Here is a 57,671-nt window from a genome sequence, read left to right as displayed (position 1 = left end):
CGTCGTCGGCTTCACCAAAGCGCTCGGCCTGGAACTGGCCACAACGGGGATCACGGTCAACGCCGTCTGCCCCGGGTATGTGGAGACGCCGATGGCGCAGCGGATCCGGCAGGGTTACGCGGCCTTCTGGGAGACGAGCGAGGACGCCGTCCGCGAGAAGTTCGAGGCGAAGATCCCACTCGGCCGTTACAGCACCCCACAGGAGGTGGCCGGCCTGGTGGGCTACCTCGTGTCGGACACCGCAGCCTCGATCACGGCGCAGGCGATCAACGTCTGCGGCGGGCTCGGCAACTACTGAGGGAGGATCATGTCCCATCGAACAGAGCACGGGATCACCGTGGCGGCCCCGGCTCGGGTGGTCTACGACCTGATCGCTGACGTTGGACAGTGGCCGCGAATCTTTCCGCCGACCGTGCACGTCGACCACGTGCAACAGAACGGTACGGAGGAACGAATCCGCATCTGGGCCACGGCCAACGGCGCGCCGAAAGCCTGGACGTCGCGCCGGCAACTCGATCCGACAGGGCTGCGGGTGACCTTCCGCCAAGAGGTCTCCCAGGCACCGGTGGCGGCGATGGGCGGTGCGTGGATCCTCGATCCCGTGTCCGCCACGAGGACCGAGGTACGGCTACTGCATGACTTCGACGCGGTAGGCGACGATCCGGAGAGCGTCTCGTTGATTCTGCGGGCGATCGACCACAACAGCGCCGCGGAGCTGGCGGCGTTAAGATCGGCGGCCGAGCAACGCGAGGACGACCGGGACCTGCTGCTCACGTTCGATGACTCGGTGGTCGTCGACGGCGCGGCCAAGGACGTGTACGAGTTCCTGTACGCCGCGCAACACTGGCCGTCCCGGCTGCCGCACGTGGCCAAAGTCTCGCTTCAGGAGGACACCCCGAACCTCCAAGTGCTCGGCATGGACACCCGCAACCCGCAGGGTCAAGTGCATACCACATCCTCGGTGCGTGTGTGCTTTCCCTCTGATCGCATCGTCTACAAGCAACTCAGGATGCCGCCGTTGTTGGCTGTACACAACGGACAGTGGACGATCCGCGACGACGGCGGAAAGACCGTGGTCACGTCGACGCACACGGTCGTGATCGAGCCGAAGGCGATCCCGGCGGCCTTCGGCGGGCCGGCGACGGTCGCGCAGGCCCGGACGGCGATCCGGCAGGCGTTGGGCGGCAACAGCCTCGCGACCTTGCGGCACGCCAAGGCGTACGCAGAAAGCCGCTGAACGAACGGAGCCGCCCCGGCGAGGTGATCGCGGGGCGGCCCATCCGGGTTGCGTTCAGGTGATCGAGAGCGCTCCGTCGACCGCCAGGACCGTACCGTTGACATAGGCGGCCTCGGGCTGCGTGAGGCGGTGGATCCACCAGGCGATGTCGTCCGGCGTACCGACCCGTCCGGCTGGAATCCGCGTGCTCATGTGCTCCAGGAAGCCGTCGTATGCCTCCTGGGGCATGCCGGCCCGTACCCCGACGCCGGTGGCTATGACGCCGGGCGCGACGCCGACGACCCGGATTCCCTGCGGAGCCAGCTCCACCGCCCACGACCGCGTCAGGAAGTCGAGGGCGGCCTTGGTAGCACCGTATACAGAATTCTGCGGAAAGGACCGCAGCCCCAACGCCGCCGCCGTGCCGACGTTCACGACCGTGCCACCGGACTCTCCCAGTGCCTGCAGTGCGCATTGGGTGAGGAGGATCGGCGCCAACAGGTTGGTGTCCAACTGGGCCGTCACTGAGTCGGCATCGAGATCGGCGAGCGCGGCGAACGCACCCACCGCGGCGTTGTTGACGAGAACGTCAACCGCGCCGAACTCGAGCAGAGCCCGATCGACGATGATTCTCGGAGCATCCGGGGCCGTGACGTCAGCGGTCAGGGTCCTGATGTTGTGGTGGCCGCTGGCGGTCTCGGCAAGCGTGTCCGCGGAGCGGCCAACGATGAGAACGCCAGCGCCGCTGGCGGCGAACCTCCGCGCGGTCGCCCTGCCGATGCCGGTCCCGCCGCCGGTGATGATAACCGCTTGTGATGTGGTCATGCGTTCAAGCTAGGCGGGTCCGCTCAAGAAAACGTCTACCGACGGTCGTCGTGGGTGGCCCGGCGCTCCCGGACCGTCAGGTCACCGTCCCACGGCGGATCCACGAACGCCCGCAGCGGGGCTCCCGCTCTCGCGTGCCGGCTTCGACGCATCGTCCAGCCGTGCTCGAGGAACGGCGACGAACATCGAATCCCCAAGCAGTAGGAGGTCTCATGTACGGTGCGGAGCTCGCCGACGTCTACGAGGCGGTGTATCGCAGTCGTGGCAAGGACTGGCGTCAGGAGGCGGCGTATCTCACCGGGCTGATCCGCGACCGGCTCCCCGGGGCCGGCTCACTGCTGGACGTTGCCTGCGGTACGGGCGCACACCTGGCCGGTTTCGACGATTTGTTCGACCACACCGAGGGGCTTGAGCTCTCTGCCGCGATGCGCGCGGTCGCCGGCCGGCGGCTGCCCGGCGTGACCGTGCACGCCGGCGACATGCGCGAGTTCGACCTGGGTCGCACATTCGACGCGGTGACCTGCATGTTCACCGCCATCTCGTACGTCGGCGGCCTGGCCGACATGCGCGCGGCGGTCCGGTGTATGGCCAGTCACCTGGTGCCGGGCGGTGTTCTGGTGATCGAGCCGTGGTGGTTCCCAGAGAAGTTCATCGACGGCTACGTCTCCGGCGAGGTGATCCGTGACGGCGACCGCACGATCGCCCGAGTGTCCCGTTCCACCGCGGCGAACAACGTCACCCGGCTAGAGGTGCGGTACCTGATCGCCTCGCCAGCCGAGATCACCCAGTTCACCGAGGTCGATTACCTCTCGCTGTTCACCCTGCAGGAGTATCTCGGCGCCTTCACCGACGCGGGCTGCACTGCCGAGTTCCTGCCCCCCAACCCGGCCGGCCCGGAGCCAATCGTCCCGGCCGGCCGTGGCCTGTTCATCGGTACCCGTAGCGCCTGAGGCGTTCAGCGGCACCCCGCGCACCAGTGCCGTGGCCAGAGTGCCCGATCGACTGTGGCTGAGGAGCGCGGCGCAGGTTGGCAGCAGCGCGCTCACCAGCACCGGGACATCGTCCGGGACCGACGGCAGCGCCGACCACGGTCAGCCCGACCCAGCCGGAATCGCCGTACAACCTGGCGGCGGGGACCCGACTTAGCGGAATGCTCGGCACCCGATCAATACTGACGGGCGTTGCCCCAGGCGGAGGTGCCAACAATGTCGCCGAGCGACCGGCTGACGGACAGCTGGTCCTCGACGACGACTTCGGCATTCAGCACCGCACGATGCAGACGCTGCACTGACGGCCCAGGCTCGAGACCGAGTTCGTTGACCAGATCCCCGCGCAACCGGTGGAAGACCTGCAGCGCCTGAGCGCGCCGGCCGCTGTGGTAAAGCGCGAGCATGTACTGCGCGTGTATGCCCTCGTGGAGCGGATTTTCCACAGTGAGCGCGGCCAACTCAGTGAGCACTTCGCGGTACATCCCCAACCGCAGTTCGGCGTCGACCAGGTACTCCAGGACGACCAGCCGAGACTCCTCGAACTGTCGGCGCTTGGACTCGAGCACCGGTCCTATCGGCACGTCCACCAGCGCGGGGCCCCGCCAGAGCCGCAGGCCGTCGGTCATCTTCCGGACGCCGGTCTCGTCGTCCCCGGCGGAGAGTGCCTCTCGGGCCGCCGTCACGAGGGAGTGGTACTGATGCACGTCGAGGATTCCGGAGTCGACTTGCAGAACGTAACCACCGGCCTTGGTGACCAGCACGTTCTTCGATATCTCAGCGGCCGATATACCGGTTACCCTCGCCAACAGTTTCCGCAAGTTCAAGATATACGTCTGCAATGTCGTCAATCCACTTGCCGGCGGATCTTCGTCCCACAACTCGCGAATGAGTGATGACACCGGCACCGCCTGACCAGCATGAACCAGCAGCACTGCCAGAATGCTACGGAGCTTCGGCGCGCTCGGTGCATGGTTTATGCCATTCACCGTCAAGGACAACGGACCCAGGATGCCGAACTCGACAATATTCTTAAGCACGCGAACACCCCCGCAGTCAGACGAAACTCGCCCGGCACATCGACCCTACACGACCGTTCGACCCGAGAACAAGATTTACAATGACGTGTGTGAGTAGATAATAGGCACCTCCAACTCTGACCAACCATGGCTCACCGACGCCAGTCGGCCGCCATTACGCCCTGACCAGCTAAGTCGCGGTCAATGTGCACACTGCGGCGCAGCAGCCGCAGTGTCGAATTGGGAATCCCACATAGTCCGTCCGCATCGCCAGCAACGACGGCGACAATGGGCGCAGCCAGGCCGATCGTAGTGACCAGCGTGCATGTCGCCTCAATGTCGCGGTACGCAAGGCGTCGCATTTCGACCGCCGCAGCGATCGGATCCTCGCGCAGCTGATGTGGGCGCAGCTAGTGGTGGATAGACACCTCCGATGAGCGAACCTGCTCGGCCTGGATTCCGGCCTCCAGCAATGCCTTTGCACCGGCTTTGACCGCCATGTCCAACAGGGTCTCGTCCGCACCTGCGAACCGCCGGCTACGGATGCCCGACCGGTTCTCGATCCACTTCTCGATCGAGCCGATCTGGTGGAAGTTCTACGTTAGACACTATCGGCTCCGACCGGTGAGCGTCCACTGTCAGCATTCGGCATCGCCCGCGAGTGATCGTCCCGAGCGCCTTGGTCACCCGATCAGGTTCGTTTGATCGGCTCGAAGACTGGTCAAGAACTGCCCTAGAGCTACGCCACAGCACGCCTCGACCGCCGCTCTAGGGCGCGGTACCAGGATGCCGCCATGCGCCGATTCACCATCGCGGACCTACGGGAGATCATCGATGAGTGCCTCGGCTCGGACAACGCGACGGCGGTGAACGACATGAATCACGCACGAACAGTTCGGCGACCTGGGCTATGACTCGCTCGTGGCCTACGAGCTCGTCACCCGCCTACAGGACGGTCTGCGGATCAGCGTCCCGGACGAGGCAACCGACCGAAAGAAAACTCCACAGGCGGTTGTGAACTACATCAATGTGCAGCTGGCCGGCGTCTGACGCCGACGGCTTCGAAACGCGGGAGGCGCAGCGAAGTTATGACCACCTACGTCTGGGACTACCTCGAGGAATACGAGAAGGAACGCGACGACATCCTTGACGCGGTCGACTCGGTCTTTCGCTCCGGCCAGCTCGTCCTGGGCCGGAGCGTACGCGGCTTCGAAGAGGAGTTCGCCGCCTACCACGGCGTCGCACACTGCACCAGTGTGGACAACGGGACCAACGCCATCAAGCTCGGTCTGCAGGCCCTCGGTGTCGGGCGCGGAGACGAGGTGATAACGGTGTCCAACACTGCGGCACCCACGGTGGTGGCCATCGACGCCGTAGGCGCCAAGCCGGTGTTCGTGGACGTCGATCCTGAGACCTACCTGATGGACACCGACCAGGTGGCCGCCGCAGTCACCAAGTTCACCGCCTGCCTACTGCCGGTCCATCTCTACGGCCAGTGTGTGGACATGAATCCGCTCGCGCGACTCGCCGCCCGACACGGCCTGGCCATCCTCGAGGACTGCGCCCAGTCGCACGGCGCCCGCCGCGCCGGCCGGCTCGCCGGGACCATGGGTGACGCGGCCGCCTTCTCGTTCTACCCCACGAAGGTGCTGGGGGCGTACGGTGACGGCGGCGCCGTGATCACCTCCAGCGACGAGACCCAGCGCAGCCTGAAGCGCCTGCGCTATTACGGCATGGAGGAGCGCTACTACGTCGTGCAGACACCCGGTCACAATGCCCGGCTGGACGAGGTCCACGCGGAAATCCTGCGCCGCAAGCTACGCCGGCTGGACGCCTACATCGAGGGCCGGCGGGCGATCGCCGCACGGTATGTCGACGGGCTCGCCGGCACCGGGATCGTGCTGCCGAAGGTGGCACCCGGCAATGACCACGTCTACTACGTGTACGTGGTGCGGCATCCAAAACGCGATGCCATCCTCGACGCGCTACGCGCGTACGACATTCAGCTGAACATCAGCTATCCCTGGCCGGTGCACACCATGTCGGGCTTTGCGCATCTTGGTTACGCCACGGGTTCATTGCCTGTGACCGAGGCCGCGGCCAAGGAGATCTTCTCGCTGCCGATGTATCCGTCGATGTCCCTCGACACCCAGAACCGGGTGATCGAGGTTCTCCGCAAAGTCGTCGCGGAGGTCTGACCCGTCGGTCCACGTACCCGGCGCCGATGCGGCGCCGGGTATGTGACGTTGTCAGCCCACAGACAGGCTGTGCAGGCAGGCGACCAGGCTGCGAGCCTGGACGTTGAGGTAGTGGCTGTGCCGCAGCAGATCCACCAACTGGTGCAAGGTCAGCCAACGGAAGTCCGGCGCGTCCGCGTCGAGGTCCGTCTCGATGATGAGGTAGCGGTTACGGGCGTGGTAAAAACGCCCGCCCTCCTCCGACAACTCGGTGTCGAACCGGATCTGGCCGGGATCGGCCCGCAACACGTAGTCAAGGAACCGAGGACGCGCCACCTCGGGCAGCGGGTCGAAGTTGTCGGGAATGCACTGCACCGTGGGCGCTAGCTCGATGGCGTCTACGAAGCCGGGTTCGGCCCGGGCGTGCACGAGAACGTGCAACACTCCGCCGATCACCCGCACCAGGAAGGCGACCACACCCACCCCGTGCGGCACGATCGCCGGTTGCGTCCAGCGCGCCACCTCGCGGCCACTGGCGCGCACGTCGAGCCCGATGACGTCGAAGTACAGGCCGCGCTCGTGCGAGATCTTCTCCTTCGTGCGGTGCCAGGACTCTACGGCGTTCAGCGGTATTCGACGGGTGTAGACATCCCGGCGGGTCCGGCTGTCGGTGATCCAGCTCAGGATGTCGTTAGAGCTGTACATGCTGCCCTCGTCCTGGCTACACGAACGGATCAGCGCCGATCGGAACCCGTCGACGCCCGGCGGAAACAGCTCGATCAGGCTGGGAGCCGCGAACGGTAGGCAGGACAGGACCGTGCGAGCGTCCATGGTGACCACGTTGTCGATCCGGAACAGCCGGTGAATCTCGCCAAGCGTCATCCACCGGAAGCCGTCGAGCAGCTCGACGTCCCCGGTCACCTCCACCACCATGTTGCGGTTGCGTTTGTGTTGGAACCATGAGCCCTGCTCCGACTGCCGTACGTCGGCGAGGACGTGGTGGCCCGCCGCGCCCTGGAAGTACTCCAGGTACGGCACTGGCTTGCCGAGATGCACCCGGGTGTAGTTACTGCGGGTGGCCTGGACGGTCGGCGAAAGCTGCAGACCGTTGCAGTTTCCCGGTTCCGCCTTGGCCTGCATCAGGCAGTGCAGCACGCCGTCGATCTGCTTGACCAGGATGCCGAGGATACCGATCTCCGGCTGGTTGATGATCGGCTGACTCCAACGGGTGACCGGCCCTTCGGGCATGTGGATGTCGAGGCCCTCGACGGTGAAGAACTTCCCGCTGTCGTGCCGCAGGTCTCCGGTCGCGGGATCGGTGTGCCAGCCGGTCAACGCGTCCAGCGGGATGCGTTCGGCGCGGGTGAACGAGCGCTCCCCCAGCTCAGCCAGCCAGCGGTGGAAGTCGACCATCGCGCCCGGGCCGCCGGTCGGTGCCAGCACCGACTCGGCGATCCGCGCCGGCATGAGATCGTCGCGCTTCAGCAGCAAGCGGTGCTCCGTCACGTGCTCTCCGATTCCCACATGGCCCCCATAGACTCCGCCAGGCTGATCCGTGGACGCCAGCCCAGAACCTGCTGGGCGAGGCGAATGTCGGCCCGCGTCCAGTCGCCGCCCTTGCTGAGCACCTGCCGGTCCAGCACTCGCAGCCGGTCCTGCGGAAAGCCCGCCGCCGCGATGAAGAGCGCCACAAGCTCACGCAGGTCAACCGCCTCGTTGCGACCGATGTTGATCACCTGGCCGGTCACCGGCGCCGTCGCGGCCAGAACCACAGCCTCCGCCGCATCCCGGACGTCGAGGTAGTCGCGTCTGGCGTCCGCGATCGACAGCTCCAGCGTGGCTCCGTCGGTCGCTTCCCGCAGCCGCCGATGTAGATAGCCGAGGAAACTCGGCGGCGCCGGGTGCGGACCGCACAAATTCACCGCGCGCAGTACGACACCGTCGATCCGGCCATCCCGGGCCGCGTGCAGGACCGCCTCCGAGCCAGCCAGTTTCGTACGGGCGTACGGCGTCTGTGGAGCCGGCTCGATCTTCTCGTCGATCAGCGTCCCCTCGGGCACCGGGCCGTACTCGTGGATGGTCCCGACGTGCACGAGCCGTGGCCGCCGCGGCACGAGTGCCACGGCCTCGACCAGGCGGCCGGTCAAAACGACGTGCGCGTACTCCATTTCCTGCTCGGTGGTCCCCCAGCCGCCGGTGGCGTTGACCACCACGTCTGCCGACTCGGCAACGAGGATCTCGGCAATGTGCTCCGGCGCCTCGGCACCGAGATCCACCGATCGGAACCGGTACGCAGACAGGTGATCGGCCGGCCGCCGGGCTACCGCCAGGACGCTCTGGCCCGAGCGGGAGAAAGCGGCGCATACCTGCCGGCCGACGCTGCCGCTGGCTCCCATCACCGCGACACGGTTCACACCGGCCACAACGCCTTCTCGACCCGCAGGCAGGTTTCGTAGTCAGGCAGCAGGCCCTGCTGTCTGGCCTCGTCCAGCGTCATCGCGGCAGAGTCGCGGTCGGACTGCACCGGGACCAGTTCCGGCGGTAGGGGCAACCCCAGGGCCGGGTCGAGCGCCGAGACGGACAACTCGTACTCGGCGACGTATGGACTGGTCAGCAGGTACGACATGACGGTCTCGTCCTCGAGCGCGACGAACGCGTGCCCGACGCCGACCGGCAGGTACAGTGACCGGAAGTCGATCTGGTCAAGCACCACCGCGTCCCACTTGCCGTACGTGGGTGACCCGACCCGGATGTCGACCACGATGTCCAGCGAGCGGCCACGCGGACAGTACACGTACTTGGCGGTTCCCGGCGGCGTCACGGTGTAGTGGACGCCCCGGACCACGCCTCGGCGCGAGCGGCTGTGGTTGGACTGCGCCACCGGGATGCCGGCACGCCCGGTCGCTTCCCCGAAAGCCGCCTGCTGGAACGGTGACACGAACAAACCGCGATCATCGGGGAATATCTTCGGCGTGAATTCGAATGCCCCATGCACGGACAAGTGACGTGTCTGCATGCCGGTTTGTCTCCTTGTCAGTAGTCGAGCGCCTGAGAGCTCAGGAAGTCGACCGCGTCCGCGTAGGTGTACGGGTGCATGAACGAGCCCGCCCGGACGTCCCGGTAGAGCCGGGACATCGGATGCCCCGCGTCGTACGACGCCCCGCCGATCAACGTGAGACAGTCGCCCACGACCTCCGGGGCGACACGGTTCACGAACAGCTTTGCCCGCTGAAAGGACGTCATCAGTCGGCGGCCACGGTCACCCGCGTCCCCGGTCGCCGGTGCGTCGGCCACTGACAGGGCAACGCTGACGGTGGCCCGCATCGCCTGTAGCCGCGCATCCACCTCGGCCACGAGGGTGCGCGCGCCCGCCTGCCCGGCGCCGCGCCGGCGAACCGTCTCGACAGCGAGTTCGCGTGCCGCGCGGGCGATCCCGATGTAAATGCCGAGCATCGTGATCGAGCTGACCGTCTGGCCGGCGAGCGCCGCGTCGTCGTGCTGGCCTACGGGTCCACGAAAGAAGATGTCCTCCTCCTTGACCACGCATCCGTCCATCACCACGTCCACGCTGCCGGACGCCCGCATACCGAGGCCGTTCCAGCTGTCCAGCACGGTCAGGCCGGCGGCGTCGCGGGCGACGACCGCGGCGGCTTGCGCCGGCACGCCCCCGCCGACGGCCGCCTGCGCGGAGATGACGAACACCGTCGCGATGGGGGCCATGCTGGCCAGCATCTTGCGCCCCTGGAGCAACCACGTGCCGTCCGGCTGGGGAGTCAGCGTGCTGACGCTGCGATGCGCGACGGCGTCCTTCACCGTCGTGCATACGACGGCCTCGCCGGAACCCATCGGGCGCAGCAGCCGTTCGGCGAGCGATCGCGCCGCCGGCGAGCCGTGCCGCCACTCGTAGCTGAGGGTCAGGCCGCGGCTGAGCTGCATATGCAGCGCGAGGGCCGAGGAGGCGTCGGCCTCCGCCACCTCGCGCAACGCGAGCGCGACGTCGTGCAGGGAATCGACGCCAAGGCCGCCGAGCTCCACCGGCACGGTCGCGCCGAGAACGCCGTCCTTGCGCAGGTTCTCGAACACCTCGGCCGGGAACGTGCCGCTGCGATCGTTCGCCGCCGCGCCTGCCTGGAGATGCGGTACGTGCGCGGACAGCAGGTCGAGCAGGTCGGCACCCTGCTGGGTCACCGGCTGGACGAGGTCTCCCGTCACGCGGTGACGTGCGGTCTCTGTCGACATGGCTTGCGCCGCCTCCAATCGGGCTGGTTCCGCACCGATGGTGTCCCGGGTCGTTCGAGTTCGGCTCGAAAGCCGCTGCCACGCCGTCGCGCTGGAGCGAAGCTCCGCCGCTTTTCGAGCCGAGCGGCCGACCATCTGGACGTTGCCGGTAGCCGGAGGTGGCTATGCGATTCATCGATTTGTCCTCACCGGTGGACGCCTCGTCGTTCGAACCTGACCCGGTCGGGCACGAGGTGCTCACCCCACGCGAGGGTGCTGCGCACATGAGCGCGGAGATGCGCGAGCATTTCGGCGTCGAGTTCGACCCGGACGAGTTGCCGGACGGCGAGTTCCTGTCGCTGGACCGGATGACGTTGACCACCCATACCGGTACGCACGTGGATGCGCCGTCGCACTACGGTTCGCGAGCTTCCTATGGCACCGGGACCCCCCGGCACATCGACGAGATGCCGCTGGACTGGTTCTTCCGCCCAGCCGTGGTGCTGGACCTGACCGGCCACGGCACCGGCGCGGTGGGCGCCGACGAGCTCAACAAGGAATTCGCCCGGATCGGTCACCGGCCTGAGCCGCTGGACATCGTCCTGCTTCATACCGGCGCGCCGCGTCGGGCGGGTACGCGGGAGTACTTCACCGACTTCGTCGGCCTGGACGGCCCGGCCGTGCACCTGCTGCTGGATCTGGGCGTGCGGGTGATTGGCACGGACGCGTTCAGCCTGGACGCACCGTTCGGCGACATCCTCGCGCGGTACCGCCGGACGAACGACCGCTCGGTGCTCTGGCCCGCGCATTTCGCCGGCCGGGACCGGGAGTACTGCCAGATCGAACGGTTGGCCAACCTCGACGCGCTGCCGGGCCCGCACGGGTTCCGGGTGGCGTGCTTCCCAGTCAAGATCACCGGGGGCGGCGCAGGATGGGCGAGGGCGGTGGCGATGGTCGATGACTGACGCCCCGGCGGAGATCGTCACTGGACGGCGAGCAGCGTGAGATTCAGCCCGACCACGAGGAGAGCACATGTGTCGTATCTGCGGCGGAGCCGTTAGCGAGTTCTTCGACTTCGGACGCCAACCCCTGTCCGATACCTTTTTGCGCGCTGACGAGGTATCCAACGAGTTCTTCTTCCGGCTCGCCGTCGGCGTCTGCGAGGACTGTTCCATGGTCCAGCTTCTGGACGAGGTGCCGCGCGACCGCATGTTCCACGCGGACTACCCGTACCATTCGTCGGGCTCGGCGCGCATGCGTGAACATTTTGAGCAGACCGCGCGTGACTTCCTCGACACCGAACTGACCGGTACGGATCCGTTCATCGTCGAGATCGGCTGCAACGACGGTGTGATGCTGCGGACGTTTCGCGAGGCGGGCATCAGACACCTGGGCTTTGAGCCGTCCCTCGGGGTCGCCGAACTGGCCCGAGCCGACGGGATACGGGTGCTGACGGACTACTTCGAGGAGTCTTCGGCGGTCCGGATCCGCGAGTCGGACGGGCCTGCCGACGTCATCTTCGCGGCGAATACCATCTGCCACATCCCCTACCTGGACTCGATCTTCCGAGGTGTGGAGGCTTTGCTGGCGCCTGAGGGCGTGTTCGTGTTCGAGGACCCGTATCTGGGCGACATCATCGAACTCAACACGTTCGACCAGATCTACGACGAGCACTTCTTCCTCTTCTCGGTCAACTCGGTACGCACCGCCGCCCGCCGCTTCGGCTTCGAACTGGTGGACGTACGACGGCTGCCAGTACACGGTGGTGAGGTGCGGTACACCATCGCCCGGACCGGCGCGCGGCCGGTCAGCCCGGCGGTGGACGCGCTGGCCGACGAGGAACGCGACCGCGGTCTCACCGATCCGGCGACCTTCGAGCGTTTCGGCGCGGACGTGAAGCGGATCTGCGGCGAACTGGTGGAGTTGCTGCGCAAGCTGCGCGCGGAGGGCAAGCGGGTGGCCGGATATGGCGCCACCGCGAAGAGCGCCACGGTCACCAACTACTGCGGCATCGGTCCAGACCTGGTGGACGTCGTCTACGACACGACGCCGGCCAAGCACGGCCGGCTCATGCCTGGGTCGCACATTCCCGTTCGGCCGGCGTCCGAACTGGCCGAGACCCGGCCCGACTTCGCGGTGCTGTTCGCGTGGAACCACGCGGAGGAGATCCAGGTCAAGGAAGAGGCATTCCACAAAGCCGGCGGTCGCTGGATCACCTACGTTCCGGACGTACGAATCACCTGACGGCGTCCGCTCAGGCCGCATGCCACATGGCGCTCAACGATTCCTGGACCGTGAAACGGGGACGCCAGTCCATCAGTTGCCGGGCCGCACGGATGTCCACCTGGATCCATTCACCGCCGTGACTCGGAACCTCCCGCTGGGCAATTCGCAACCGCTCTGTCGGGAACCGGGCCTCGGCCACGAACGACGTGACCAGGTCCCGCATGTCGGCGGCTCGGCCGCTGCCGATGTTGATCGCACATCCGGACAGCGACGCCGAGGCGGCGGCCAGGGCTGCGCTCGCGACGTCCCGAACATCGACGAAGTCTCGTCGCGCGTCGGCGACGGACAGCTCTACGATCTCGTCGGTGTCCATAGCAGCCCGCAGCCGCAGGAGGAGAACGGCGAAGAAGGTCTCCTCCGGCGGGTGCGGGCCGTACATGTTGGTGGCGCGCAGCACGACGCCGCCGAGGGCCATCACGGCCGTCGAGCAGGCCAGCTTGATCTGCGCGTAGGCGGTGCGCGGCCGCGGTACGGCGGACTCGTCGAGGGACGTCCCGACAGGCAGCGGGCCATACTCGTGCACCGAACCGATGTGCACAAGGCGGGGCGCCCGCTCCATCAGCGCAACCGCTTCGACCAGACGCTGGACCACGCCCAGGTGCGAGTGCACCATTTCCGCCCGCGTCGGACCCCACCGGCCAGCCGCGTTGACCACGACATCGACGTGCCGCTCGGCGAACAGCACCCCGATGGTCGCGGCGTCGGTGGCGGCGACATCCAGCTCGACGAACTCGAGGCCGGCGGCGTGCGGAACACCAGCCTTCCGTGCGACGGCGAGAATGTCGTGCCCGGCAGCGGAGAATGTCGCGCAAATCTGCCGGCCCACACAACCTGTCGCGCCAATCACGGCAACGCGCGGCATATCGACTCCCAGGGGCATAGGTAATTCCGGAGTTCCTGCGCTCCGACCGTACTGAGTTGATGTGTTTCCGACAAGCAACGCCGATCAACCCCTAGCCCGCTTCGACCGACCTACTAGCTCGCGTCGATAGCGTGGACCAATATCGGATATGGGAGGAGATCCAATGCGGATTGAGCCGTTGGGTTTGGAGGGTGCTTATCTCATCCGACCACAGATCTTTCCGGATAGCCGAGGCGTCTTTCTCGAGATATTCAACCAACCGGATTTCGAGGAGACGATCGGCCATCCGTTGGAGGTGGCTCAGGTCAACTGCTCATCGTCGCGCCTCGGCACGGTCCGCGGCCTGCACGGCGTCGCGATACCGCCGGGCCAGGCCCGGTACGCCACGTGCGTGCGCGGAGCGATCGTCGACATTGTCGTCGACACCCGCATCGGTTCCCCGACGTTCGGCGACCACGTCCCGGTGCGGCTGGACGACGAACGGCGCGAAGCGCTCTACCTGGCCGAGGGGTTGGTCCACGGATTTGCTCCGCTCGGTGACGAGGCCACCGTGGTCTACCTGTGCTCCAGCATCTACAGCCCGGCAGCCTCGTTCCAGATCAATCCGTTCGACCCGGCCCTGTCCCTGCCGTGGCCGCAGCATGGCGAACCGATCTTGTCTGACAAGGACCGGGCCGCGCCGACCCTGCGGCAGGCCCTCGACCTGGGGATGCTGCCCACGTATGCCGAATGTTTGGCGCTCGGCGAGGCGCGCCGGCTGCGGGCCGGCGGCGGCCGGGAAGCGCTGCGATGATTCCGCTGTTCCGGGTACCGATGTCGGCGCAGGCCCCGGACGCCATCGCCGCTGTCGTGGCGAGCGGACAGATCGGCCAAGGCGCGAAGGTCGAGCAGTTCGAGCGCGAGCTGGCCGATCGGATCGGCAACCCGCACGTAGCGACGCTGAACAGCGCGACTGCGGGTCTGCATCTGGCGCTGCGTCTGGTCACGGGATCGACCCCCGGCGGTGAGGTTCTCTCCACGCCACTGACCATGGAGGCCACCAACTGGACGATTCTGGCCAACGGCCTGGACATCCGGTGGGTCGACGTCGACCCGGCCACGCTGAACGTCGATTTGGACGACCTGGCCCGAAAGATCACCGCGAACACCCGGGCAATCATGATCGTGCACTTCGCCGGTTACCCGGTGGACCTGGACCGGCTGCGCGGGATCCTCGACCGGGCCGAAGCGATCCACGGCCACCGGCCGATGGTGATCGAGGACTGCGCGCACGCCTGGGGCGCCACCTACCGAGACGTCCCGCTCGGCAATCACGGCAACATCTCGGTCTTCAGCTTCCAGGCCATCAAGCATCTGACCTGCGGCGACGGCGGCCTGATCGTACTGCCGAACGAGGAACTGCACCGCCGGGCCAAGCTGCTGCGGTGGTTCGGCATCGACCGAGAGGGTCCGGACCGGCTTCGAAACCCGCCCGACGTCCAGGAGTGGGGCTACAAGTTCCACATGAGCGACATCAACGCGGCGATCGGCCTCGCCAATCTCTCGCACTCCGACGAGGTGCTGCGGCGGCACCGAGATAACGCCGCGTACTACGACAGCCGGCTCGCGGGCGTACCCGGGTTGACGCTCACCCAGCGCGCCCCGGACCGGCAGTCCTCGTTCTGGATCTATCCACTGCAGGTGGACGACCGGGACGCGTTCATCAAGCGGATGGACGCGGCGGGCGTGATGGTGAGCCAGGTGCACATGCGCAACGACGTGCACACCTGTGTACGCGACTACGTCGACCAGCTGCCCGCCCTGGACGTGGTTGACAAGCGCTTGGTCTGCATCCCGGTCGGCTGGTGGGTTTCGGACGACCAGCGCGAGTACATCGCCGACACGGTCGACTCGGGGTGGTGACGTGAAGGGCATCATCCTGGCCGGCGGCTCCGGCACCCGACTACACCCGATCACGTTGGCCATCTCCAAGCAGCTTCTGCCGGTCGGCGACAAGCCGATGATCTACTACCCGCTGTCGGTTCTCATGCTCGCCGGGATCCGGGACATCCTGGTCATCTCCACCCCGGCCGACCTGCCGCAGTTCCGCCGGCTCCTCGGCGACGGCGCCCACCTGGGGCTCCAGGTGGGCTACGCCGGCCAGGCCGAGCCCAACGGCCTGGCGGAGGCCTTCATCATCGGGGCCGACCACATCGGCGACGACGACGCGGCCCTGGTGCTCGGCGACAACATCTTTCACGGGCCGGCGTTCTCCGAGGTGCTCGCGGCACGTACCCGCGAGGTGCGCGGATGCGTATTGTTCGGTTACCCGGTCACCGACCCCGAACGGTACGGTGTCGGCGAGATCGACGCCGACGGCCGGCTGATATCGATCGAGGAGAAGCCGGCCCGTCCCCGATCCAACCGGGCGATCACCGGCCTTTATCTCTACGACAACACGGTGGTCGACATCGCGAAAAACCTCCGGCCGTCGGCCCGGGGCGAACTGGAGATCACCGACATCAACCAGACCTACATCGAGCGCGGCACCGCGACGCTCGTGGATCTGGGCCGCGGGTTCGCCTGGCTGGACACCGGCACGCCGGACTCACTCATGCTGGCCAGCCAGTACGTGCAGACCCTGGAGCAGCGTCAGGGGGTGCGGATCGCCTGCGTGGAGGAGGTGGCGCTGCGGATGGGCTTCATCGACGCCGCCGCCTGCCACTCGCTGGGCGCCCGGATGAGCAACTCCAGCTACGGCCAGTACGTCATGGCGATCGCGCGCGAACTCGCCGAAGCGCACTGACCGGGACCCATTCAACCCCGCCTCTTAAATGGCGCGCCGGAAAGCAGAAGACTTGACAGATCTGAATTCATGCTATCAAGCCCCTCATGGAGAGAAATACAATCCGGGAGATCCGGAAAGGGTTGCCGCATTGCTGCGGACTCGGTTACAGTCGGCTCCTGTCACCCCGCGACAAGCCGATAGGGGATCCTCAGAGTGGTTTCGTACCCGGGCACAACTGTGCCCGAGAGTAAGTCGGCAGAGCTTCCGAGTCAGCTCACCGTGCGCGGCGCGCGGGTCCACAATCTACGCAACGTGGACCTCGATTTGCCGCACCGTCAGTTGATCGTCTTCACCGGGGTCTCGGGCTCCGGTAAATCGTCTCTAGCCTTCGACACCGTGTATGCCGAGGCCCAGCGCCGCCAGGTGCAGTCGATGTCCACCTACGCGCGGCAGTTCATCACGGAAATGGACAAGCCTGATGTGGACCGCATCGAGGGCCTGTGCAACGCGGTCGCCGTCGACCAGCGGACCTCCGCGTCGCGGAGCCCGCGCTCCACCGTCGGCACCGTCACCGAGGTCTACGACCTGGTCCGGGTGGTCTACGGCCAGGCGGGCCGCGCCCACTGCACGGTGTGCGACCAGCCGCTGCGCGCCGACGGTGAGCAGTTGGTTTGCCCCGACGGTCACAGCACCGCGACGCCGGATCTGGCGAGCCGCTCCTTCTCCTTCAATCTGCCCTTCGGCCAGTGCCCGGACTGCACCGGCCTGGGCACCCGGCTGGAGGTCCAGGAGGACCTGATCGTGCCGGATGAGGGCCGGGCACTGGCGGACGGTGCGATCGCCCCGTGGAAGACGCCGGCCAACAAGACCGCGGAGAGCAAGCTCAGCAAGGCGGTCCGCGCCGACGCGGAACGCCGGATGCTGGCCGCGTTCATGGAGGCCGAGGGCCGCAGCATGCTGTCACCCTGGCGCACCCTGCCGGAGGAGTTGCGTCAACGGCTGCTGCACGCCGAGAGTATTCCGGTCGGCGACTCGGTCCTGCTCGGCGTCATTCCCTGGATCCACCAACGGTACGAACGCACCCGGCTCGAGGGCGGCGGCCTGGTCCTGCAGGCGTTCATGCGTGACGTCGTGTGCCCCGGCTGCGGCGGCGGCCGGCTGCGCCCCGAGCAACTAGCGGTCAAGGTCGACGGCGTGGGTATCGCCGAGCTCACCTCGATGCCGGTCAGCTCGGTCCGCCGGTTCTTCGAGAACCTGGTGGTCGGCGACCGGGACCGCAAGGTGATCGCGCAGGCGGTAGACGAGATCGTGGACCGGCTGCGGTCGCTCGCGGACGTCGGCCTGGGCTACCTCACGCTGGACCGCCCGGCCCGGACGCTCTCCGGCGGCGAGGCACAACGCATCCGGTTGGCGAGCCAGTTCGGCAGCCGGCTGTTCGGCCTGCTCTACGTGCTGGACGAGCCGACGGCCGGGCTGCACCCCAAGGACACCGAGGAACTGATCGCCACCCTGCGTCGGCTGCGCGACCACGGCAATACCCTGATCGTGGTCGAGCACGACCACCACATGATCGAGGCGGCCGACCACGTCGTCGAGATGGGACCGGGTGCGGGTGAGCTGGGCGGGCAGTTGATCTTCGCCGGGCCGGTCAGCGAGCTGCTCACCGACCACAAGTCACTCACCGGCGGGTACGTGAGCGGAGAGCGCGGAATCACGGTGCCCAAGCGGCGCCGGCCACCCCGCGCCGGGCAGGAGATCGTGGTCCGCAACGCCCGCGGCAACAACCTCACGGGCGTCGACGTCGCGTTCCCGCTCGGCTGTTTCGTCGCGGTCTGCGGTGTGTCGGGGGCTGGGAAGTCGACGCTCGTCGACCACACCCTCTGGCGCGCGGCGGAACGGTCTCTGGGCGGTACCGCGCCGGAACCGGCACCGCACGACGGCATCGACGGGCTTTCCCTGATCGACCGGGTAATCCGGGTAGACCAGTCACCGATCGGCCGGTCAGGCCGGTCGACACCGGCGACGTACACCGGGATCTTCGACGCCATCCGCAAGGCGTTCGCGGCGACCGAGGAGTCACGGCGGCGTGGCTTCAAGCCCGGCCAGTTCTCCTTCAACTCGCCCGGCGGGCGCTGCGAGGCCTGCTCCGGCGACGGCACCGTGCAGATCGAGATGCACTTCCTGCCGGACGTCTACCTCCCCTGCGAGGTGTGCCTCGGCAAGCGCTACAAGGAGGAGACCCTGCGGGCGCGCTACCGCGGCAAGACCATCGCCGAAGTGCTGGAGATGCCGATTGACGAGGCCGCAGAGTTCTTCATCGGAGAGCCGGCGATCACCGGTCCACTCCGAACGCTGCGCGAGGTCGGGCTCGGTTACATCCGGATCGGCCAGCCCGCGAACACCCTCTCGGGTGGCGAGGCCCAGCGGATCAAGCTCTCCAGCGAGCTGCAGCGCCGCGCCGGACGTCACACGCTCTATCTGCTCGACGAGCCGACCACAGGGCTGCACTCCAGCGACATCGACCGGCTGCTGAAGGTCATGCACGACCTGGTGAGCAAGGGCCACACCGTCGTCACCGTCACCCACAACCTCGATGTGGCCAAGGTGGCCGACTGGATCATTGACCTGGGGCCGGAGGGCGGCGACGACGGCGGCCGGCTGATCGGCACCGGCACGCCCGAGCAGATCGCCGCCGGGAACGGTCACACCGCCCACTATTTACGGCGCTCTCTGCGCCTCTGACCCGATCCCCCGTTCGGATGAACCGTGCCCGGCCCGGATTCCCAGGCCGGGCACGGTGGCGTTCACCGGGGGCGTCCACGTGGGCGACCGCCCACTCGGCAAACGTACGGGCGTGCCGGCCGGTCGCGAGGGACGCGTTCATGCGCACCGGCCTGCCGATCGCCGCCCTCCACCACTCGACCTTTGGGGAACGGGCAACTTCGCCTCTCATCAGTGCTTGGTCTTCGCTGGCCAGCGGCTGACCGGTGCTGCACTGTTCCGGAAGGGCCTGCGGCAGCGGAGACCGGCCGCCGCCGGACCGCGGTACTCCAGAGAGCGCCGAGTGAGCCTCTAGCCACGCCGTCCAGGGTGAACTCGTAGACGGCGAGTGGGGAGGACCGATGGCCGCATCCACCGTGCCGGCGACGCGGGCGTACCGATCTGTCCTGAGCAGTTTCGCCACAGGAGTCGTGGTCGTGACCGGCATGAGCGGCACGCCCGCACGTCCGGCGGGAATGTCCATCAGCTCGTTCACCTCCGTGTCGCTTGATCCGCCGCTGGTGTCGTTCTGCGTGGCGGTCACCAGCACGACATGGCCGCTGCTACGCACGGCGAATCGCTGGTGCGTCAACGTGTTGGGCGCGGACCAGCGCGCGGTGTGCGATCGCTTCGCCGTCCGCGGTGTTGACCGGTTCGCCGGATGCGACTGGCGTCCGGCACCCGGCGGCTCGCCGATCATCGGCGGGGCCATCGCCTGGTTCGAGGTGCGGCAGCAGGCCGAGCACGTGGCCGGCGATCACGTGATCGTAGTGGGCCGGGTGGAACACTGTGCACGGCGCGCGGACCGCACCCCACTGATCCTCTTCGGTGGCGCGGCCGGAACCTTCCGGTCCTTGGCATCAAGCGACTGAAGGTTCTGCCATGACTAAACGCACCCTGGTAACCGGCGGTACCGGCTTCATATGCTCGCACTACGTACGCCGCCTGCTCAGTCCGGACGTTCCGGGCGACGTCTCCGTCACGGCGAGGGCCGGCCGGACCGCACGCACCCAGGACGCGGCGGCGGGCAGCACGGCGCTTCACCACGGCTCCTCGACGGCGGCCTGTAACGGCGACGCCGCAAATGCCCAGTACGCATTGGGACTGCTGAAGTGAGGTTCCCCGGTTTGCCGGAGGGTTGGTTACCTGGCGCCGGTGGGCTCAGGCTGAACGATAGTTGCCTCGTCCTGTCGTGCCTGGTGGGTGTGCCAGGCGGTTTCGTACTCGTCTGGTGATCGCCAGCCGAGGTCCTTTTGGATTCGGCGGGTGTTGTACCACCCGTCGATGTAGGTGAAGATCGCGTTCTCGGCTTCGTCGCGGGTCCGCCAGGACGTGCGGTAGACGAGTTCGATCTTCAACGTCGACCAGAAGTTCTCCATCAGGGCGTTGTCGAACGAGTCGCCGACGGAGCCCATGGAGGGCAGGATCCCGTTGTCCTGCAAGCGTTCGGAGAAGCGGAACGACGTGTAGTTACCGGTTTCAACCAGTCCTTGCAACACCACTGTCCTGCGTGGACGGTACCAGGTCGTTGAGGGCTTCGCCCGGCGTTCTCCACCCGAGTGCTTTGCGTGGCCGGCTGTTCAATGTTGCCGCCACCGCCGCGAGTTCGCCGGTGTTCCAGCGGGCCAGGTCCGTACCCTTGGGAAAGTACTGCCGGAGCAGCCCGTTGGTGTTCTCGTTAGTGCCGCGCTGCCACGGACTGTGCGGGTCGGCGAAGTAGACCTGCACGCCGGTGTCGATCGTTAGCTTCGCGTGCTGGGCGAGTTCTTTGCCGCGATCCCACGTGAGCGTGCGACGCAACTGCTCGGGCAGAGCGGTGATCGTCGCGGCGATCGCTTCGCGGACGGCTTCGGCGCCGTGCCCGGCCAGGGCCGGGCCGTTCTTCGACCGCGCTTCGGCGCCCCATCCGTCCATGCGGGGCAGGTGCAGCAGCATGGTGAAGCGGGTGGTTCGTTCCACGAGGGTGCCGATCGCGGACCTGTCCAGCCCGATGATCAGGTCACCTTCCCAGTGCCCCGGCACGGCCCGGTCCTCGACCTCGGCCGGCCGTGGGCTGATCATCACTTCGGGGGTGACCATGCCGTCGCGGCGTTGCCTGGCCCGGGCGCGCGGCACCCGCAGTGCCCGGCCGGTGCGCAGACACGCGACCAGTTCACGCTTCAGCGCGCCTCGGCCCTGGATGAACAGCGACTGGTAGATCGCCTCATGCGAGATGCGCATGGACTCATCATCCGGGAAGTCGAGCTTCAACCGGTTGCTGATCTGTTCCGGGCTCCAGGCGGTGACCCAGCGACGGTCTTCCCGGCGGGGGTTGTTTCGTCCCTTCCAGGCCCGAGCCGTCGGCCCGGCCACGAGCTCTCCGCCGGCCCGGCGCACCGCTCCGGACAGTCGGTCCTGCACGTATTCGCGCAGCCGAGGATTGGACACCAGCTTGGCGGTCTTCGGACGCTTGGCCGCCTGTTGCGCCTTCCACTGCGCCACCGTGGCCCGATACTCCTGCTTGCCGGCCCGGGTCGCCGCGTTACGCCGCAACTCACGCGAGATCGTCCCCGCATCGCGTCCGATCCTGCGGCCGATCTCCCGCACGCCCTGGCCCTGCGCCCGCAGCAGCGCGATCTCCTCGCGTTCGGCGAAGGACAGATAGCGGCCCGAAGGCTCGTCCAAGCTGATCGGTGGCATGCCGCCAGCGTGACGAAACCACCGCGATCCAACTGGCCACGACACGCCAACAGCAAGCGCGGCCTCGACCGTCGTGACCCCCGTCGCGATCAGTCGCCAGAACTGCCGCTGCACAGCGCGCGAAGGCTCAGGCCGACCCGGCGACCGCATCGGCGCCCGCAGCGCCCGGTCCGCCGCCCACTGCCTCCGCGCCCCTTCCGGCACCTGCTCCAGCTTAGTGTTCCTGCCCATGCACACCTCCGTGATCAAGGTGTTGCGACGACCGGTTGAAACCGCCGTTCGACCCGCGGTCGCTGTGGTGGATCAGTTGGCCGTCACGAACGTCGCGCGACCAGATGCCGTATTCCAGAGCGCCGAGGATCAGATCGGTGTCGCAGCGGTCAGAACAGCGCCAGCCCACGATGCGGTTGGAGAACACCTCCCGCACTGCTGCCAGCCAGAACACGCCCTCACCGCAGGGGATGCGGGTGGCGTCGGCGACCCACAACCGGTTCGGCGCCGCAGCCGTGAACTGCCGGTTCACCAGATCGGGAGCCGGTGTCGCTTTCGGGTTCGACCGGGTCGACGGGATGCGCCACTTCTTGCGCAGGAACGCGCCCTGCAGGCCGGCGGTGCGCATCAACCGCTCCACCCGCTTGCGGCCCACTTGGCGGCCCTGCCGGCGCAGCATGGCGTGCACCCTTGGACTGCCGTAGGTGCCACCCGACACATCGTGGATCTCCGCGATCTCCACCGCCAGTTCCGTATCCTCCCGCCGCCGAGCGCACGGGTCGGCGGCCTGGGCGAGCCAGCCGTAGTAGGTCGACGGGGCGACGTTGATGACCCGGAGGACGGGCTCGACCCCGAAGCGATCGCGCAGCTCGTCGACGAGCGTCACGACCGTCGCCGGGTCGGGTCGAGTTCCGAGGCGAAAAAAGCCGACGCGGCCTTCAAGATCTCATTCGCCCGCTTCAACTCGGCGTTCTCCCGCCGCAGGCGGCGCCACTCCTCCAACTCCGAGGTAGTCGGCCGGTCGTCACGCTGACCGCGGTCCGCTTCGTCCTGGCGGATCCAGTTCCGCAACGCCTCGTGATGCACCCCGAGCTGGCGGGCCAGCTGACGGATCACAGGCTTCGGGTCCGACTCCCGATACAACCGCACCGCACGTTCACGCAGCTCATCGGGGTACTTCTTCGGTGCTGCCACGAATGACTCCCTTCAGCTCCATCAGAGCATGATCGAAAGCCTCCGAGCTACCGGGGGAACCTCACCTCCAGGAACTGGATGCTGCCCTGGCCGGGCGGGGTGTCGGTGGCGATCAACTGGTGCCGCTAGCCTTCGATGGTGTCGAACAGCGACAGTTGGGCGCCGGGGTGCGGTCGTTCGCGGCGGACGATGAACCGGGTTCCGTCGGGCCAGCCGGCGGCGTCGAACCGTCCGGTGATCTCGCAGATCTCGGCGTGCTCGCGCAGTTCCCCGTCGGTGTCGAGGGCGGGGACCCAGCCGGTGGCGGCGGTAATGGCCTGGCGTACTGGTTCGGTGATCGCGGCGCCGACGGAGAACCGGACGTCGAGGTGCTGCTCACGCAGGCCGCGGAGGTGGGCGAGGAAGCCGTGGCTGGAGCCGGCGGAGTCGGAGCGGATCAGGATCGGGGTGCCGTGGCGGTGTTCATCCGGGATCTGGGCCAGGGCCTGATCGAGCACGGTGATGTGGTCGGCGGTGGTGTTCGACCCGGCCCGGCCCTCGCGCAGCAGGCCGGACAGTGCCTCGCCGGTGTTGTCCAGGAAGCAGAACAACGGGTGATACCCGAACGTCTTCTTCCACGTGCGGGTCGCCGCTTCTTTCTCGGAGTGGCAGATCACGATCGAGGCGTCCAGGTCCAGCACCAGGCCCGCCACCTGCTGGCCGGCCACGCTGACCTGCGGGAAAGCTTGGTCGTGAACCTCGGCGTGCTGGGCCCAGGACACCTCGCGGGCCTGAGCCCGTGCCGCCCGCAACTGGGCCAGCAGGGTCTCGTCCAGGTGCGACAGCAGCCGCCACGCGGTCGGATCAGAGGCGACCGGCCCGAACAGGGCGGCCTGATCTCGTAGCACCGCGAGATCGGCGATCGCCTCGCCGCCGTCGGCGAGCATCACTGCCAGATCGACCGCGATCCGGCCCGGATCGTGCCCGCTCCGCCGCTGCCGCAACCCGGCGAGAGCCTGACTGAATGCGCTGGTCAACCCGGTCGCGTCGGCCAGGTCGGCGAGCTAGCGGGCACCCGCGTGACCGACCACGCCCCGCCCGTCGCCGGTCACCACGATCCTCGGACGCGTTGCGGTAGCCTTCACCCAGCAAGTGCCTTCCGTAACGGGATGATCAGGACCTTCGACAAGCCCTATCTTCCCTGATCAGAAGGCACTTCTCCTTTCTCCACCCACACTCTGGACAGCCCTTAACGAAGGGCCGAGGCTAAGACTGGTCTATGCCCGATTACGCAGGCTGACTACCTGCAGCTTTCAGCGTTTCCCCCAGGGCCCCGGCAAAGTCGTTACGTGATGCCGAGTAGTGCCAGTGGGCGGGTGCTGTCGCGGGCGTGATGCCGGTTGGCGGCGGCGATGTTGGTGATGCCGGCGGTGCGTAGGGCGCCGATGGCGGCGTTGCGTAGGGCGGCCATGATCTCGGGGCCGGTGCCGGTGCGGATCTGGCAGCGGTCTTCGTCGTAGGTGACGTCCCGCACCCAGTGGATCTTGTTTTCGATTGACCAGTGGCCGCGGACCCATGCGGCCAGTTGCGCCGGTTGCGCTTGGTGCACCCGCAGGTCGGTGATGGCGTAGACGGTCTCGGTGGTGAAACGTTTCGGCTGGTCTAGGCGCCGTCTGCGGCGGCGGATCTGCAGCGCCTGAGTGGCGTGTGGGAAGTCGATGCCGGTGGAGATCGTCAGGACCTTCAAGGCACGGATCTCGCGGCGGCCGTGGCCGCGGTCGGTGTCGCGGGTGGCGTCGGGGACGGCCCGCCAGGGCAGGCCGGCGAGTTGACTGTGCAGGTTGGGCTGGTTGCCTTTCACGGTCAGGATCCAGTGCGCGCCGCGTTCGGCGAGGTAGTCGACATGCTCACGCTGGCAGTGCAACGCGTCGGCGGTGATCACGGTGTCGCGAAGGTCGCCGATCTGATCGAGCAGCGGTGCGAATCGGGTGATCTCATTGGTCTTGCCGTCAACGTCGGTGCTGGCCAGGACCACGCCGACAGCCTGATCACAGGCGGCCATCACATGCCGGGCTGCGGTGTCGCTGGTGCGCGAGCCGCGCAGGGTCTTGCCGTCGACGGCGATCGCTCGCCGGGACGTCGACGTGCCGGCCGTAGACCGGCTGGCAAGCCAGACGCTGACCGCCACGGTCAGTAGCTGCGGGTCCATGGCCTGCAACAGCCGGCGGATCATCGCCTCGGACGGACGTCGATCCGGGGCCATGCCCAGCGCGAGCGCCGTCGCCGCCGGCACATCGGCGATCCACTCAGCGATCGCGGTGTACGACCGATGGCCGGCCACCACCGCGCACACCACCACCGACAGCCGGTGCCGCACACCGCGACGGGCCCGTGGATCAGGCAGATCGGCCAGCGCTGCGAGCAGCCCACCAGCGGCTTCGGACACGGTCAGAGCCGGTGCACACGACACCGACGAGATCAGCGATGATGGCAGGGCGGGCATGACTCACTTCGGCGATCAACACGGCGTAGGAACCTTGATGATCTTCTGAACCAGTCATGCCCGTCTTGCTACCATCAACAACGGCGCTTCTACTCCAGTCCACTCAAGCCGGACACCCGTCACGACTTTGCCGGGGCCCTGGCGTTTCCCCACGTTGACCTGTCGCTTTTAGGGCGTTGCTGTGGTCTGCTGCTGAAGATCAGCAAGAGGGGTTTGCCCTGGTCGGCCTTGGTAGGACCAAGACAGAGGACGCGCAACGGTCACCGGTTGCAGCCGCTGTTCGAACTCGCTCTGCATACTTGCCTCCGCAAGGGCGAACTCCTCGGCCTGCGCTGGGAAGACCTCGACCTGGCCGGCGGAACCGCCAGCATCCGACGCACCCTCCAGCGCACCAACTCCGATGGCCTGACCGCCCTCCCGACCAAGACCAAGAGCTCTGAACGACGCATCGCCCTGCCGACGCCAGTCTGCGCTCCCTCGAACAGCACCGCGACCGACAGCGCAAGGAACGCGAGGCGGCGGGGACGGGCTGGAAGGACAGCGGCTACGTCTTCACCCGCCTCGACAGCGCCCCGATCGAAGGGTCCACCCTCACCCGGCACTTCAACACCCTGCTCAGCCGCGCCAGGCTGCGCTGCATTCGCTTCCATGATCTCCTGCACTCGGCGGCGACCCTCCTCCTGGAGCAGGGCGTCGAACTCGTCGTGATCAAGGAACTCTTGGGCCACGCCCACATCGGCGTCACCGCCACCGTCTACGCCCACGTCCGACTCCGCCTCCAGCGCGACGCCATCGACCTCCTCAGCCACGCCCTCCGCAACCCCGCCGAGACCACCAGCAAGCCCGACGACAGCGACGAGCCGCCCCTCTGCGCGGTTCCCGTCCGCTGACGTTGCCGTCAACTACTGCCGTCAGTCACCACAGAGGCCCCATCGGCGACGACCGATGGGGCCTCGAATTTCACGTAAGCGAACCGCTTGAGCGGTCAATCAATCGCGCCATCGCCTTCTAGGCGCACAAGGACCCCCTCCGGCCCCCCAGTCGCCAGAACGTCTTCCAGCACCTCGCAGATACTGTCAATTCCAGCTTCCCTTACAAGCAGGAGGTCGGGACAGTTGAAATATCTGCCACTAAAACATTCTCCTGTCTTTTCCCATCGCTTCCAGATTGCATCTACTTCCGCCAAGGTGAGGACGGTCGCACTCCATCGCGATCCATCCTCAAGCGTCAGAACCAGGTCAAGATTCGACGCCTCTTCCGGCCTTTGCCCGAGCGCGACCATGAAGAGAGCACTGGCGTTACCAATGTCTCTCTGGATCAACGAGTCACCGTCCATAGATACTCTGCAATCTAGCGATCACTGCGGGTTGATTTCCCTTGTCGGATTTGCCGACGATCTGAATGCCACTGTCTGTGTTCCGGAAAAAGAGCCTCGCTCCGTTTATGGAACGAGCATAGGCAACATCCGTTCCGGTCAGGAAGCCGTTTCCGATACCCGGATTCAAGTTACCCTCCGCCAGCCTCGCCTGCATCGCATCAAGATCCCGCTGAACTGTCTGATTCTTTCCGGCTTTCTGCGCAGCCCTAACCAGAAGCGAATCATCGTGAATTGCCGACGTCAGAGTGGAACAGTTGCTGTTGTGAACGAGGACCGGTGTCGACCCAGCGAGTACATAGTACGTGTGGATGTTGTCAACGGTGAGGTTGTGCATCGGCTCGCTGCCGGCGAAGTTACGCACGGCGCCGACTCGCACCACGGCCGGCCCGCTGGTCTGCAGTCGCTCTCCGGGCACCAGCAGCGCCGCGTCGATCCAGGTCTGACGCGAGTCGGACCAGAACGGGTGCTCCCAGGTGGTGTCGATGTCGACCTTTTCACCGCCGGGCAGCACGACGACGAGTGTGGTGAGCCTCTCATCGTCGTTCAGGTGCAGTTGGGTTACTTGCCTGGCGACGGTGTGGCCGGTCGTCGGGTCAGTTGCCCGGACGTAGTCGCCGACCTTGATGTCCTTGATTCGTTTTGTCGTACCGTCCACCATGAGGACCGGCGTGTCAGGGCTGAAACTGTTCGGACGCCTCAGGCACGCTTCGACCACGTCATCGGCTGCTCTGGAAGAGCCGGAGAGCAGGTCCACTACCTCGTCTGCGTTCTTGGCAGCTTTGGCACCCTTGGCGATCGGGATTGGAATGACGCCGACGATCTCCAAGCCGGCACCGATGTAGTCGTCGTTGTCGTACGCCTCTTTCGCCAAAGCGATCGAGTAGGGGGCTCCGATACCGGGAACCCAGCTCATCCACTCGTAGAACTTGAGCCGGCTTTTCCTCGCTCGCTCCTCCGATTGGGAACAGTCCCCCAGGCGGTGGCAAAGGTAGGACGCCCAGGCTTCGTCGAGCTGTTCCGGAGTGAACGCGGTGATGTGGCATTTGCTGGGCATGGGAAAGCCTGTCGCGCCCCGTATGCCGCACTGGTCGAAGTACTGGACGGTGTAGTTGTAAAAGTCCCTCCGGATCCGGGTTCTGTTCCCGTCATCCGGTTGACCACTCTTCTTGGCACCCGTGCCCCTACGGGGTCCACCGCCGCTGGAACTCGAGCCGTTAGGAGTCCAATCGACCTCGCTGGGTGTCGCCTTGTTATCCCAGACGACGTCCAGGATGAGGCCTGTCGGGTCGCTGAAGGTGACCGGCGAGTTGTTGGCGTATGCGTAGCCGTGCCACTGCTGCGGGTCGGTCTGGTCCATCAGTGGGTCGACGCTGATGAAGCGTCCGAGCGTGGGGTCGTATTCGCGGGCGCCGACGTGGGTGAGTCCGGTGGGATCGATGTCGCCGCCAACGAACCCCTTGTTGTTCGGCCAAGCGGGCTGCTGGCCGCGCGGTTCTCCGTATGGTGTCTGGCGGCGGGTCGTCACGGCCTGGGTGGAGGCGTTGACGCTGATCTGTTGGGTGCCCTGGTGGTCATTGAACAGCCACGTCAGTCCGCCATTGGTGGAGCGGCTGGCGATCGATTTGCCGGCGAAGCCGTAGTAGCGGGTGGCGGTGTTCTGGGTAGCGCCGGTGTCGCGTCGTATTTCCATCCCGGGCAGGTAGAGGATGGTTCCGGTGGCGTCCCGCCGGATGATCCGGCTGCCGTCCACGCTGTAGACGTGGCTGGCGAGGGTGGTGCCGCTCTCGACCACGCTGGTCAGTCGGCCTTCGGGGTCCCAGGTGAGTGACTGGTCGGAGGCGACGCCTGGCCGGGAGGCCGTCGCACCGGCAGCGTCGTAGGTATATGAGCGGACGACTGGCGCCTTTCCCGGCGCTTCGGTCCGGACCGATGTGACGGCGTGCGGCCGGACGGCGTTCGGTCCGCTTGCCGGCACGGTGTAGGTGTGGGTGGTGGTGCCGGCCGTGCCGTGGCTGGCTTGGGTGAGCCGGTTGCCGATGGCGTCGAAGGTCCAGTCGGTCCAGTAGGGCGCGGGACCGCCGAGGTTCGAAGCGGCGGGATCGGTGTCGCAGTTGACACCATTCTTCGGCGTCCAGGCTGAGGTCAGGCGACGAAGGGCGTCGTACCGGAAGCATTGGGTTTCGGCTTGCCCGGCACTGGGCGTGTCTGTGAGTTGCTGGATGTTGCCGGCCGGATCGTATGTGTAGGTGCGTTCGGCGATCGGACCGGTGGCGGTTTCCGGTTGAACGATCGTCCGGTGAAGTCGGCGAGTGTCGGTTTCGTAGACCTGGCTGTCCTCGACGTACGTCCCGCCGGCTGTTTTTCGGGTCAGGACGGTCGGTTCGCCGTACACGGTGTACTGCTGTCCGGTCACGTACGATCCGACGTTGGGCAGATTGGTGGTCAGTTTCTGCGGCAGGCCGGTGGTGTCGTGGTAGCCGGTGGTGACGGTTTCCCCGGCGAGGCCGCCGGTGCCCGGATAGGTGGTGGAGGTCGGGGTGCCGTCGGTGGTGGCGTAGCCGTAGGAGTAGACCCAACTCCCTGCCAGGCCTGTTTCTTTGGTTGGGATGAGGTACTGCTCACCGGTCACCTGGTACCGGGTGTTGAGGTTGATCGCTTGCCAGGTGTAGGCGTTGGCGGAGCCGGGCGGGTCGTACCGGGTGGACTGGGTGAGTTGACCGCGTACCTGTACACCGGTGAAGAGGCGGTCGTACTTCCACTCGGCCCGCAGTTTTGCCCCGTTGACAGCGTCGTCGTACTGGGCGGTCTTTCGGCCCAGCTTGTCGTAGGTGTAGACGAGGACCTTTCCTTGGGCGTCCGTGGTCTGTTGCAGGTCTCCGAACTCGTTGTAGGTCGAGCGAGAGGTGCCGCTGTCCGGGTCTCGTGACTCGATCAGACGGCCCTTGATGTCGTACTTGTACGACCATTGGTTGCCGGCCGCGTCGGTGCTTCTGACCAGCTGGTTCTTCCGGTCGTATTCGTGCTTCACGGCGTCGTAGGCGCCGTTCACACCGGCCGGCGTGGTGTGCTGGCGGAGCTCGACGGTGCGGTCGTCCACATCGATGAGGGTGGTGGTCGGCACTGCACCGGGTGCCGGGGTACGCAGGACTCGGTCACCACGGTAGGAGGTGTTGGTTCGCCACTTCTCCACCAGGTTCGTCACGCCGTCACCGGAGAGTGACACCTCCGCGATCGGCCGATCGGCGTCGTCGTACTCGGTCCGGGCCACTGCTGGCACGGACCACTCCGGTTCCCACCAGAGCACGCCGGAGGCCGTGCCCGGTTCGACGTGCGGGCCGTACGCGGTGGAGGCTCGCCCCCACCGGTCGTAGATGATGTCGGTGACGAGACGCCCGCCACCGATGCCGGTCGACTGGGTCTGGCGGGGCCGCAGGAATCCGTCGTAGATCTGGTAGGTGGCCTGGTAGTTTCCGGCCACGTTGAGGGTTTCGGTCTTGACGGAGGAGTATTCGGTCCGGTCAGGCGAATAGGTGTACGTGTAGCGGGTCGAGGGACGCTGTGAGTTCTGCTCTCTGGACCAGCCCACCCGCCAGACTTGCGTGGTTCGGCCGAGGCCGTCGTAGGTTGCCTCGGCGACCCGGGAGTTCATGTCCGTGGTCTTCCAGGCCATGCCCCAGTAGGGGGTGATGTCCTCGTGCGTGGTCCAATCGAACTCACCCTGGATGCTCTTGCTGACCCGGGTGACCGGTCCACCCCGGGCAGGGGTGTACGACGTTTTGGTGGTTACCGACCGGATGTCGGTGCTCGTCGCGGGCCGACCGAAGTCGTCGTAGGTGGTGTGGTCCTCGGTGCGGAAGGTGGTGCCCGCTTCGGAGGTCCAGTCGTGTAGTTGCTCGGTGCGGGTGATCGAGCCTCGAGTGGGCGTGGTTTCGGCATCGGCGGCACCGTCGTAGATGAACCGTCCGTCGGACATAATGTCGTCGCCACGGGTGGGGGTTGTGCCGCAGGGCAGCGCGGTGGTGGTGACTCGCTTCAGCAGCCCGGTTTGATTGCGGTCCGGGTTTCGGTTGTAGGTCTGGCTGACACATTGCTCGTCGCCGGAGACCGCCACGTCGCCGTCGTCCTGGGTCCAGTCGAGAGTGCCGTGGACGTTGTCGAACAACGAGGTGGAGCGGGTCACCCGCCACCCGCTCGCGCCGTCCACGCCGAGTGCCGTCGCCGCGTAGCGGACGCGGGTGTTGGTGAACCGGGCGGTGACGAGGTCGCCGTTGATCGTGCGGCTGGCGGTTGGCGGGGACTGCCACGGCACGTTGACGGTCCTGCTGACCGGCTTGCTGAGGGCGCCGTTGTAGACGGTTTCCTCGCGCACCATGCCGGCAAACGCGTCTTCGTCGTAGACGGTCTCGCTACCGAGGGAAGCGTCGACGATCACTGACCGGGTGCCGCCGGACGGGCCTGACCGGTCGCCGTGCATGCCCCGCAGGTAGCGGGTGACCGCCAGTGTTCGCCGACCACTGGTGTCGCCGACCCGAGTAGTGACTTCCGCATAACCGCGGAACTGATTCCACGTCTTGTACTTGGGGTTGCTCAGACCGTCGTCGTCGGCATAGTGCCAGGCAGGGTTCCCCCCGTAGGCGTAGGCGGTGTATTTCGGAGGTGCCTGGTGCCCGCCTTCGAGCTGTACGTCCGATTCGGAGACCTGCCGCACCACGTACTTATGCCACCACTCGGTGAGCAGAGGGCCATCCGGCTTCGCCGGATCGTCGCTGAGTACGGGGTAGCAGAGCCGGGTGTTGCTCGCCGGGCTTGCTGGCAGGTCGTTCTTGCTGCACTCCGGCAGGCTGTATGTGACCTGGATCTTGGCGCCCGTCTCGGTGACGATGTTCGTGATGCGCTGCCAGTTGTTCGTCGTGTTCGTGTCGGTGAGCACGCGGTTGGGCAGTGCGGTGGGCTCGAAGGTGATGGGTGGCAGGGACACCGTGGTGCCGACGTGTCCGGTGTGCCTGATCGACGAAAGCCAGAGTCCCGGGTTGGTGCCGTCGCCCGTGGCCGGGAATCGGTGAGTGAGCGTCCAGGAGTCGACCTCCTGCCAGTCCGGTGTGGTCTTGGTCGAATCCCAGATGCGGGTGGTTACCTTCGCGAGTCGTTTGGTGTTCCAGAAGGTCGGCGACCAGTGGCCGTCGCATTCGGAGCCGGTGCACTCCTGGTCCCAGGGCACGTCGGGCCAGTTGGTCTCGTTGTGGGTGCCGCAGTTCGACGTCAGGCAGCGGTCGGCCGGGGTGAACAACACTTGGGCAACGGGGGTGGTCGACCGGTCGGCGGTACCACGGTCCCAGGTGCCGTAGTCGATTCGGCGGATCATGCCGCCGCGCACGTAGGAGATGTCGGCCGAGGCGGTCAGGTTCTGCGCGTACCGGTTGGTTTCTCGGTCGTACCAGTACGACATGGTGTTGCCGTGGGGGTCGACGACGTAGTCGAGGTTCCAGCGCCAGACCTGGGTGCAGTCGGAGCCGGCAAAGGTGCTCGCGTGGCAGGGCTCGCCGGGGTGGTTGCCGAAGACTGGTGCGGTCCACGCCGAGTTCGTGGTGGAGCTCTGGCCGGGCAGGTTGTTGCGCCCGAAGTAGTACTGGACGCCGTCGGTGGTGGTGACGCGCCAGTACTCGCCGTTGTTGTCCCCGTTTGTGCCGCCGGTCAGCTTTTCGATCCTGGCGCCCTGCTCGCTTCTTGAGTGCCAGCCTTTGCCGCTCTGGAACACCAGTTCCGAACCGGTGCCGTTGAGAGTCATGGTGGCGTTGTCGGAGCGCCAGCACAGGTCGCCGGTTTTTCTGCTGTTGTTGGCCTCACCCTTCATGTCGTCGGCGCAGCTCACGTAGCGGCGCTCGATGTAGCCGGGCCAGTAGTCGAAGCCTTCGCCGATGAATGACGGCTGGTTGTTCGTCGCTGCCGACCGTCCGTCGACGCTGGCCGAGGAGTAGCTCAGGGAGACGTTCGGTGTCGGGCCGCCGAGCGCGGGCGGCGTACGCATGGGGTACGCCCAGGAGAAACCGCCGGTGGCGCCGCCGGCGGTCCAGGTGGCCGACGGGGACAGCGAGGTGGCAGTGAAGTCTCCGGCGGAGCCCTTGGCGTCAGCGGCGAGCAACACCAGGTCACCTGCACCGGTGGCCGATGCCACTACCTCGGCGGACACCTGTCCCGCTATGGTGTCGTTGCGTGAGGGAAGTGCGGTGGCGTGACAGCTGGGTGCGGCCGGGGTGCTGAGGGCGCACTGTGGCAGGTGCCAGAGCCGCAGCCGTGACGCCCAGCTGCCGCCGTAGGCGTGCCGGAATGCGTCGTAGTCGACGGTGAGGTCCACCGTCGCGGCCTGATTGTCTGTCGCCCCGGTCGATGGTGAGGTTGCGTCCGTGACGCGCAGCAGTACACCGTCGCGCCGGGATGCCGGGGCGGTGGCACGGTCGATGACCTCGATGTCTACTTCGGTCAGCTCGCGGCCGCTGGCAGCCTCGGCGGTTTGGCTCACCTTCAGCGGAAGCCTGCCGACCCTGAGTGCGGTGGGGGAGTTGGCTGCACGATGACCGGCCAGGGTGACCTTGCTCCGAGCGGCGGTCGGCCACACCGGTGCCGGCGCTGGCGCCGCACTGTTTTCGGGCGCGGCGCTGGTGGCTCCGCGTATCTCTCGACCGTGGCCGTCTATCGTGTCGACCTGCGACCGCAGCCGTTCGGGGCCGGCCTGTGCTGACCCTGCCAGAGGGGAAGCGACCAGCAACGATCCGGCCACCACGGCGGTGACGGTTGCGGCGAGCAGGCGACGGGGGCGCCCCGGCGGTCGAGCACCGCCGCTTCGGCGAACCTGGTTGCTCATCGGGAAAACCTCCTGCGTGGATGGCGGGCAGGATCGAGGGCGGGTGAACAGGCGGTTACTGACGGAGCGCCGGGCTCGTCGTTGGTCATGCCCGGGATTGAGTGCGGTGCAGTTCCGCCACCGCGGCGTCGGTCAGCGCCCCCTGATAGAGCTGAAGGTCATCGATTCCACCGTGCCAAAAGTCCATCATTCTGGGCTGTTCGCCTGGACCGGAGAACTGGGCCGCGCCGACGGTCAGCGGGCCGGTAGCTGGGAAGACACCGTTGGGACACGGGGTGGCCTTTTCCAAGCTGCCGTTCAGGTATAGGCGGATCTCGGCGGTTTGGGCGTCATACACCCCGACCAGGTGGGTCCACGTGTCCGTGTCATCAGCAGACAACAGGTGTGTACCCTCGGCGTGTACCCGCAGGGCCTGGCGGTCGTCGTCGGCACCACTGATGGTGAACTGCCAACGATGGGTGCTGCTGCCTGTCGAGGTTCGGGTCTCGCGCAGTGACAGGTAGAAAGCGGATTGTTTGAGGCCGCGCTGCCCGACTGCGGTCTGGGTGCTGCTCCTCAGGCTGTCGGGATGGACCCAGACGGAGACTGTGAACGAGTCGTTCGTGCGCAACACCGGCCCGTCCTGCCAGGTCGGCAACTCGGGAGTCACGGTGTTGTGCTGCGAGTGGCCATGCTCGACGGTCGGCGATCCGTAGTATCGGTCGGTGGGGTCCTCGACGAAGTGAGTGCCGTCGAGCAGCAAACCACCGTCGCGCAGCCCACTGCCGATGCTCGCGCCCTGGGCCAGTGACAGTCGTCGCCCCCACGCCGCGCCGTCAGGTGCCTGGCAGGTGTGCGGGATCCCCACCTCGTAGCAGGGGGTGGCGGCGTTCATGTCCCACCGCCCCACCTCGATCGGCGCGAGGATGCCGGGCTCGTCGAATCCGCCGGAGTCTTCGTCGGTGGCGAGTAGGCCGGTGAAGTCGTGTTCGACCAGGACCCGGTTGAACACCCGCACGTCGGCGAGTTCGCCGTGCCACCAGTTGGCCGGCTGCCCGTTGGCGAAGCCGCGGCCGACGGCGAACCTGCCTTCGGCGGCCCAGGGGGCCGCAGCGTACGGCACCTCGCCGGCCTTTACGCCGTTGACGTACAGGCGCAGCTTGCCGTCGGTGCGATCGTAGACTCCGGCCAGGTGGGTCCATCGGTGCACGTCGGCGGCGGTGATCGGGGTCGGTGCCATGGCCACCCGGGAGGCACTGGCCTGGTCGGAGGTGTCTTTCATGACGAAGGACCAGTACGGCGTCATCGAGGCGTCCTGCCGGCGCACTCCGAACTCGAAGCGGGCCGCGTTGCGGGCGTCCTGGGTGAGCACCTTCATGTCCGTAGTCGGTAACGCGGCCGGTTTCACCCAGGCAGCCACGCTGAACGAGTGACTGGTGTCGAGCACCGGGACGTCGGTGATGGCGTGGGAGTTGATGCCGTTGAAACGGGCGCTGGCACCGCCGACCATCCGCACGTCGGGTGTCCACGTCACGTTTGTCGCTGTCAGCGGTGTGTCGCCGGCCAGGGCGCCCTGTTGATCGGCGAGTGCCTGCTGCTGACTGACACCGGGGTATGTCTCCAGACCCCATCGGGCGATCGCGGCCGAAGGTCGGCCGACGATGAACTCGGCGCTGGCGTAGCCCTCGTTGCGGGTGGCGTCCACCGCCGAGACGTACAGGGTGTTCCGGCCGTACTTCGGGGGACGCAGGGTGAGGGTGGTGCTCTTCGGTGTACCGGGAACGTCCACGACCGTGGTGGGGCCGGTCCAGCCGTACCTGAAGGAGACGACATCCGTGTCGGGCGAGGCGATCCGGAAGGTGACCGGCTCCCCCGGTCCGGATGGGCCGCTGATCACGGTGGCCTCCACCGACGGCACGGTCGTGTCGACACGGAACTGACACCAACTCGACCAGCCGCTCCAGATGGAATAGGGTGCCGGATCGACAGCAGTGGCCCGGAAGGCGTACGACTTGTTCTTGGCGGCGGCAACGGCGGCGGTGGTGGCCCTGCCGTTGGCGGGCGCCGACGCGGTCGGCGGGCGGGGCAGCCGGGTCGGGTACGTGTCGGTGACCGCACCCATCCCCCCGGCCGGCACCTCGATCCATTCGTAGGTGCCCATCAGGGACTGGCTGCTGTCGGCGTCGGGGTAGATCGCGGAGAAGGTCGGGTTGAGGGTGCCGATCGGGAGCACGTCCGCAGCGAGACAGGCGACCCCGGCCACCTGCAGACCGGTCGGCTTGCCAGGCTTGGAGTCGTAGTCCACCACGAGCTTGGCATCGTTGGGGAAAAATTTCTTCCAGCGGTTCTGGGTTGACTCGCCACCGTCGCCTGACCTGGCGGAAAACCCTACGGTCAGGGTGGGCGCCTTCTTGTCCGCCACCTCCTGCACCTTCTGGGTCACCTTGCTGGAGATGAAGTTCATGATCATGTCGGGTTGGATGGTTCCGCAGCCACCGGCCTCGTTCGCATGCCCCGCAGCCCCGTCCAACAACGTGCCCAGCGCCATCTTCGACCAGGTGGCCCGCATCGTACGGTCGATGACCGGCACGTGGTACATGTAGGCCCAGGTGTCGTCGCAGGACCAGGAGTGGTCGAGCTTCATCTGCACGTATGCGCTCTCGATGTGTTTGCCGGCGAGCGAGATGCCGCCACTGCTCGTCGGGAACTGAAAGAACGACCGGTAGATTTGGCCCTGGCAGGGGCCCTCCGGGCTCAGGCCCACTCGGGCAACGCTGACGTCGGAATTCGAGCAGCCGTTGTCCGTCGCGTACGCCCACCGGTTCTGCCGCACCGACCACGCCGGATCGATGAAGATCGGAAAGTTTGCGGAGTCGTCGGCCAACATCTGTGCGTCCGGAGTCAGTACCAGTTCACCGCCGTCGGTGAGGGCGGTCTCCACCCGCGCGGTCTGCGCAGCCACTCCAGGACCGTCGACCGTCGAGCCGGACTCGGACGGACTTTCGCCGGCCCGACCCGCCGTCAGGCCGCCAGTATCGTCGGCGGAGTTCCACATCACCGCCGGCGCCGCATTGGCGAACATGGTCCCAGCGAGCCGCGCCTGCAGCGAGCCGTCCGGAAGGCGCACCGCAGTAGCGTCACCACCCAAATCGAATCGGATCCGTTGGACGGCGGGATCCGCTGCTGCTGCCGCAGTCTTCACCACCAGCACGTGGGTGAAACCGGTCCGGGTCGCCTGTACCGCCAGGTCGACGCCGGGCACGACCTCCCGATAGGTCGCCATGTTGCCGTCGACGACCGGTGCGGGTAGCTGCCCCTGCCAACTCATGGTGAAGGTCTTGCCGCTGCGGACCAGAGTCACCAGCGGTGCGTCACCGCCTCCAGAGAAAGCGACATCCGCAACCGAGGCCGCAGGGCGAAGCCGCCCGTCCTTGCCTCGAGCCAGACCGAGGTCAATCTCCGACCAGCGGCCATCCACCCGCCGCGTCCACTGCGGAACCACACCGGATTCCATGGTCAGTCGTCCGTCGGGTTGGGCGAGCACCCGGCTGTACTCGGAACGGGATTCGGTGATCACCACCGGGTGGTCGCAGGCCTTTGCAACGGCAGCGGCCTGCACGGCCGAGGTCGTCTCCGCCACACACGACACGGTGGTGGCGCGGGCTGGTACGTCGGCGATCAGCGGCAGCCCCGCTGCTGGCAGAAACAGGGCGATCCCGGCGGTCAGCCAGCGGTTGCGGCGGAGCTTCGACCGGTCGCGCCGTGGTCCATCTGGCAGGCCAATCACGATCGACCGACCAGTGGAAGGGATCTGTGTCGGGTGACCGTACGTTTCAGACATGACAACTCCAACTGGCCGGACGCCCGATGGCGAGGCAGGCGAGGGTGAGGTCCCGCATCGGGGACGAGGAGGGCGGCGAGCTGCCGGGTACCAGCCGCGGCAGTCAACCGGTTGGCCGGCGGTCGCGCGGTAGGTCAGCGGCGAGATCCGGCAGGCTGCTGCGTCATCCGGATGGGGCGTCGCGCGTACCGCGCCACCTCCGACTGTGGCCGCAGCGTCCACCCGACCAGATGGAGGCCGTCGGGACTGGCAGACGGTGACTGCACTCGGCAGCCCAGCCCATCAGCCAGCGGTCGCGTTACCACCGATGCCGAGTCAGCCAACGTTGCTCGTCTGACGCGATCACTCACAGCAGCCATGTCTGCCTGTCCCATGCGTCCCCCGTTTGACAAGACCAGTACGCGGTGCCGCAGCAGCCATCTGTTTGCAGGCGAGCGACCCACGATCTGCTCGACCAGTTTGCGGGACGGTGTTTATCTGTCCGCTTGCCGATCGCCAGCCGGCCGGTTGCCAACCCTCCGATAGACTTAAATCGAACCTACGGGGGTGGGTATGCGGTTCGGGGTATTCGGCTCGGTGGAGGTCTTCGGACCCGACGGTCCGGTGTGGGTCGGCCAGCCCCGGCACCGGGCACTGCTCGGCTACCTGCTGCTACGTGCGAACCAGGTAGTCACGCCACCGCAGCTGGTCGAGGCCCTATGGGGCGGCGCGGAGCCCACTTCGGCGCTTTCCCAGCTGCACGTCGCGATTTCCACGCTCCGGCGCGCGCTGCGAGATCTGGGCATGACCGACGTGATCCGCACCCGTCCCGGCGGATACCTGATCGTCCTTGCCGACGACGACCTGGATGCTGCCATCTTCGACCGACATGTCAGCGACGCCCGTGCGGCGCAACGACGCGGCGACTGGGCGATGTCCACAGAGCTGCTGTGCCGTGCCCTGGCGCTATGGCGCGGCGACGCCCTCACCGGCGTCACCGCACCCTACGCTCGGGCGGCCAGTCGGCGGCTGCACGAGTCACGCCTGGCGGCCCGGGCCCTGCTGGTCGAGGCCGAGCTGGCACTGGGTCACCACGACAACCTCATCGGCGAGTTAGAGGATCTGGTCGGCCAGTACCCCGAGCACGAACAGCTCGTGTGCCAGCTGATGCTGGCGCAGCACCGCTGCGGTCGGCGTGCCGACGCACTGAGCACCGCCCGGACCTATCGCCGCCGATTGGCCGACGAACAGGGCTTAGACCCCGGTGTCCCCTTCGAAGAGATGGAGAAGGCGATCCTCAACGCCGATCCGTCACTCGGCCTTGCGCCACCGTCACAATCCGCACCGCACCGCACCGAGTCGCCCGCCCAACTGCCGTTCGACGTACACGATTTCGCAGGTCGGCACCGCGAGATGGAGCAACTCGATGCGCTGCTCGACCCGACCGCCGACTGCCGGCTCGTTCTGATCAGTGGCACCGCCGGGGTCGGCAAGACGGCATTGGCACTACGCTGGGCCCACCACATCCGTGAGCAGTTCCCCGACGGGCAGCTCTACGTGAATCTGCGCGGCTCTGACACTCGCCGCCCGCCCGTGCAGAGCCTCACCGCAGTGCACTACTTCCTGCGCTCGCTCCGCCTCGAACCGACAGCGTTGCCCACCGACATCGACGAAGCCGCAGCGTTGTTCCGGTCGCGACTGGCTGGCCGACGGCTGCTGATCGTCCTCGACAACGCCGCCAACACCGATCAGGTTCGACCCCTACTACCCGGCATCGGCAGCTGCTCCGTCCTGCTGACCAGCCGCCGTCGGCTGTTCTCCCTGATCGCGCATGAAGGAGCACGGCTGCTGCACCTGGCGCCGCTGAACCGGGACGAGGCAACGCAGCTCCTACGACGGATGCTCACCCGCGACGCCAGCGATGCCGCCGTGGAGCAACTGGCCGCCCGCTGCGCGTACCTGCCCCTGGCGCTGCGTCTCGCGGCCGCACAGCTCATCTGTCACGACCAACTGACCGTAGCGGAGTACGTCAGCCAACTCGATGCGAGGAGCAAATCCTCGACCTACTCCACAAAGTCGTCTACCTGCACCTCCTGCCCCACCCAAACAGCTCAACGAACACCAACACGAACTTGTCAACGTCCGCCCACAGATGACCGCGCTGGCCAGCTCATCAACTCGTTCGCCACGCCCCTCAACCCGGCAGGCGACAACAACGATCGTCTCCCACTTGTGGATCATTGAGGTCAAGATGACCGACCTACCCCACCTGACCTACCTCATCCGCGCGACACGTTGCGTGAATACGCCGAGCAACGCTTGACGCCGGACGTCGGTCACGACGGCCTCACCCCTCTCAACCGGCTCACGCGGATCGAGCCGACCGAGCTTCCGGGTGAGCACCGCGAAAGTATGGGCGGACGGGACATCCCGCCACCAGCCGTGAATCCGGACTGGCGGTGGCGCGGTCCGGACCTACCAGGACTGTTCTGAGGTGTACGGCAGACGGACGAGCCCCGAGGATCTAGGAGCGAGTATGCGCGGTCGGACCATCCTGCTGCTGACAACGACGGCGCTCGTGTCGGCTGGCGTGTTCCTCGGCACCCGGGAGCTCGGAGTCGCCGACCAATACGCCAGCGTGGGCAGCTTCCTCGTGGCCCTGGTCGGCCTCGCCGTCAGCATCCGGGCCCTGACCCGAGGTGTGGCCCGGCATCCGGCGGACGAGAACCCTCCCCGCGCGACCGCGTGGCGCGCGTTCATCCTGAACCTCCTCAACCGCACCGTCGTCAACGAGCCGCGCGCCCCCGTCTACATCGACTCGCCCTCGCCACCACCTCGGCGCGGCAACAAGCCCAGAGGCAGGCGCGGGGCCCGCGCCCGAGCCGCAAGAAGCGGCGGTGACCATAGATCGGTCCCCGACACCACCTGCCGTCAGGGGTCCTCGCCGTGCCCCGCCTCCTCGCGGGCCGGCTGCGGACGCTCTGCCAGAGCGGCGGCGAAGAAGGTGTTGCGGCGTGCGATGAGACGTCGCAGGTACGGCCGCAGGTTGAGCCTGGCCACGAGATTACCAACCGGTCCTGTCGGCGCGGTGAAGTCGATGGCGTAGCGCATGACCGTTCCCGAGGACCCGGCTGGATCGGGGTGAAGCGTTGCTCGTGGCGCCATCGGCCGAACGGGCCGCTGACTTGCTCGTCGGTGACGCCGCGGCGGCCGCCGGTAGTCGATGATCCGGCGGAACCTGTCAAGTCAAGTGAGACGTTTTCGTGGTCAGGTGTTCTGTAGTTCGGTGGGTTGAGCTGCGGGTTTGTTGATCCACACGGTGGTCGGTAGGGCGGGTGGTCGAGGGCGGCGGGTGAACCGGTCGGGGTGGGCCTGCCAGGCGGCGTCGAGGGTGGCCTGCCGCTGGGTGTGGACGTCTCCGGCGGTGTCGTAGTGCACTGAGGCGGGGGTGTGCAGGCCGATGCCGGAGTGGCGGTGTTCGTGGTTGTAGTAGGTGAAGAACTCGGCGGCGAACTCGCGGGCGTGGTGCAGGGAGTCGAAGCGGTCGGGGAACGCGGGGCAGTACTTCAGGGTCTTGAACTGCGCTTCGGAGTACGGGTTGTCGTTGGATACGCGGGGTCGGGAGTAGGAGCGGGTGACGTCGAGGTCGGCGAGGAGTTCGGCGACGGGTTTCGAGGTCATCGACGAGCCGCGGTCGGCGTGCAGGATCTCGGGGCGCACGCCGTTGCGGGCGATGGCGTCGTCGATCAGCTCCCGGGCGAGCATGGAGTCTTCGCCGTCGGCGACGTGCCAGCCGACGACGTAGCGGGAGTACACGTCGATGATCACGTAGAGGTGGTAGAACACGCCCCGCTGCGCGGTCTTGAGGCGGGTGATGTCCCACGACCACACCTGCGACGGCCCGGTCGCCACCAGCTGGGGGATGGTGCGGGTGGGGTGGGTGGCCTGCCGGCGGCGTTCCCGGCTCTCCCCGGCGTGGCGCAGGATCCGGTACATGGTGGACTGCGAGCACCAGTAGCGGCCCTGGTCGAGTTCACGGGCCCACACCTGCGCCACGGACATCTCCGCGTACTCATCCCGGTGCAGCACATCCAGCACGGCCTGACGTTCGGCCGCTGACAGCGTCGATGGCGGGGGTGTCTTCGGCCTCAGCGGACGCGATACCACGGGCGGCTGCTGGAGCCGGTAGTGCGTGGCGCGGGACCGGCCCGTCAGCCGGCACGCCCCGGCCACCCCGAGCAGCGGCATCAGCTTGTCGAAGGCCGCGGTCAGCGCCTCCTGACCGGCCGCGGCGCGTCCGCGCTCTCGGACAACGTCTCCAAGAGCGCGTGCGCTTTTCCCATGATCTCCAGGGCGGTCTTCGTCCGCGCCAGATCCGCTTCCAGACGTTCGTTGCGCCGCCGCAACCGCTCGATCTCCGCCGCCTCGGCGCTGCGGCGCCGACTCTCCGACACCGGGCTCTTGCGGGTGCCCAGAGCGGTCAACGCACCCGCGTCACGGGCGGCCCGCCACTCCAGGATGTGCGAGTGATACAGGCCCTCCCGACGCAGGATCGCCGCGCCCTCACCAGACGCCTTCGCCGCCTCGTACTCCGCCACGATGCGTAGTTTGTACTCCGCCGTGAACGTTCGCCGTTTCGGCCGTCCGCCCTGCTCACCAGGCGTGCTGGGTAGTGTCACGATGATCCTCTTCCTGTCTCCCGGCAAGCCTAACGCTCCCGGAACGGCTGCCTCATCTCAGCCTGGCAGACAGGGCGGACGGTCATCCGCCAGGCAGGTCGAGGTGCCGGGCTTCCCGGTCGACGCTGGCCATGAGCGTCCTCGCCGAGCAACACCGGGTGCGAGTAACCCATCGTCGACATCGACTTCGTCCGGTCGCGAGACCCCGACACGGTGCTCTCCGCCTTCACCGCATCATACGACGTCCTGCACGTCCTGCACGTCCTGCACGTCCTGCACGTCCTGCACGTCATGGCGCACGGCGATCATACTGTCACGCCGACGTTCAGCAGCACAGACGGCAAGGTCGAAATCTCGTTGGAGCACCTGGGAGAAGCCGCGGCAAACCAGAGCAAGGGCATCTCGACGAGCGCCATCATCGCGGACGGCTGCAAGACCGGCACCGGCGTATGGCAGAAGGCGGTGCGGGACTGCCTTCAGGGAGAAGTGACCTACATCGGCACCTCCGGCGTCATCGGCTGGCACGAGAGCGGTGTCTTCTGCTCCGCTTGACGGAGACTTGTACGAGCCAGCCGTAGTGGACGGGCGACCGGTGCGGTCCAGACAGGGCATCGCTGTCCCCCACATCCGGTCAGCGCAGGACGCTAGCTGCTCTCGACGCCTCCACCCCGTCGGGCGGCGGGTTCGGGCCGGTTCGGCTTCGAACCTACCCCACCTCCGCCCGGGCCGACTGGCATTGGGCGCTGACATTTTCACGGCCCTGAACCACCCGGACGCCGCCACCGTCCGCGCCAACTTTAGCTCCCGTGAGCGAAGCGTGCCCTACCAGGTCGTTGGGCATGTCCCTGCGACGCGGCGGGTCCAACCTCGCCGCGTCGCAGGGTGTCCGCCCCGCCGTCGATGTGGCGCTACCGGTCACCGGCACCGGTGGGGCGGGGCGGCGCGTCAGCACCAGCCGTTGACCGGGTTAGCCGCTCCGGTGTAGTGGTACGCGTCGGGGATCCAAGTGCCGTCGGTGAGCCGGTTCCACAGGGCGGTGGTGCCCCAGCGGCCGGTATGGGAGGTGCCGTTGGACGAGCAGGCCACTGCCGCCGTGGCACCGTCCGCGATCGAACCGACGACCCCGTACCCGGTGCCTGGCCCGGACCGCCGGCTGACCGACGTGCCGCCGTTGCTGTCGACGATGCCCTCGGTGAAGCCGAGCGCGCCGTAGTTGTAGAGCGTGCCCTTGACGTTCACGCGCTTTGATCCGTGCAGCGCGTAACCCTCGTAGGCGGTGCTGCCCTCTCGCGGCACCCACTTGCCGAGGTTGTGGGTGGCGACCGCGACGTACGCGCTGTTCTGCCGCAGCCCCAGGTGCACGTGCCGGCTGCTGGCGGAGCCGCCGCAGGTGATGTCGGTGCCGGTGTTGCCGAGGAAGGTGCCCGCCGAGACGGAGGCACCGTCGACGTTGATGTTGTTCCAGAGGTGGTAGTAGTCCGTGGCGTACCCCCGGTCGTGGACCACCCGGATCCAGCCCTTGCACATCGTGTACGCGGTGCCGGCACGCACGGCCAGCACCCGCTCGTCACCGCCGTAGAGGTCGATGGAACTGAACGGTCGCGGGGAGCCGGACCAGCCGTGTGGGCCGCCCCGGAGGATCCAGGACTGGCCAACGGTGAACGGCAGGCGCATGCCGGTGCGGAAGTCCCCGTTGGCGGCCATCGTCTTGGGCGCGGTGAAGGTGTCCCTCTCCTGCTCAGCGACGACGGAGACGGGCGCGGCCGCAATCAGTTCGGCGAAGGTGGCTTCGCCCTCGAAGGCGACCTGCCAGCCGCCGCGCTGCTGACGGGCGACGAAGAGCCAACCGGACGGGTGGAGATCCTCTCCCTGCGGGGCGACGAGCACGGCGGTGCCGAAGGCCCAGGCCCGGCCGTCCTTGCGGGTGACGTTCACCCGGGTGTCCGCCACATCGGCGGTCCGGAACGCCTGGTCCGCCGCGACTGCGGCATCCGCGAGCAGCTTCTGCTGTACGGCGGTGGTGACATCGTTGGCCGGCGCGGCGTGGGCGCCGCTCGGCACGGTGCTGGTCATGGTGACAACGAGCAGGGCCGCCGTGGCGGTACCGATCCAGCGTCGAGTAATGATCATGTCCTCTCCAGAGGGGGTTGAGAGGCTGACATAGATTCGAACGACGATATACGAAAGATCGACATACGTGCATGAAGAAGGATCGTCGTACTGTTGGACGGCTCGGCCTCGCACTTTCCGTGGCCACCTCCGCCGACGCCGTCCCCCGGGGCCGCTCACCTCGCCTCAGACTCGGCCTCTTCGGTGTAGAGGGCTCGATTGAGGCGTCGGTCGCCGCCACGGTTGTGTCGGTGTCGAGTGGTGTTGCCGGATGAGGTCGGTAGCGGTGATGCGTCGGCAAGGGCGGCGAATGCGACCTCCGAGCGGATGCGTCACCGCTTCCACGCCAGCGACAGTGAGGCGGACCCGGCCAGTAGCGGCTCACCAACGCCGGGAAGTACCAGCACCTCCGGCGGGCAGGGCAGACGCTCGCCGAAGACGGTGTCGATCTGTATCTGGCCGTCCGGTACTTCCGGTGCGGTGAACGGAACGACGAGGTGGCGCCCGTCGGCGCGTTCGTAGGTCCAGATCGCGGGCTCGGTGATCCGGTCTGGGTGCAGCCCCGGACCCGGGTCGACTCGGACCGCGTTCTTGGCGTCGTCGAGCCCTGCCTGGGCGTTGGCGCTGCCGCTGTCGCTGTCGCTGGTGATGATGTGCGGGAAGTGCATGCAAGTTCTTTGAGCTGCCTGCGGGAGGTGATGCCGAGCTTGCGGAAGATGCTGCGCAGGTGGGCTTCGATCGTGCGCGGCTCAGGAACAGCTGTGCGCCGACCTCCGGGAGCTCGCTCCGGTGGCGACCAACCGGGCGATGTGCAGCTCATGGACGGTGAGCGCGTCGGTCGGCTGAGCGGCGCGTTTTCGTGGGTGTTCACCGGTGGCGCGTAGTTCGCGGGCGGCACGCTCGGCGAACGCCTCCGCACCCATTCGGACAGCAGCTCGTGGGCGGTGCGAAGTTGTTCGCGGGCCTCCCGACGGAGGCCCTCGCGGCGCAGCCACTCGCCGTAGACGAGATGGGTACGAGCGAGGTAACCGCCCATCCGGCTGTGCTTGAGCTGCGCGATCGCCTCGCGGTACTGATCCTCGGCTGCCGATCCGGTGCTCGTGAACGCCTCTGAGCGCGCCGCCATTCGTATGGTGGCCCGGGCCGACGGGTGATGAATACCCCCGGTATCTGTGGTCTCGGCGATCTGCCGTTGCGCGTGGGTGATGGGCCCGGCCGCCAGGGCCGCGTTCGCCGCACCGAAGGTCAGCGGTGCCTGCTGTCTGAGTTCACCCGCTACGCTTCACCGCCCCACCCGCCGCCGTCGCGGCATTCCTGGCCGACGCCGTCGGCTGGCGTTGGGCATTCTGGCTGCTGGCTCCCCGCCCGATGCTCGGGACGCTGGCCATGCGAGCTTTCGCTCGGCGACCGGTGCCGGCCTGAGCACGTAATGCTCAACCGGTGTGGCGTGTCCGATCCAGCTTCCAGCGCACTTGGAATGTCAGCGCCGCGGCCATCAGCACCGCCGGGACCACGGTGAAGCCGATCAACAGGGCGGTGTGGGCGGACTCCGGCTGCGTCACGGTCTGCCCCTCGGTGGTGGAGATGAAGCCGCCCAGGGCGAGCACGGCCGAGTACACGTACGGGCCGATTGCGGTGCCGGTGGCTTCGGTGGCAGTCCAGACACCGGTGTAGGCGCCGGCCCGGACGGTACCACGCTGCTCGGCGGCCGCGACCGCATCCGGGACCATCGAGAACGCGAACAGCTGCAGCCCGGCGAACGCGATGCCCAGGACGCCGACCACCGCGACAGCCGGCCCGGTGCCGTAGCCGAGCAGCGGCGCCAGCGAACCGGCCACGAAGACCGCCTGGCAGATCAGCAGGCCACGCTGCTTGCCGATGCGCCGGGACACCTGCATCCACATCGGGCCGGCGACGACCGCTGGACCGAGGAACGCCCCCATGAACACGGCGGTCAGCCCAGAGTTCTCGAAGACGTACTTGGTGTAGAACGGTAGCGCTGCGAGGAACAGGTGAGTAGTGGTGCCGGTGAACAGGTAGGACAGCACCAGCGCGCGGAAGTCGGGGTCCCACCAGGCGACCGCGATGTCACCGATGGTCGAGTGGGCCGCCTGCTGGTCGGGCGTCCGGAAACCGGCGTGGGCGGTGAGACGCCGTACCCCGGTCAGTGCGACCAGCCCGGAGATCACCATGACGCCGCAGAGCAGCAGGGCCATCCGGCCGTAGTCGCCGCGCTGTCCCGACTCCACCAGCGCCGGTGCGGCCACACCGGCACCAAGCAACCCGAGGGTGAGGAAGAGCATCCGGAACATGAACACCCGGGTGCGCTCGTGGTACCCGACTCGAAGATCGGACGGGGTGGTCAGGTAGGGCACCTGGAAACACGCGAAGAGCAGGTTGCCGGCGATGAACCAGCCGCCCACCCAGAGCGCCGCCGATGCGCCGGAGAAACCGGCGGGCACCGAGAACATCGCCACCATGGCCACCGGAAGCAGCAGACCGACCCGCAGCATGCCGAGCCGGTGTCCGCTGCTGCGCGCTTCCCGGTCGGATCGGCTGCCCAGCATCGGATGCACGATGATGTCGATGATCTTCGGCAGCAGCAGGGTGAGACCGGCCAGGAACGGCGAGACACCGAGCGTATTGGTGAGGAAATAGAGCAACAGCAGGCCGGGAACGGTCACCCAGACGCCCATCCCGACCGAACCGGTGGCGTACGCGATCAGGTCACCTGCCCTGGTCCGCACCTCGCCCGCCGCCCCACGCAGCGCCGTCATCGGGTCGCCTCGTGCCGTGCGACCACACCCGCGGCCAGCTCGGCGCCCTGGAACGCGCCGGAGCGGACCCGGCCGGCGAGGGTGCGCGCCACGATCCGATCGGTCAGCGCGGGCAGGTGACGGGCCAGGAAGAACTCGACCGCGCCCCGCCGGGTGGTGGGTAGATCACGGCGAGGACGACGACTGAGCGCGGCGCGCAGCACGGTCCGGACCACCCCGTCCAGCGGCTCGTATCGGCTCATGCCCTCCAGCGAGAGCCCGGCCGCGGCCGTCGAGTCGTGGATCGGGCTTCGTACCGCCGACGGGTACACGCAGGTGACGCCGACATGGGTGCCGAGCTCCAGACGCAGCGCGTCCGCGTACGCGACCAGGGCGCGTTTGGAGGCACCGTACGCAGCGGCCAGCGGCAACTGCATGACGGCCATCCGCGAGCTGAGCATGACTATCCGGCCACCAGAGGCGACCAGCGCGTCCACACATGCGGCGGTGACCCGCCAGGTGCCCAGCAGGTTGATGTCGAGCTGGCGGCGTACTTCCGCGCCCGGCGCCAGTTCGGCCGGGGCGGGCCCACCGATCCCGGCGTTGTTGATCAGCAGGTCGAGCCCACCGAGCTGGTCAATTGCTCTGCGTACCACCGCCGGCACCGCGTCGTCGTCGGTGATGTCGCAGGCCAGGACCCGGACCGGGTCATCGGCGCGGGGGGCCAGGTCCAACCCGACGACCTGGGCCCCCAGCTCGTCCAGCCGGGCACAGATGGCCCGGCCGAACGTGCCGGAGGCACCGGTGACGAGGACACGCAATCCGCGGGGGTCTCGGGCGCTCAAACCACACTCTCCTCGGCGGTGAAGGTGCGTCCGCCCCGGGCGAGGCGATTCCGGCCAGCCGCGATCTCCCTGGGCAGGTCGGCGACGTACCGGTCGAAATCGATACGCATGTGCGGCCGCGCGTTCGTGCCCCACCGCTCGATGGCGGCGCGCAAGGCTCGCTGCACGGCGTGCCGCTGTTCGTCGATGCCGGGCAGGGCATAGCCGCCGGAGAGATACGCGGCGACCAGTTTGGCCTGGACCTCCACGACCGGCAGAGCGGCACCGGTGGACTGCATCAGGCCGACGAATGCCAGGCTGGGGTCGTCGAGATGGAAGACCCGCTGGTACAGCGGCAGCTGCTGGGGGTCGGGGCCCAGCCATTGAGGGGACAGGAACGGGATACTCACCCGGTACCCGGTGGCCCAGACGATCACGTCGACCGGGTCGGCGCTGCCGTCGGTGAACATCACCCGTTCCCCGTCCAGCCGTTCGATGCCGGGACGTGGGGTCACCTCGCCGTGGGTGAGCCGGTGCAGGATCGTGTCGCTGATCGTCGGATGGTTCTGGAACAGGCCACCGGCCGGGGCGGGTAAGCCGTACCTCTGCGGGGTCCCGACGGCGAGCCGCAACAGGGTCTCGGCGATGCGCTGCCGCAGCCGCCACGGCAGGGCGGCGAGGGCACCGCCGGTCGCGTCGGCCGGACGGCCGAACAGGTACTTGGGGACGATGTGGACGCCGCGCCGGGCGGAGAGCAGGACCGGCCCTCGAGCGACGTGCGAGGCGTCCACCGCGATGTCCATGGCCGAGTTGCCCATGCCGACGATCAGCACCCGCCGATCCCGGAAGACGTCCGGAGTGCGGTAGTCGTGGGCGTGCATCTGGGTGCCGTGGAACGTCCCCGGATAAGCCGGATCCGGATAGCGCGGATGCCAGTTGTGGCCGTTCGCGACCACCACGGCGTCGTACCGCTCGATGTCACCGGACTCGGTCGTCACCGCCCAGAGCCGGTCACGCTCGACGCGGGTGACCGTGCTCCCGAACCGGATGTGCGGAATGAGCCCGAACGACTGCGCATAGTCGGCCAGGTAACTGGCGACGCGACTGGCCGACGGATAGTCGGGCCAGTCCGCCGGCATCGGAAAATCCGCGAACTCGGTGCGGCGTTTGCTGGTGTTCAAGTGCAGGGAGGCGTACGCCGGAGACAGGCCGCTGCTGTTGTCCCTGACCCACAGGCCACCGGGCCGGTCACCCTTCTCGTACGCCACCACCGCACAACCGGCGTCGAGCAGCGCCTTCACCGTGGCGAGACCGGCTGCTCCCGCACCGATCACCGCCACCCGACTCGAAGAAACGGCCATGGTGCTCCTCGACGGTTGTAGCTTCCGCCAAACCGTAGGGCCTGGCACGGGGGCGAATACATGGCGTGGACCACGCAGTTTCGGGTTCTTGTTGTAGCGCACCACAACGGCGGGGAGCATGGCAGGATGACGCATCCGGACGGCTGGACGACGATGGTGGACCTGATCGAACGCGTCGTGGGCGATGACGAACTGCTGCCGTCGGTGGTCGCCGGAGTCCGTACCACCGTGCGGGAGGTCTCCGCACTGCCCACCTCCGACATCGCCGGGCACACCCGCGCTCTGCTGGTGGCCGCAACCCGCGCATTGGTCGCACGGCGCGGCCCCACCGAAGCTGAGCTGTCGTTCGTCGCGGACCTCGGTGTCACCCGTGCCCGGCAGGGCGTGCCGATCGAATCGGTGCTGGGCGCGATCCACTTCGCCGAGCGCGCGATCTGGGCCCGGGCCCGGGAACTCGCCCGGGACCAAGGCGTCAGCGCCGAGCAGCTGCTGGACGTCCGGGACCTTTACGACGACTGGGCCGAGGCCGTCCGGGCCCGACTGATCAGCGCGCATCGGGCTACCGGAGCCAGCACGGATCCGCTTCCCGGGAGCCGGGACACGGCACTGCTGCGGCGGCTGCTCCAGGGTGGTTCGGCGGCCACGCTGGCAGCCGCCGAGGCCGGTCTTCCGGTCACCGACGGGCTGTGGGTGCTCGTCGCCCGGCCCGGGGAAACCGCCGCCGGCATCGAACGAGCCGTACGCGAGCACCCGCCGGTGCTGTGCGCAACCGTGGACGACCTGATGGTCGGAGTCCTGTCCCGGGCTCCGTCCGCCCGCCTGAAGGAAATCGGGGCCGTGGCAGGGCTCGCCGGTCCGGCCGAACCGGAGAAACTCGCGCCGGTGCAGCGGCTCGCCACCGCGGCCCTGACCGCCGCCGAGTCCACCGGCCGCACCGGACTGATCCACATTGCCGATGTGGCCTGGCTGGCGGCGTTGACCGAGCGGGCAGACCTGGCAACGGTGCTGCTCGACCGGTACGCGCCCGCTTGGGCGGCACTCGGACCGACTGCCGAATCGGTGGCGCACGCCGTGCTCGCCTGGCTGGAGAGCGACCGCGATGTCGACCTCGCCGGGGCGAGACTTTTCGTGCACCCCAACACGGTTCGCAATCGGGTCCGGCGCTTCGCCGCCGTCACCGGCATCGACCCGGCGGGCACCTTCGGTGCCATGACCGCCTGGTGGCTTTGCCGAACCTGGCTGCGCGACGCGACCTGATCCCGCACCGTGCGGAGTTTGTCCAGGCTGGTCGCCGAGCGCGGCGGTGACGCGATCGCGGATGGTCGGCCGGGCCGGCAGTGGTCACTCGACCTCCCGGATCGGGTGTTGCTGGTCGCCGCGTACTGGCGCACGAACCTGACGATGCGGCAGATCGGCCCGCTGTTCGGGGTGTCGCACTCCGCAGCGCACCGGGTCATCGACACCCTCGGCCCGCTGCTCGCGTTGGCCCCGGTGCGCCGACGTCGGGTCAACCAGATCACCATCGTCGACGGCACCCTGATCCCGACCCGCGACCACCGGCTGGCCGCGCCGAGCAAGAACTACCGCTACAGCACGAACGTGCAGGTCGCCATCGACGCCCACACCCGCCTCGTCGTGGCCCTCGGCGACCCGCAACCCGGCAACCGCAACGACACCATCGTCTACCGCACCTCCGGCATCGACGCCAAGCTGGCCGGACGACCGGTCATGGCCGACGGCGCCTACCGAGGCAACCCCGAGGTGATCATCCCCTACCGCAAACCAACCGACGGCAGCGAACTACCCGCCTGGAAAGCCGACCTGAACAAGCAGCACCGCACCGTCCGAGCCCAGGTCGAACACGCCCTGGCCCGCATGAAGTGCTTCAAGATCCGGCGCGACTACCGTCGCGCCGTCCACACATTGACCGACACCGCATCCGGCATCGCCCACATCCACAACATTATCCTCGCCGGATGACACCAGCACCGTTGCCCGGCAACGCCTTCACCGAGTTACGAGACGTCATTCAGCTCGGGTTTTCGGGGGTAAACGGGGGGCGCCATCACCACGCCGCACAGCATCGTGGCGACCCAGCACCAGCCCAGCCGGCGACACGACGAACCGACCGGCTCATCCCGGTCCTGGAACGCCTCGCCGCCCACCCGAACCGGCAGCACACATCCCCAGCACCCAACGATGCACACCGATGACAAACTTCAATGCCACACCCGGTAAACGGGGGGTTTTCGGGGGACGGTTCAAAACCTCATAGAAGAAAGTCGAAGCCCTGACCGCGTTTCCGCAGGTCAGGGCTTCTCCTCTGTCGGGACGGCCGGATTCGAACCGACGACCCCTTGTAACGGAACGTAGCCATTCCAGACTTGTCACTGCTTGCCACGAATGGGCGTTGACCTGCAGAGACTGTGTCGATCACTAGTCTCGCCTTGTCACTGATTGTCAATCATCAGCCGGGGTTTTCGGGGGTAAACGGGGGGCGCCGTCGGCACGCAGCACGGTCATCCACACCATGGCAACCCTACGCCAGCCCATCGGCGACACGAAGCCGGACCGGGGCCGCAGCGCCGACCAAGTCGAACCGAGTCCGATATAGCAGGGATTCGGGACTCCACTCTCTGCCCAGATCCGTCACCGGCACCGAAGACGGACTTACACACGTCCCACCCGGCGATCGAGCCATGGGAGTTTGCGTCGGAGGCCCAACACGAACCAAATTCCCATATCCGCCAGTGGCTGATATGGATGTCATGTTGGCATAGCCACACGTGCCGGCCACCCGAAAACGCAGGCTGTTGCCCTGCCGGGGGCACGCAACTTTTCAAGATCACCTGGCACGCGATCTCGTTCGGGGCCGAACTAGGGTCGATGGTGATGGTTGGTATGCCGTGGCAGTGGATAGCCGCCGCGCGCCTGGCCCACCGCCGATTGGTCGGGCGCTGAATCTCCCTGGGCCAAATGCGAGCGGTGAATGTCCAGTCCGCCGGTTGTCGTGTCATCCGAGCCGCGATCAGGACCGGCTCGGCGGCCACGAGCGAGAAGCCCTGCCGCCAGTCACCGATTTGTCCAGCAGCATCTCCATGGGGCGTCCGTCGTCCTCCGCCTCGCCGGCCACCCACATGAGACGCCGGAGATCTGGCAGGGCCGGGCCGCCGCCCGGCCCTGCCGGCGTGTGCCTGCGTTCAGGACAGCACGCGAGGAGGCTCTATCGCACGGCAGCAGAGACGCGTACGCCGGTCAGCAGATCGCACAGCTGCGGCGGGCAGGCTGGGCCGGACCGGTACCGTGATGCTCGCTGCCCAGCTGCCCTGGCCGTACGCGTCTTGGCCGTTGCGCAGCGCCAGCGCGTCCGCGTCGTCGAGGATCGCCGCAGCGTACCCGGCGATGGACCAGTGCACCAGGTCGCTCGAGCGCATGATCGGGACGCTCGGCGCGAAGTACATCGTCGTGCTGACCATGTAGTAGTACCGGCCGTCGAAGACGACGTCCGGGTCGGGCACGTCCGCGAAGATGACAGGGTTGGTGAAGTCTGCCCCGCCCCGCCGTCGCGGATGTTCACGTTCGGTCGGTCCATCAGCGCAGCTCGAGCGCCACGGTGACGTAGGAGTGGGCGGGCAGGTCGACCTCGAGCCCCCGGGGATGGGGGCCCACGCCGGCATGGTCGGTGGGGGCGACGGCGTCGAGCTGCTCGGGGATGTTGTGCGCGTCGAGCGCGGTGGCGGTCAGCACCCGCGCGGTGTGCCCGACGACGTCGCGGCCGCGCAGGTCCAGGACGAGGGTGCGGTCCGTCTCGGCGTCGAGGTTGGACAGCGAGACCAGGGCGGTGTCGCCCTTGACCGACGCGGACGCCGAGACCAGCGGCAGCTCGGTCGCGTCGACGGCGCGAGTCTCGACGTCGCGCAGGTGAACCGCGAGGGCGGCGGCATCGTGGTGGCCGGTGTTCATAGCGAAGACGTGGTACGTCGGGGTGAGCACGAGCGCCCCCGTGTCGGGGTCGGTGAGGATCATGGCCTGCAGCACGTTGACGGTCTGGGCGATGTTCGCCATGACCACGCGCTCGGCGTGCCGGTGGAACGCGTCGAGGTGCACGGAGGCGACCAGGGCGTCGCGCAGCGTGTTCTGCTGGTACAGGAACCCGGGGTTGGTGCCCTTCTCCACGTTCCACCACGTGCCCCACTCGTCCACGACCAGGCCGACCTTGCGGTACGGGTCGTAGCGGTCCATGACCGTGGAGTGCCGGGTGAGCAGCTCCTCCATGCGCCGGGCGCGGGCCATGGTCACGTACCACTCGTCGGTGCTGAACCCGGTGGCGTCGCCCTTGTCCGACCACGACCCGGCCATCGTGTAATAGTGCAGCGACACGGCCTGGAACGGGCCCGCCGACCCGGCCGGGTCCGCCGCCAGGTCGTCGAACGAGCGCATGAGCGTCTCGGTCCAGTGCAGGTCGGCCTCGTTCGCGCCCGCCGCGATCCGGTACAGCAGGTTGCCGCCGTGGTTGCGGCAGTAGGTGGCGTACTGCCGGGCCAGAGACGCGAACTGCTCGGCGCGCAGGTTGCCGCCGCAGCCCCACGCCTCGTTGCCTAGGCCCCAGAACGGCACCCGCCACGGCTTCTCGCGCCCGTTCGCCCGCCGCAGCGCCGCCATCGGTGAGTCGTCCGCCCGGGTCAGGTACTCCACCCAGTCCGACATCTCCGCCACCGACCCGGACCCCACGTTCCCCGACACGTACGGGTCCGCACCGAGCAGCTCGCACAGGTCCATGAACTCGTGCGTGCCGAACGCGTTGTCCTCCACCACGTCGCCCCAGTGCGAGTTGACCATCCGCGGGCGGCTCTCGCGCGGGCCGATGCCGTCACGCCAGTGGTAGTCGTCGGCGAAGCAGCCGCCCGGCCAACGCAGGTTCGGGATCGAGATCGCCCGCAACGCCTCGACCACGTCCGAGCGGATGCCTCGCACGTTCGCGACCGGCGAGTCCTCACCCACCCAGAACCCGCCGTAGATGCACCGCCCCAGGTGCTCGGCGAAGTGCCCATACACGTGCCGGCTGATCGTGGCGCCGGGCAGGTCGAGGTCGATCACTGCGGTCGTGGTCGTCGTCATTGTCTCCCCATCAGTTGCGTGTTCCGTCATTGCATGCCTCAGCGAGGAGCTCGCGGAAGCCAGACCCGCATCGGGCCGGGGGCGCGGTTGCCCCAGGTCGAGAACGGGATCGCTGTCACCGTGTGCTCGTCGACGAGCTCGGTGGCGGTGTCGGGGTCGTAGAGGCCGGTGCCGCGTCCCGGTGATCGGGGATGCGGGGACAGGCGCGCAAGGCGGACGTGCGCCCATAGGTGCTCGACATGGTTTCCTTCGACCGAAACGGGCTAAACGGTGCGGGTGGTTGCACGGCCCTAAGCCCCACCGCGGGTGGAGCCACGTACCACGAGACGGACGGGCGCGACGACGTGCTCGGCCGGGCCGGTCCAGCCCGCCATCTGCCGGTGCAGCAGACCCACCGCGGTCTCAGCGACACCTTCATGGTTCGCGTCGACGGAGGTGAGGCCGGGCGGGACGAAGCTTGACATGTCGAGGTTGTCGAACCCGGCGAGCTGGACGTCGGTGGGCACCCGGAGCCCGCTCTCTGCCAGGGCCGCGACCGCGCCGAGCGCGACGACGTCGGTGACGGCGAAGACGCCGTCGAAGGGCAGACCGGACGCGATCACATCGAGCAGGGCATCACGTCCGGCCGCCGACGTGAACGTGGAGATGGGCACCACATAGCGTGCGTCGACATCGAGGCCGGCATCGCGATGTGCGCGCTCCCAGCCAATGCGGCGGTCCGACGTCATCATGTGCGCGGTGTCGAACGTGCAGCCCAACCCAACGATGCGCCGCGAGCCGTGCTCGATCATGTGCGCCGTCGCGAGGCGGGCGCCCTCTTCGTTCGCCAGCCGCACGTGGTTGAACCGGTCGGGCACGTCACGCTCGCCGAGCAGCACGATGGGCTTGGCGGTACGCACGCGGTCCAGCTGGTCGCGGTCGAGTCCGACGACGGACAGCAGGACGCCGTCGTAGAGCTGGAGTCGCGCGACGCTCAGCGCCGCCATCTCATGCTCGGGGCTGCCGCTCGTCCGCTCAAGGACGAGGTGCCGCCCCTCGGCCTCGATCAGCGGCGCGATCTTGTCGGAGACCTCACCGAAGTAGTCGTGGAAGCTCGGCACGATGAAGGCGACGGTGTCGGTCCGTCCCGCGCGCAGGTGGCGCGCGGTCAGGTTGACCTCGTACCCCAGCGCCTCGACGGCGGCCATGACACGGGCGCGCGTCGGCTCGTTGACCGGGAGGCGCTCATTGACGACGTTCGAGACGGTCATGACCGAGACGCCCGCCTCACGGGCGACGTCCGCCATCCGCACCACATATCCTCCTTATCGCGGCATTCTGCCAGCTCAGCAACGTCGTCTGGCGAGAAGCCCGCCACCCATCCACACGCCGGGGCGGGCCTTGACGCAACACGATCGACTCTCTACTTTAACGCTAAAATCCCGCTCAATATGAGGACGCCAAGCCCCAGCTCGCGTCGATATACCCACGAATTCCAGTCGAGGACGACCGGAACTGTTCTCAAGGGAGAGCCCTCGGTGCGTACCACAAGAACGAAGTTGTCAATTGTTGTCCTGGCTGCAGCCGTGTTAGTGGGACTTGTCGGATGCACCTCTGCCGACAACCCCGAAGACGACTCGGGAACGCTGACCCCCAGTGACCCCACGACGTTCACGGTCTGGATCACGTCGGCCCAGCAGGCCCCGGCACCCGAAAACAAGATCACCAAGCTGCTCAAGGACAAGCTCGGTGTCACCCTCAAGTACGAGATCGTCACGCCGGACAACGAGGACCAGAAGATCGGTGTCATGCTCGCCGGCGGTGAGTTCCCCGACCTCATCGGCACCGGCGACCTGAAGCAGCGTCTCCTGCAGGGCGGCGCTCTGCGGCGCCTGGACGACATGCTGGCCAAGGGGGATTACCCCAACATCGCCGAGCACGTCAAGGACGACATCAAGAAGATGAGCTACTCGGGCGACGAGGTGGACAAGGGCCTGTACATCCTCCCGAACTACAACCGCTTCTACGGCGACATCACGGGCGGCGTCTACTACGGTCCCGCGTTCTGGATCCAGAAGCGTGTGCTCGCGGACGCCGGCTACCCGGACCTCAGCAACATGACGCTCGACCGCTACTTCCAGCTCATCTCGAACTACAAGGCGAAGCACCCCCAGACCGCCGGCGCCCCGACCGTCGGCTTCGAAATTCTGGCGTCCACGGGCCGTGAGTGGGGCATGACTAACCCGCCGGCGCAGCTGGCAGGCTTCCCGAACAACGGTGGCGTCGTCGTCGACAGCAACAACAACGCGTCGATCTTCGCCGACAAGGACATCGCGAAGAACTTCTACAAGGTCCTCAACCAGCAGTACAACGCGGGTATCGTCGACCCCGAGTCCTTCACCCTGACGTTCGACCAGTACACCGCGAAGCTGGCCACCGGCACCGTCCTCGGCATGCACGACCAGGGCTGGAACTTCCAGACCGCCACCCAGTCGCTGCAGAGCGCCGGCAAGGACGAGTACACCTACGTGCCCCTCATGCCCGTCTACGACGGGGTGACGCCCTGGTACGCCGACCGCCCCGTCATGAACACCAACCAGGGGTTCGGCGTCTCGGTCTCCAGCAAGCAGCCGAAGAAGGCACTGAAGTTCCTCGACATCATGCTCAGCGAAGAGTGGCAGAAGACGCTCTCCTGGGGCATCGCTGGCGAGGACTACCAGGTCGGCGCCGACGGCATCTTCTCCCGCACGGACGAGCAGCGGAAGAACTACAAGGACCTCACCTGGCGTGCCTCCAACCGTCTCGATGCGCTGCTCGACATGCTGCCCAAGCGCAACGGCAAGTTCTCCGACGGCAACGCCTACAGCCCCGACGACCAGCCCGCCGAGTTCTACGCGACGCTGAGCGACTACGACAAGGACTTCATGGCGAAGTACGGCAAGAAGACCTGGCTTGAATTCGTGAACAAGGCGCCGGAGAACCCCAAGTACTACCCGGCGTGGAACCTCACTCTCTCCGACGACGCCAACCAGGTCAACCAGCAGCTGACCGACACCAGCGTGCAGAAGCTGCCGGGGATCATCGCCGGCCCGCCCGCCGACTTCGACAAGAACTGGCAGGCCTACGTCGACTCCATCCGCAAGATCGACGTCAAGGTGTACGAGGACGCAGTCACCGCTGGCATCAAGGACCGTCTGGCCAACTGGTAACAGTCTGCGAGCAGTCGTGGGGGGGGGGGGGGGGGGGGCCCCCCCCCCCCGCGCCGGGCCCCGCGCCCCCCCCCCCCCCCCCCCCGGGCCTACGGGAGGTAGAGGCCACCGCCGCGCCCCCCCCGCCCCCCCCCCGCG

45 protein-coding genes and 3 pseudogenes (1 of these 48 only partly in view) are annotated in these 57,671 nt (G+C 67.4%); 19 read left to right on the top strand and 29 right to left on the bottom strand.

Annotated elements, in window-relative coordinates; genetic code table 11:
- A protein-coding gene (fabG, locus tag ACGFIK_RS14185; protein WP_327026599.1) for a 3-oxoacyl-ACP reductase FabG crosses the window boundary here: on the top strand, positions 1–298 show its 3' portion. It extends 488 nt beyond the left edge of the window; the window shows 298 of its 786 coding nt (coding positions 489–786); the start codon falls outside the window, past its left edge; the stop codon is at positions 296–298.
- Between the two features lie 9 nt (positions 299–307).
- Positions 308–1,237, top strand: coding sequence for an aromatase/cyclase (locus ACGFIK_RS14180; protein WP_327026600.1), 930 nt, complete (start codon positions 308–310; stop codon positions 1,235–1,237).
- Between the two features lie 54 nt (positions 1,238–1,291).
- On the opposite strand, the gene ACGFIK_RS14175 is transcribed toward ACGFIK_RS14180, so the two are convergent.
- The gene (locus tag ACGFIK_RS14175; RefSeq protein WP_327026601.1) at positions 1,292–2,041 is read right to left on the bottom strand and encodes an SDR family oxidoreductase; all 750 of its coding nucleotides are present in this window, start codon (positions 2,039–2,041) and stop codon (positions 1,292–1,294) included.
- 212 nt (positions 2,042–2,253) lie between these two features.
- Between ACGFIK_RS14175 and ACGFIK_RS14170 the strand changes: the two genes are divergently transcribed.
- Positions 2,254–2,991, top strand: a complete 738-nt coding sequence (locus tag ACGFIK_RS14170) for a class I SAM-dependent methyltransferase (RefSeq protein ID WP_327026602.1) — start codon at positions 2,254–2,256, stop codon at positions 2,989–2,991.
- Positions 2,992–3,206: 215 nt separating this feature from the next.
- Here ACGFIK_RS14170 and ACGFIK_RS14165 read toward each other — a convergent pair whose 3' ends face one another.
- On the bottom strand, positions 3,207–4,016 hold the full coding sequence (locus tag ACGFIK_RS14165) for a BTAD domain-containing putative transcriptional regulator (RefSeq protein WP_393339829.1): 810 nt from the start codon (positions 4,014–4,016) through the stop codon (positions 3,207–3,209).
- A 909-nt stretch (positions 4,017–4,925) separates the two neighbouring features.
- On the opposite strand from ACGFIK_RS14165, the gene ACGFIK_RS14160 reads away from it, so the two are divergent.
- Together ACGFIK_RS14160 and ACGFIK_RS14155 are read left to right on the top strand one after the other, a co-directional pair.
- On the top strand, positions 4,926–5,096 hold the full coding sequence (locus ACGFIK_RS14160; protein ID WP_327027156.1) for an acyl carrier protein: 171 nt from the start codon (positions 4,926–4,928) through the stop codon (positions 5,094–5,096).
- A 38-nt stretch (positions 5,097–5,134) separates the two neighbouring features.
- Positions 5,135–6,244 (top strand): DegT/DnrJ/EryC1/StrS family aminotransferase, encoded by a 1,110-nt coding sequence (locus tag ACGFIK_RS14155; RefSeq protein WP_327026604.1) that lies wholly within the window; start codon positions 5,135–5,137, stop codon positions 6,242–6,244.
- Between the two features lie 51 nt (positions 6,245–6,295).
- Here the strand turns inward: ACGFIK_RS14155 and ACGFIK_RS14150 are convergent, their stop codons facing one another.
- From ACGFIK_RS14150 to ACGFIK_RS14135, 4 genes are read right to left on the bottom strand one after another with little or no spacing between them, the layout of a single operon-like run.
- Positions 6,296–7,729, bottom strand: a complete 1,434-nt coding sequence (locus tag ACGFIK_RS14150) for an NDP-hexose 2,3-dehydratase family protein (protein WP_327026605.1) — start codon at positions 7,727–7,729, stop codon at positions 6,296–6,298.
- Complete coding sequence (locus tag ACGFIK_RS14145) at positions 7,726–8,646, bottom strand: NAD(P)-dependent oxidoreductase (protein ID WP_327026606.1); 921 nt, start codon at positions 8,644–8,646, stop codon at positions 7,726–7,728. The genes ACGFIK_RS14150 and ACGFIK_RS14145 overlap by 4 nt, the downstream gene beginning before the upstream one ends.
- The gene (locus ACGFIK_RS14140; protein ID WP_327026607.1) at positions 8,634–9,239 is read right to left on the bottom strand and encodes a dTDP-4-dehydrorhamnose 3,5-epimerase; all 606 of its coding nucleotides are present in this window, start codon (positions 9,237–9,239) and stop codon (positions 8,634–8,636) included. The genes ACGFIK_RS14145 and ACGFIK_RS14140 overlap by 13 nt, the downstream gene beginning before the upstream one ends.
- A 17-nt stretch (positions 9,240–9,256) precedes the next feature.
- Positions 9,257–10,462 carry an acyl-CoA dehydrogenase family protein gene (locus ACGFIK_RS14135; RefSeq protein WP_327026608.1) on the bottom strand — a complete coding sequence of 402 codons (1,206 nt, stop codon included), beginning with the start codon at positions 10,460–10,462 and terminating at the stop codon, positions 9,257–9,259.
- 164 nt (positions 10,463–10,626) lie between these two features.
- Here ACGFIK_RS14135 and ACGFIK_RS14130 point away from each other — a divergent pair, with 164 nt between their 5' ends.
- The gene (locus ACGFIK_RS14130) at positions 10,627–11,406 is read left to right on the top strand and encodes a cyclase family protein (protein ID WP_327026609.1); all 780 of its coding nucleotides are present in this window, start codon (positions 10,627–10,629) and stop codon (positions 11,404–11,406) included.
- Positions 11,407–11,473: 67 nt separating this feature from the next.
- The gene (locus tag ACGFIK_RS14125) at positions 11,474–12,685 is read left to right on the top strand and encodes a class I SAM-dependent methyltransferase (protein WP_327026610.1); all 1,212 of its coding nucleotides are present in this window, start codon (positions 11,474–11,476) and stop codon (positions 12,683–12,685) included.
- 10 nt (positions 12,686–12,695) lie between these two features.
- On the opposite strand, the gene ACGFIK_RS14120 is transcribed toward ACGFIK_RS14125, so the two are convergent.
- Positions 12,696–13,589: an NAD(P)-dependent oxidoreductase gene (locus ACGFIK_RS14120; RefSeq protein WP_327026611.1), complete on the bottom strand. Its 894-nt coding sequence runs from the start codon at positions 13,587–13,589 to the stop codon at positions 12,696–12,698.
- 163 nt (positions 13,590–13,752) lie between these two features.
- Here ACGFIK_RS14120 and ACGFIK_RS14115 point away from each other — a divergent pair, with 163 nt between their 5' ends.
- From ACGFIK_RS14115 to ACGFIK_RS14090, 6 genes are all read left to right on the top strand, one after another.
- Complete coding sequence (locus tag ACGFIK_RS14115; protein ID WP_327026612.1) at positions 13,753–14,382, top strand: dTDP-4-dehydrorhamnose 3,5-epimerase family protein; 630 nt, start codon at positions 13,753–13,755, stop codon at positions 14,380–14,382.
- Entirely contained in the window at positions 14,379–15,491 is a 1,113-nt protein-coding gene (locus ACGFIK_RS14110) for a DegT/DnrJ/EryC1/StrS family aminotransferase (protein WP_327026613.1), read from the top strand. The genes ACGFIK_RS14115 and ACGFIK_RS14110 overlap by 4 nt, the downstream gene beginning before the upstream one ends.
- A gap of 1 nt (position 15,492) precedes the next feature.
- On the top strand, positions 15,493–16,374 hold the full coding sequence (gene rfbA / locus ACGFIK_RS14105) for a glucose-1-phosphate thymidylyltransferase RfbA (protein WP_327026614.1): 882 nt from the start codon (positions 15,493–15,495) through the stop codon (positions 16,372–16,374).
- A gap of 294 nt (positions 16,375–16,668) precedes the next feature.
- Positions 16,669–19,098, top strand: coding sequence for an excinuclease ABC subunit UvrA (gene uvrA / locus ACGFIK_RS14100; protein WP_327026615.1), 2,430 nt, complete (start codon positions 16,669–16,671; stop codon positions 19,096–19,098).
- Between the two features lie 380 nt (positions 19,099–19,478).
- Positions 19,479–19,988 (top strand): flavin reductase family protein, encoded by a 510-nt coding sequence (locus ACGFIK_RS14095; protein WP_327026616.1) that lies wholly within the window; start codon positions 19,479–19,481, stop codon positions 19,986–19,988.
- Positions 19,989–19,998: 10 nt separating this feature from the next.
- The gene (locus ACGFIK_RS14090) at positions 19,999–20,232 is read left to right on the top strand and encodes an NAD-dependent epimerase/dehydratase family protein (RefSeq protein WP_327026617.1); all 234 of its coding nucleotides are present in this window, start codon (positions 19,999–20,001) and stop codon (positions 20,230–20,232) included.
- Between the two features lie 26 nt (positions 20,233–20,258).
- On the opposite strand, the gene ACGFIK_RS14085 is transcribed toward ACGFIK_RS14090, so the two are convergent.
- From ACGFIK_RS14085 to ACGFIK_RS14060, 6 genes and pseudogenes are all read right to left on the bottom strand, one after another.
- Positions 20,259–20,615 (bottom strand): IS3 family transposase, encoded by a 357-nt coding sequence (locus ACGFIK_RS14085; RefSeq protein ID WP_327026618.1) that lies wholly within the window; start codon positions 20,613–20,615, stop codon positions 20,259–20,261.
- Positions 20,596–21,945, bottom strand: coding sequence for an IS30 family transposase (locus ACGFIK_RS14080; RefSeq protein WP_327027157.1), 1,350 nt, complete (start codon positions 21,943–21,945; stop codon positions 20,596–20,598). Before ACGFIK_RS14080 ends, ACGFIK_RS14085 begins: the two co-directional genes overlap by 20 nt.
- Positions 21,946–22,009: 64 nt before the next feature.
- Positions 22,010–22,672: an IS3 family transposase gene (locus ACGFIK_RS14075; RefSeq protein ID WP_327026619.1), complete on the bottom strand. Its 663-nt coding sequence runs from the start codon at positions 22,670–22,672 to the stop codon at positions 22,010–22,012.
- Complete coding sequence (locus tag ACGFIK_RS14070) at positions 22,669–22,980, bottom strand: transposase (protein ID WP_327026620.1); 312 nt, start codon at positions 22,978–22,980, stop codon at positions 22,669–22,671. Before ACGFIK_RS14070 ends, ACGFIK_RS14075 begins: the two co-directional genes overlap by 4 nt.
- 59 nt (positions 22,981–23,039) lie before the next feature.
- A pseudogene (locus ACGFIK_RS14065) lies at positions 23,040–24,155 on the bottom strand (IS1380 family transposase); the annotation flags it as partial.
- 149 nt (positions 24,156–24,304) lie between these two features.
- On the bottom strand, positions 24,305–25,336 hold the full coding sequence (locus ACGFIK_RS14060) for an ISAs1 family transposase (RefSeq protein ID WP_393339559.1): 1,032 nt from the start codon (positions 25,334–25,336) through the stop codon (positions 24,305–24,307).
- A gap of 593 nt (positions 25,337–25,929) precedes the next feature.
- On the opposite strand from ACGFIK_RS14060, the gene ACGFIK_RS14055 reads away from it, so the two are divergent.
- Positions 25,930–26,352, top strand: coding sequence for a tyrosine-type recombinase/integrase (locus tag ACGFIK_RS14055; protein ID WP_327027158.1), 423 nt, complete (start codon positions 25,930–25,932; stop codon positions 26,350–26,352).
- Between the two features lie 95 nt (positions 26,353–26,447).
- Here ACGFIK_RS14055 and ACGFIK_RS14050 read toward each other — a convergent pair whose 3' ends face one another.
- The 3 genes from ACGFIK_RS14050 to ACGFIK_RS14040 all read right to left on the bottom strand — a co-directional run bounded on the left by ACGFIK_RS14050 (position 26,448) and on the right by ACGFIK_RS14040 (position 37,465).
- A complete protein-coding gene (locus ACGFIK_RS14050; protein ID WP_327026622.1) occupies positions 26,448–26,783 on the bottom strand; it encodes a hypothetical protein in 336 nt (111 codons plus the stop codon).
- 4 nt (positions 26,784–26,787) lie between these two features.
- On the bottom strand, positions 26,788–33,699 hold the full coding sequence (locus ACGFIK_RS14045; protein WP_327026623.1) for an RHS repeat-associated core domain-containing protein: 6,912 nt from the start codon (positions 33,697–33,699) through the stop codon (positions 26,788–26,790).
- Positions 33,700–33,784: 85 nt separating this feature from the next.
- Positions 33,785–37,465 carry a LamG domain-containing protein gene (locus tag ACGFIK_RS14040; RefSeq protein ID WP_327026624.1) on the bottom strand — a complete coding sequence of 1,227 codons (3,681 nt, stop codon included), beginning with the start codon at positions 37,463–37,465 and terminating at the stop codon, positions 33,785–33,787.
- Between the two features lie 606 nt (positions 37,466–38,071).
- On the opposite strand from ACGFIK_RS14040, the gene ACGFIK_RS14035 reads away from it, so the two are divergent.
- Positions 38,072–39,742 (top strand): BTAD domain-containing putative transcriptional regulator, encoded by a 1,671-nt coding sequence (locus ACGFIK_RS14035; RefSeq protein ID WP_327027159.1) that lies wholly within the window; start codon positions 38,072–38,074, stop codon positions 39,740–39,742.
- 687 nt (positions 39,743–40,429) lie between these two features.
- Here ACGFIK_RS14035 and ACGFIK_RS14030 read toward each other — a convergent pair.
- From ACGFIK_RS14030 to ACGFIK_RS14020, 3 genes are all read right to left on the bottom strand, one after another.
- Positions 40,430–40,609 (bottom strand): hypothetical protein, encoded by a 180-nt coding sequence (locus ACGFIK_RS14030; RefSeq protein ID WP_327026625.1) that lies wholly within the window; start codon positions 40,607–40,609, stop codon positions 40,430–40,432.
- Between the two features lie 156 nt (positions 40,610–40,765).
- Positions 40,766–41,746: an IS3 family transposase gene (locus ACGFIK_RS14025; RefSeq protein WP_327026626.1), complete on the bottom strand. Its 981-nt coding sequence runs from the start codon at positions 41,744–41,746 to the stop codon at positions 40,766–40,768.
- A 20-nt stretch (positions 41,747–41,766) separates the two neighbouring features.
- The gene (locus ACGFIK_RS14020; RefSeq protein ID WP_327026627.1) at positions 41,767–42,177 is read right to left on the bottom strand and encodes a transposase; all 411 of its coding nucleotides are present in this window, start codon (positions 42,175–42,177) and stop codon (positions 41,767–41,769) included.
- A gap of 213 nt (positions 42,178–42,390) precedes the next feature.
- On the opposite strand from ACGFIK_RS14020, the gene ACGFIK_RS14015 reads away from it, so the two are divergent.
- Positions 42,391–42,729 (top strand): hypothetical protein, encoded by a 339-nt coding sequence (locus ACGFIK_RS14015; RefSeq protein ID WP_327026628.1) that lies wholly within the window; start codon positions 42,391–42,393, stop codon positions 42,727–42,729.
- A gap of 393 nt (positions 42,730–43,122) precedes the next feature.
- Here the strand turns inward: ACGFIK_RS14015 and ACGFIK_RS14010 are convergent, their stop codons facing one another.
- From ACGFIK_RS14010 to ACGFIK_RS13985, 6 genes and pseudogenes are all read right to left on the bottom strand, one after another.
- The gene (locus ACGFIK_RS14010) at positions 43,123–44,307 is read right to left on the bottom strand and encodes a peptidase M23 (protein ID WP_327026629.1); all 1,185 of its coding nucleotides are present in this window, start codon (positions 44,305–44,307) and stop codon (positions 43,123–43,125) included.
- Positions 44,308–44,492: 185 nt separating this feature from the next.
- A pseudogene (locus ACGFIK_RS14005) lies at positions 44,493–44,618 on the bottom strand (transposase); the annotation flags it as partial.
- The gene (locus tag ACGFIK_RS14000; protein ID WP_393339553.1) at positions 44,619–44,954 is read right to left on the bottom strand and encodes a hypothetical protein; all 336 of its coding nucleotides are present in this window, start codon (positions 44,952–44,954) and stop codon (positions 44,619–44,621) included.
- 765 nt (positions 44,955–45,719) lie between these two features.
- Positions 45,720–47,063, bottom strand: coding sequence for an MFS transporter (locus tag ACGFIK_RS13995; RefSeq protein WP_393339550.1), 1,344 nt, complete (start codon positions 47,061–47,063; stop codon positions 45,720–45,722).
- On the bottom strand, positions 47,060–47,887 hold the full coding sequence (locus ACGFIK_RS13990) for an SDR family NAD(P)-dependent oxidoreductase (RefSeq protein ID WP_393339547.1): 828 nt from the start codon (positions 47,885–47,887) through the stop codon (positions 47,060–47,062). The genes ACGFIK_RS13995 and ACGFIK_RS13990 overlap by 4 nt, the downstream gene beginning before the upstream one ends.
- Positions 47,884–49,227, bottom strand: a complete 1,344-nt coding sequence (locus ACGFIK_RS13985) for an NAD(P)-binding domain-containing protein (RefSeq protein WP_327026632.1) — start codon at positions 49,225–49,227, stop codon at positions 47,884–47,886. Before ACGFIK_RS13985 ends, ACGFIK_RS13990 begins: the two co-directional genes overlap by 4 nt.
- 126 nt (positions 49,228–49,353) lie before the next feature.
- On the opposite strand from ACGFIK_RS13985, the gene ACGFIK_RS13980 reads away from it, so the two are divergent.
- Both ACGFIK_RS13980 and ACGFIK_RS13975 read left to right on the top strand, forming a co-directional pair.
- Complete coding sequence (locus tag ACGFIK_RS13980; protein ID WP_327026633.1) at positions 49,354–50,484, top strand: helix-turn-helix domain-containing protein; 1,131 nt, start codon at positions 49,354–49,356, stop codon at positions 50,482–50,484.
- A gap of 12 nt (positions 50,485–50,496) precedes the next feature.
- Positions 50,497–51,207: pseudogene (locus tag ACGFIK_RS13975) on the top strand (transposase family protein); the annotation flags it as partial.
- Positions 51,208–52,427: 1,220 nt separating this feature from the next.
- On the opposite strand, the gene ACGFIK_RS13970 reads toward ACGFIK_RS13975, so the two are convergent.
- The 4 genes from ACGFIK_RS13970 to ACGFIK_RS13955 form a co-directional block, all read right to left on the bottom strand.
- Positions 52,428–52,904, bottom strand: a complete 477-nt coding sequence (locus ACGFIK_RS13970) for a family 43 glycosylhydrolase (RefSeq protein ID WP_327026634.1) — start codon at positions 52,902–52,904, stop codon at positions 52,428–52,430.
- Positions 52,819–54,345, bottom strand: a complete 1,527-nt coding sequence (locus ACGFIK_RS13965) for an alpha-L-arabinofuranosidase C-terminal domain-containing protein (protein WP_327026635.1) — start codon at positions 54,343–54,345, stop codon at positions 52,819–52,821. The genes ACGFIK_RS13970 and ACGFIK_RS13965 overlap by 86 nt, the downstream gene beginning before the upstream one ends.
- Positions 54,346–54,383: 38 nt before the next feature.
- Positions 54,384–54,464, bottom strand: coding sequence for a hypothetical protein (locus tag ACGFIK_RS13960; RefSeq protein WP_353505311.1), 81 nt, complete (start codon positions 54,462–54,464; stop codon positions 54,384–54,386).
- 171 nt (positions 54,465–54,635) lie between these two features.
- Positions 54,636–55,631 (bottom strand): LacI family DNA-binding transcriptional regulator, encoded by a 996-nt coding sequence (locus tag ACGFIK_RS13955; protein ID WP_126713122.1) that lies wholly within the window; start codon positions 55,629–55,631, stop codon positions 54,636–54,638.
- 231 nt (positions 55,632–55,862) lie between these two features.
- Here ACGFIK_RS13955 and ACGFIK_RS13950 point away from each other — a divergent pair, with 231 nt between their 5' ends.
- On the top strand, positions 55,863–57,533 hold the full coding sequence (locus ACGFIK_RS13950) for an extracellular solute-binding protein (RefSeq protein WP_327026636.1): 1,671 nt from the start codon (positions 55,863–55,865) through the stop codon (positions 57,531–57,533).
- Positions 57,534–57,671: the final 138 nt, after the last annotated feature.

Source organism: Micromonospora sp. NPDC048871, assembly GCF_043198155.1.
Classification (GTDB): domain Bacteria; phylum Actinomycetota; class Actinomycetes; order Mycobacteriales; family Micromonosporaceae; genus Micromonospora.
Note: the sequence above shows the minus strand (reverse complement) of the source record. Positions and strands in the feature narration are given on the sequence as shown.

Coding starts and splice junctions, on each gene's coding strand:
- ACGFIK_RS14180 (WP_327026600.1), top strand. CDS start 308: ATGTCCCATCGAACAGAGCACGGGATCACCGTGGCGGCCCCGGCTCGG.
- ACGFIK_RS14175 (WP_327026601.1), bottom strand. CDS start 2,041: ATGACCACATCACAAGCGGTTATCATCACCGGCGGCGGGACCGGCATC.
- ACGFIK_RS14170 (WP_327026602.1), top strand. CDS start 2,254: ATGTACGGTGCGGAGCTCGCCGACGTCTACGAGGCGGTGTATCGCAGT.
- ACGFIK_RS14155 (WP_327026604.1), top strand. CDS start 5,135: ATGACCACCTACGTCTGGGACTACCTCGAGGAATACGAGAAGGAACGC.
- ACGFIK_RS14140 (WP_327026607.1), bottom strand. CDS start 9,239: ATGCAGACACGTCACTTGTCCGTGCATGGGGCATTCGAATTCACGCCG.
- ACGFIK_RS14135 (WP_327026608.1), bottom strand. CDS start 10,462: ATGTCGACAGAGACCGCACGTCACCGCGTGACGGGAGACCTCGTCCAG.
- ACGFIK_RS14130 (WP_327026609.1), top strand. CDS start 10,627: ATGCGATTCATCGATTTGTCCTCACCGGTGGACGCCTCGTCGTTCGAA.
- ACGFIK_RS14125 (WP_327026610.1), top strand. CDS start 11,474: ATGTGTCGTATCTGCGGCGGAGCCGTTAGCGAGTTCTTCGACTTCGGA.
- ACGFIK_RS14120 (WP_327026611.1), bottom strand. CDS start 13,589: ATGCCGCGCGTTGCCGTGATTGGCGCGACAGGTTGTGTGGGCCGGCAG.
- ACGFIK_RS14115 (WP_327026612.1), top strand. CDS start 13,753: ATGCGGATTGAGCCGTTGGGTTTGGAGGGTGCTTATCTCATCCGACCA.
- ACGFIK_RS14110 (WP_327026613.1), top strand. CDS start 14,379: ATGATTCCGCTGTTCCGGGTACCGATGTCGGCGCAGGCCCCGGACGCC.
- ACGFIK_RS14095 (WP_327026616.1), top strand. CDS start 19,479: ATGGCCGCATCCACCGTGCCGGCGACGCGGGCGTACCGATCTGTCCTG.
- ACGFIK_RS14090 (WP_327026617.1), top strand. CDS start 19,999: ATGACTAAACGCACCCTGGTAACCGGCGGTACCGGCTTCATATGCTCG.
- ACGFIK_RS14080 (WP_327027157.1), bottom strand. CDS start 21,945: ATGCGGTCGCCGGGTCGGCCTGAGCCTTCGCGCGCTGTGCAGCGGCAG.
- ACGFIK_RS14045 (WP_327026623.1), bottom strand. CDS start 33,699: ATGAGCAACCAGGTTCGCCGAAGCGGCGGTGCTCGACCGCCGGGGCGC.
- ACGFIK_RS14035 (WP_327027159.1), top strand. CDS start 38,072: ATGCGGTTCGGGGTATTCGGCTCGGTGGAGGTCTTCGGACCCGACGGT.
- ACGFIK_RS14030 (WP_327026625.1), bottom strand. CDS start 40,609: ATGCGCTACGCCATCGACTTCACCGCGCCGACAGGACCGGTTGGTAAT.
- ACGFIK_RS14025 (WP_327026626.1), bottom strand. CDS start 41,746: ATGCCGCTGCTCGGGGTGGCCGGGGCGTGCCGGCTGACGGGCCGGTCC.
- ACGFIK_RS14010 (WP_327026629.1), bottom strand. CDS start 44,307: ATGATCATTACTCGACGCTGGATCGGTACCGCCACGGCGGCCCTGCTC.
- ACGFIK_RS14000 (WP_393339553.1), bottom strand. CDS start 44,954: ATGCACTTCCCGCACATCATCACCAGCGACAGCGACAGCGGCAGCGCC.
- ACGFIK_RS13995 (WP_393339550.1), bottom strand. CDS start 47,063: ATGACGGCGCTGCGTGGGGCGGCGGGCGAGGTGCGGACCAGGGCAGGT.
- ACGFIK_RS13985 (WP_327026632.1), bottom strand. CDS start 49,227: ATGGCCGTTTCTTCGAGTCGGGTGGCGGTGATCGGTGCGGGAGCAGCC.
- ACGFIK_RS13980 (WP_327026633.1), top strand. CDS start 49,354: ATGACGCATCCGGACGGCTGGACGACGATGGTGGACCTGATCGAACGC.
- ACGFIK_RS13970 (WP_327026634.1), bottom strand. CDS start 52,904: ATGCCGGCGTGGGCCCCCATCCCCGGGGGCTCGAGGTCGACCTGCCCG.
- ACGFIK_RS13965 (WP_327026635.1), bottom strand. CDS start 54,345: ATGACGACGACCACGACCGCAGTGATCGACCTCGACCTGCCCGGCGCC.
- ACGFIK_RS13955 (WP_126713122.1), bottom strand. CDS start 55,631: ATGGCGGACGTCGCCCGTGAGGCGGGCGTCTCGGTCATGACCGTCTCG.